Annotated in this window: 54 protein-coding genes (1 of these 54 running past the window's edge); 22 read left to right on the top strand and 32 right to left on the bottom strand. The window is 67.7% G+C overall.

Annotated features, from left to right (window positions below; translation table 11 throughout):
- Positions 1 to 1305, top strand: the 3' portion of a protein-coding gene (locus tag NJQ99_RS11925; protein WP_269333055.1) for a sodium:solute symporter family protein. 546 nt of this gene lie to the left of the window's left edge; the window shows 1305 of its 1851 coding nt (coding positions 547-1851); its start codon lies beyond the left edge, outside the window; its stop codon occupies positions 1303 to 1305.
- Positions 1306 to 1377: 72 nt separating this feature from the next.
- Positions 1378 to 1779 (top strand): hypothetical protein, encoded by a 402-nt coding sequence (locus tag NJQ99_RS11920; RefSeq protein ID WP_269333054.1) that lies wholly within the window; start codon positions 1378 to 1380, stop codon positions 1777 to 1779.
- A 72-nt stretch (positions 1780 to 1851) separates the two neighbouring features.
- Here NJQ99_RS11920 and NJQ99_RS11915 read toward each other — a convergent pair whose 3' ends face one another.
- Entirely contained in the window at positions 1852 to 2628 is a 777-nt protein-coding gene (locus tag NJQ99_RS11915) for a FadR/GntR family transcriptional regulator (protein ID WP_269333053.1), read from the bottom strand.
- A gap of 284 nt (positions 2629 to 2912) precedes the next feature.
- On the opposite strand from NJQ99_RS11915, the gene NJQ99_RS11910 reads away from it, so the two are divergent.
- From NJQ99_RS11910 to NJQ99_RS11855, 12 genes are all read left to right on the top strand, one after another.
- Complete coding sequence (locus NJQ99_RS11910) at positions 2913 to 3695, top strand: enoyl-CoA hydratase/isomerase family protein (RefSeq protein WP_269333052.1); 783 nt, start codon at positions 2913 to 2915, stop codon at positions 3693 to 3695.
- Positions 3695 to 4852, top strand: a complete 1158-nt coding sequence (locus NJQ99_RS11905) for a thiolase C-terminal domain-containing protein (RefSeq protein ID WP_269333051.1) — start codon at positions 3695 to 3697, stop codon at positions 4850 to 4852. The genes NJQ99_RS11910 and NJQ99_RS11905 overlap by 1 nt, the downstream gene beginning before the upstream one ends.
- Before the next feature lie 10 nt (positions 4853 to 4862).
- The gene (locus tag NJQ99_RS11900) at positions 4863 to 5291 is read left to right on the top strand and encodes a Zn-ribbon domain-containing OB-fold protein (RefSeq protein ID WP_269333050.1); all 429 of its coding nucleotides are present in this window, start codon (positions 4863 to 4865) and stop codon (positions 5289 to 5291) included.
- Positions 5292 to 5300: 9 nt separating this feature from the next.
- Positions 5301 to 6653 carry a phenylacetate--CoA ligase family protein gene (locus NJQ99_RS11895; protein ID WP_269333049.1) on the top strand — a complete coding sequence of 451 codons (1353 nt, stop codon included), beginning with the start codon at positions 5301 to 5303 and terminating at the stop codon, positions 6651 to 6653.
- Positions 6650 to 6865, top strand: coding sequence for a hypothetical protein (locus NJQ99_RS11890; protein WP_269333048.1), 216 nt, complete (start codon positions 6650 to 6652; stop codon positions 6863 to 6865). The genes NJQ99_RS11895 and NJQ99_RS11890 overlap by 4 nt, the downstream gene beginning before the upstream one ends.
- Positions 6849 to 7625: an SDR family NAD(P)-dependent oxidoreductase gene (locus NJQ99_RS11885; protein ID WP_269333047.1), complete on the top strand. Its 777-nt coding sequence runs from the start codon at positions 6849 to 6851 to the stop codon at positions 7623 to 7625. The genes NJQ99_RS11890 and NJQ99_RS11885 overlap by 17 nt, the downstream gene beginning before the upstream one ends.
- 66 nt (positions 7626 to 7691) lie before the next feature.
- Complete coding sequence (locus NJQ99_RS11880; RefSeq protein WP_269333046.1) at positions 7692 to 8456, top strand: SDR family NAD(P)-dependent oxidoreductase; 765 nt, start codon at positions 7692 to 7694, stop codon at positions 8454 to 8456.
- A gap of 7 nt (positions 8457 to 8463) precedes the next feature.
- A complete protein-coding gene (locus NJQ99_RS11875; protein ID WP_269333045.1) occupies positions 8464 to 9312 on the top strand; it encodes a branched-chain amino acid ABC transporter permease in 849 nt (282 codons plus the stop codon).
- Positions 9309 to 10337: a branched-chain amino acid ABC transporter permease gene (locus NJQ99_RS11870; protein WP_269333044.1), complete on the top strand. Its 1029-nt coding sequence runs from the start codon at positions 9309 to 9311 to the stop codon at positions 10335 to 10337. Before NJQ99_RS11875 ends, NJQ99_RS11870 begins: the two co-directional genes overlap by 4 nt.
- Positions 10334 to 11041: an ABC transporter ATP-binding protein gene (locus NJQ99_RS11865; RefSeq protein ID WP_269333043.1), complete on the top strand. Its 708-nt coding sequence runs from the start codon at positions 10334 to 10336 to the stop codon at positions 11039 to 11041. Before NJQ99_RS11870 ends, NJQ99_RS11865 begins: the two co-directional genes overlap by 4 nt.
- Entirely contained in the window at positions 11038 to 11733 is a 696-nt protein-coding gene (locus NJQ99_RS11860; RefSeq protein ID WP_269333042.1) for an ABC transporter ATP-binding protein, read from the top strand. The genes NJQ99_RS11865 and NJQ99_RS11860 overlap by 4 nt, the downstream gene beginning before the upstream one ends.
- 109 nt (positions 11734 to 11842) lie before the next feature.
- Positions 11843 to 13033: an ABC transporter substrate-binding protein gene (locus NJQ99_RS11855; protein WP_269333041.1), complete on the top strand. Its 1191-nt coding sequence runs from the start codon at positions 11843 to 11845 to the stop codon at positions 13031 to 13033.
- 119 nt (positions 13034 to 13152) lie between these two features.
- Here the strand turns inward: NJQ99_RS11855 and NJQ99_RS11850 are convergent, their stop codons facing one another.
- Positions 13153 to 14355 carry an MFS transporter gene (locus NJQ99_RS11850; protein ID WP_269333040.1) on the bottom strand — a complete coding sequence of 401 codons (1203 nt, stop codon included), beginning with the start codon at positions 14353 to 14355 and terminating at the stop codon, positions 13153 to 13155.
- 210 nt (positions 14356 to 14565) lie between these two features.
- Here NJQ99_RS11850 and NJQ99_RS11845 point away from each other — a divergent pair, with 210 nt between their 5' ends.
- Complete coding sequence (locus NJQ99_RS11845) at positions 14566 to 15711, top strand: NADH:flavin oxidoreductase/NADH oxidase (RefSeq protein ID WP_269333039.1); 1146 nt, start codon at positions 14566 to 14568, stop codon at positions 15709 to 15711.
- Between the two features lie 35 nt (positions 15712 to 15746).
- Here NJQ99_RS11845 and NJQ99_RS11840 read toward each other — a convergent pair whose 3' ends face one another.
- From NJQ99_RS11840 to NJQ99_RS11805, 8 genes are all read right to left on the bottom strand, one after another.
- Positions 15747 to 17015 carry an NAD(P)/FAD-dependent oxidoreductase gene (locus tag NJQ99_RS11840; RefSeq protein ID WP_269333038.1) on the bottom strand — a complete coding sequence of 423 codons (1269 nt, stop codon included), beginning with the start codon at positions 17013 to 17015 and terminating at the stop codon, positions 15747 to 15749.
- Between the two features lie 12 nt (positions 17016 to 17027).
- On the bottom strand, positions 17028 to 18314 hold the full coding sequence (locus NJQ99_RS11835; protein WP_269333037.1) for a TRAP transporter large permease: 1287 nt from the start codon (positions 18312 to 18314) through the stop codon (positions 17028 to 17030).
- 46 nt (positions 18315 to 18360) lie between these two features.
- On the bottom strand, positions 18361 to 18855 hold the full coding sequence (locus tag NJQ99_RS11830; RefSeq protein ID WP_269333036.1) for a TRAP transporter small permease: 495 nt from the start codon (positions 18853 to 18855) through the stop codon (positions 18361 to 18363).
- A gap of 111 nt (positions 18856 to 18966) precedes the next feature.
- Positions 18967 to 19992, bottom strand: coding sequence for a TRAP transporter substrate-binding protein DctP (dctP, locus tag NJQ99_RS11825; RefSeq protein WP_269333035.1), 1026 nt, complete (start codon positions 19990 to 19992; stop codon positions 18967 to 18969).
- 221 nt (positions 19993 to 20213) lie between these two features.
- Positions 20214 to 21902, bottom strand: a complete 1689-nt coding sequence (locus tag NJQ99_RS11820; RefSeq protein WP_269333034.1) for a hydantoinase B/oxoprolinase family protein — start codon at positions 21900 to 21902, stop codon at positions 20214 to 20216.
- A gap of 35 nt (positions 21903 to 21937) precedes the next feature.
- Positions 21938 to 23632, bottom strand: coding sequence for a hydantoinase B/oxoprolinase family protein (locus tag NJQ99_RS11815; protein WP_269333033.1), 1695 nt, complete (start codon positions 23630 to 23632; stop codon positions 21938 to 21940).
- Positions 23633 to 23634: 2 nt separating this feature from the next.
- A complete protein-coding gene (locus NJQ99_RS11810) occupies positions 23635 to 25701 on the bottom strand; it encodes a hydantoinase/oxoprolinase family protein (protein WP_269333032.1) in 2067 nt (688 codons plus the stop codon).
- Positions 25702 to 25749: 48 nt separating this feature from the next.
- Positions 25750 to 27084, bottom strand: a complete 1335-nt coding sequence (locus tag NJQ99_RS11805; RefSeq protein WP_269333031.1) for an NAD(P)/FAD-dependent oxidoreductase — start codon at positions 27082 to 27084, stop codon at positions 25750 to 25752.
- A 19-nt stretch (positions 27085 to 27103) separates the two neighbouring features.
- Between NJQ99_RS11805 and NJQ99_RS11800 the strand changes: the two genes are divergently transcribed.
- The 3 genes from NJQ99_RS11800 (at position 27104) to NJQ99_RS11790 (ending at position 29585) form a co-directional block, all read left to right on the top strand.
- Positions 27104 to 27310 carry a hypothetical protein gene (locus NJQ99_RS11800; RefSeq protein WP_269333030.1) on the top strand — a complete coding sequence of 69 codons (207 nt, stop codon included), beginning with the start codon at positions 27104 to 27106 and terminating at the stop codon, positions 27308 to 27310.
- A gap of 223 nt (positions 27311 to 27533) precedes the next feature.
- The gene (locus NJQ99_RS11795; RefSeq protein ID WP_269333029.1) at positions 27534 to 28160 is read left to right on the top strand and encodes a cupin domain-containing protein; all 627 of its coding nucleotides are present in this window, start codon (positions 27534 to 27536) and stop codon (positions 28158 to 28160) included.
- A gap of 126 nt (positions 28161 to 28286) precedes the next feature.
- On the top strand, positions 28287 to 29585 hold the full coding sequence (locus NJQ99_RS11790; protein ID WP_269333028.1) for an NAD(P)/FAD-dependent oxidoreductase: 1299 nt from the start codon (positions 28287 to 28289) through the stop codon (positions 29583 to 29585).
- A 6-nt stretch (positions 29586 to 29591) separates the two neighbouring features.
- Here NJQ99_RS11790 and NJQ99_RS11785 read toward each other — a convergent pair whose 3' ends face one another.
- The 5 genes from NJQ99_RS11785 to NJQ99_RS11765 all read right to left on the bottom strand — a co-directional run bounded on the left by NJQ99_RS11785 (position 29592) and on the right by NJQ99_RS11765 (position 35007).
- Positions 29592 to 30590, bottom strand: a complete 999-nt coding sequence (locus tag NJQ99_RS11785; RefSeq protein WP_269333027.1) for a Gfo/Idh/MocA family protein — start codon at positions 30588 to 30590, stop codon at positions 29592 to 29594.
- A gap of 7 nt (positions 30591 to 30597) precedes the next feature.
- A complete protein-coding gene (locus NJQ99_RS11780; protein WP_269333026.1) occupies positions 30598 to 31902 on the bottom strand; it encodes a TRAP transporter large permease in 1305 nt (434 codons plus the stop codon).
- Complete coding sequence (locus tag NJQ99_RS11775) at positions 31899 to 32477, bottom strand: TRAP transporter small permease (RefSeq protein WP_269333228.1); 579 nt, start codon at positions 32475 to 32477, stop codon at positions 31899 to 31901. The genes NJQ99_RS11780 and NJQ99_RS11775 overlap by 4 nt, the downstream gene beginning before the upstream one ends.
- A 98-nt stretch (positions 32478 to 32575) precedes the next feature.
- Positions 32576 to 33709, bottom strand: coding sequence for a C4-dicarboxylate TRAP transporter substrate-binding protein (locus NJQ99_RS11770; protein WP_269333025.1), 1134 nt, complete (start codon positions 33707 to 33709; stop codon positions 32576 to 32578).
- Positions 33710 to 33819: 110 nt separating this feature from the next.
- The gene (locus NJQ99_RS11765; protein WP_269333024.1) at positions 33820 to 35007 is read right to left on the bottom strand and encodes an NADH:flavin oxidoreductase/NADH oxidase; all 1188 of its coding nucleotides are present in this window, start codon (positions 35005 to 35007) and stop codon (positions 33820 to 33822) included.
- Positions 35008 to 35265: 258 nt separating this feature from the next.
- Here NJQ99_RS11765 and NJQ99_RS11760 point away from each other — a divergent pair, with 258 nt between their 5' ends.
- Together NJQ99_RS11760 and NJQ99_RS11755 are read left to right on the top strand one after the other, a co-directional pair.
- Complete coding sequence (locus tag NJQ99_RS11760) at positions 35266 to 36081, top strand: phytanoyl-CoA dioxygenase family protein (RefSeq protein ID WP_269333023.1); 816 nt, start codon at positions 35266 to 35268, stop codon at positions 36079 to 36081.
- On the top strand, positions 36078 to 37475 hold the full coding sequence (locus NJQ99_RS11755; RefSeq protein ID WP_269333022.1) for an amidase: 1398 nt from the start codon (positions 36078 to 36080) through the stop codon (positions 37473 to 37475). The genes NJQ99_RS11760 and NJQ99_RS11755 overlap by 4 nt, the downstream gene beginning before the upstream one ends.
- Positions 37476 to 37478: 3 nt before the next feature.
- Here the strand turns inward: NJQ99_RS11755 and NJQ99_RS11750 are convergent, their stop codons facing one another.
- Genes NJQ99_RS11750 through NJQ99_RS11735 form a run of 4 tightly spaced genes read right to left on the bottom strand, consistent with a single transcriptional unit; the run spans position 37479 to position 42546 of the window.
- Entirely contained in the window at positions 37479 to 37871 is a 393-nt protein-coding gene (locus NJQ99_RS11750) for a RidA family protein (protein ID WP_269333021.1), read from the bottom strand.
- A complete protein-coding gene (locus NJQ99_RS11745) occupies positions 37868 to 38725 on the bottom strand; it encodes a carbon-nitrogen hydrolase family protein (RefSeq protein WP_269333020.1) in 858 nt (285 codons plus the stop codon). The genes NJQ99_RS11750 and NJQ99_RS11745 overlap by 4 nt, the downstream gene beginning before the upstream one ends.
- 36 nt (positions 38726 to 38761) lie before the next feature.
- Positions 38762 to 40474, bottom strand: coding sequence for a hydantoinase B/oxoprolinase family protein (locus NJQ99_RS11740; protein WP_269333019.1), 1713 nt, complete (start codon positions 40472 to 40474; stop codon positions 38762 to 38764).
- The gene (locus tag NJQ99_RS11735) at positions 40471 to 42546 is read right to left on the bottom strand and encodes a hydantoinase/oxoprolinase family protein (RefSeq protein WP_269333018.1); all 2076 of its coding nucleotides are present in this window, start codon (positions 42544 to 42546) and stop codon (positions 40471 to 40473) included. The genes NJQ99_RS11740 and NJQ99_RS11735 overlap by 4 nt, the downstream gene beginning before the upstream one ends.
- 122 nt (positions 42547 to 42668) lie before the next feature.
- Between NJQ99_RS11735 and NJQ99_RS11730 the strand changes: the two genes are divergently transcribed.
- Positions 42669 to 43274, top strand: coding sequence for a cupin domain-containing protein (locus NJQ99_RS11730; RefSeq protein WP_269333017.1), 606 nt, complete (start codon positions 42669 to 42671; stop codon positions 43272 to 43274).
- 9 nt (positions 43275 to 43283) lie between these two features.
- A complete protein-coding gene (locus NJQ99_RS11725) occupies positions 43284 to 44189 on the top strand; it encodes a DMT family transporter (RefSeq protein WP_269333016.1) in 906 nt (301 codons plus the stop codon).
- 47 nt (positions 44190 to 44236) lie between these two features.
- Here the strand turns inward: NJQ99_RS11725 and ureG are convergent, their stop codons facing one another.
- The 13 genes from ureG to urtA all read right to left on the bottom strand — a co-directional run bounded on the left by ureG (position 44237) and on the right by urtA (position 55138).
- Positions 44237 to 44878: an urease accessory protein UreG gene (gene ureG, locus NJQ99_RS11720; protein ID WP_269333015.1), complete on the bottom strand. Its 642-nt coding sequence runs from the start codon at positions 44876 to 44878 to the stop codon at positions 44237 to 44239.
- Entirely contained in the window at positions 44875 to 45588 is a 714-nt protein-coding gene (locus tag NJQ99_RS11715; RefSeq protein WP_269333014.1) for an urease accessory protein UreF, read from the bottom strand. Before NJQ99_RS11715 ends, ureG begins: the two co-directional genes overlap by 4 nt.
- Positions 45557 to 46072, bottom strand: a complete 516-nt coding sequence (locus NJQ99_RS11710; protein ID WP_269333013.1) for an urease accessory protein UreE — start codon at positions 46070 to 46072, stop codon at positions 45557 to 45559. The genes NJQ99_RS11715 and NJQ99_RS11710 overlap by 32 nt, the downstream gene beginning before the upstream one ends.
- A 19-nt stretch (positions 46073 to 46091) precedes the next feature.
- Positions 46092 to 47801: an urease subunit alpha gene (ureC, locus tag NJQ99_RS11705; RefSeq protein WP_269333012.1), complete on the bottom strand. Its 1710-nt coding sequence runs from the start codon at positions 47799 to 47801 to the stop codon at positions 46092 to 46094.
- Complete coding sequence (locus NJQ99_RS11700) at positions 47801 to 48106, bottom strand: urease subunit beta (RefSeq protein ID WP_269333011.1); 306 nt, start codon at positions 48104 to 48106, stop codon at positions 47801 to 47803. The genes ureC and NJQ99_RS11700 overlap by 1 nt, the downstream gene beginning before the upstream one ends.
- A complete protein-coding gene (locus NJQ99_RS11695; protein ID WP_269333010.1) occupies positions 48103 to 48324 on the bottom strand; it encodes a hypothetical protein in 222 nt (73 codons plus the stop codon). The genes NJQ99_RS11700 and NJQ99_RS11695 overlap by 4 nt, the downstream gene beginning before the upstream one ends.
- Complete coding sequence (locus tag NJQ99_RS11690) at positions 48321 to 48638, bottom strand: urease subunit gamma (RefSeq protein ID WP_269333009.1); 318 nt, start codon at positions 48636 to 48638, stop codon at positions 48321 to 48323. Before NJQ99_RS11690 ends, NJQ99_RS11695 begins: the two co-directional genes overlap by 4 nt.
- Positions 48639 to 48654: 16 nt before the next feature.
- Entirely contained in the window at positions 48655 to 49509 is an 855-nt protein-coding gene (locus tag NJQ99_RS11685) for an urease accessory protein UreD (RefSeq protein ID WP_269333008.1), read from the bottom strand.
- Positions 49484 to 50182, bottom strand: coding sequence for an urea ABC transporter ATP-binding subunit UrtE (gene urtE, locus NJQ99_RS11680; protein WP_269333007.1), 699 nt, complete (start codon positions 50180 to 50182; stop codon positions 49484 to 49486). The genes NJQ99_RS11685 and urtE overlap by 26 nt, the downstream gene beginning before the upstream one ends.
- 16 nt (positions 50183 to 50198) lie before the next feature.
- Positions 50199 to 50951, bottom strand: coding sequence for an urea ABC transporter ATP-binding protein UrtD (gene urtD / locus NJQ99_RS11675; protein WP_269333006.1), 753 nt, complete (start codon positions 50949 to 50951; stop codon positions 50199 to 50201).
- Between the two features lie 5 nt (positions 50952 to 50956).
- Positions 50957 to 52114, bottom strand: a complete 1158-nt coding sequence (gene urtC / locus NJQ99_RS11670; protein WP_269333005.1) for an urea ABC transporter permease subunit UrtC — start codon at positions 52112 to 52114, stop codon at positions 50957 to 50959.
- Positions 52111 to 53730 (bottom strand): urea ABC transporter permease subunit UrtB, encoded by a 1620-nt coding sequence (gene urtB / locus NJQ99_RS11665; protein ID WP_269333004.1) that lies wholly within the window; start codon positions 53728 to 53730, stop codon positions 52111 to 52113. The genes urtC and urtB overlap by 4 nt, the downstream gene beginning before the upstream one ends.
- A gap of 160 nt (positions 53731 to 53890) precedes the next feature.
- The gene (gene urtA, locus NJQ99_RS11660) at positions 53891 to 55138 is read right to left on the bottom strand and encodes an urea ABC transporter substrate-binding protein (protein WP_269333227.1); all 1248 of its coding nucleotides are present in this window, start codon (positions 55136 to 55138) and stop codon (positions 53891 to 53893) included.
- Between the last annotated feature and the right edge of the window lie 360 nt (positions 55139 to 55498).

Genomic DNA, 55498 nt, shown 5'->3' with positions numbered 1-55498 from the left:
CAGTTCCTCGGCATCGCCTTCGAGTATGCGGTGTTCGCGGGCCTCGCAGGCATCCTGGTCTGCTCGATGCTGGGCGGCATGAAGGCCGTGACCTGGACGCAGGTTGCGCAGTACATCGTCCTGATCGTGGCCTACCTGCTGCCTGCAATCTGGATGTCGACCGTCCAGTTCGGGTTCCCGATCCCGCAGCTGACCTATGGCGGCGCGCTGACGCAGATCGCGGAGTACGAACAGCTGCTGAACGTGGCGAAGTCGCACGTCGCGCCCTTCACCACCTATTCGCCCCGTGACTATTTCTTCCTGATCTTCTGCCTGATGGTCGGCACCGCCTCGCTGCCGCACATCCTCATGCGCTTCTTCACCACGCCCACCGTGCGTGAGGCGCGCAAGTCCGTGGGCTGGTCGCTGTTCTTCATCTTCCTGCTGTATTTCACGGCGCCGGCCTATGCGGCGTTCTCGAAGATGAACCTGATGAGCCTCTTCGCGAATGCGGAGGGTCTGCAGCTGGCCTTCAGCGCCATCCCCGAATGGATGCTGGCGTGGGGCTCGATCGAGGGCCACCAGCTCGTCACCATCTGCGGCGCCAAGGCCGAAAGCGTCGCGGCAATCACCGCGGCCTGCGAAGGCAAGGGCCTGGTCGGCGGTTTCCCCTACTCTGAGTTGCGGCTCAACAACGACATGATCGTGCTGTCGACGCCGTCGATTGCCGGCATGCCGATCTGGGTCGTGGGCCTTGTGGGGGCCGGCGGTTTCGCCGCCGCGCTCTCGACGGCGGACGGGCTGCTGCTCGCCATCGCCAACGCGCTCTCGCACGACGTCTACTACAAGATGATCGACCCGAAGGCGGACACGAAGCGCCGCCTGATGGTCGCGAAGATCCTCCTTGTGGTGGTGGCCCTGGCGGCGGCGTTCCTCGCCCGGACCAAGCCGTCGGACATCCTGTCGATGGTGGCCTGGGCGTTCTCGCTCGCGGCGGCGGGGCTCTTCGCGCCGCTCGTGCTTGGGGTCTGGTGGAAGCGCACGACGAACATCGGCGCGGTCGTCGGCATGGCCGCGGGCTTCGGCGTGACGCTCTACTACCTGGTCGGCAACGTCTACGGCTTCGACTTCGTGAAGGGGTCCGGCGACGAGATCAAGTGGTTCGGGGTCGCGGCGATCTCCTCGGGCGTGTTCGGGGTGCCCGTGGCGTTCATCGTCACCTATCTCGTATCGCTCATCACGCCTGCACCGACACAGGAGATGCAGGACTTCGTGGACCGACTACGATTGCCAAAGGGCGGGAGTATCATGGTGCAAACGCACTGACACTCCTGATAAGACACGGTGCAGGGCCCCTCGGGGCCCTGCACTTTTTCCTGTCCGGAACTGGAGACAGTGATGCAGGCCTCGGCCCTCACAGGCATCGTGATCCTCGTGCTGACCTATGCGATGGCCGTCGCCACCTTCCTGCTCGGCGGCGCGCCGGGCATGGTGGCGGTCTATCTCGGGGGTACCTATGCGCTGACCGCGCTCGCGGCGCTGCTGTTCTCCCGCGGGATACTCGAGCTTGTGATCGGCATCGACCGGGACATTGCCTTCTTCGCGGTCCTGCGGCGGATCACCGATCCGCTGCTGGCGCTCGTTGGGCCGGTGACGCCGGCATTCCTGCTGCCGTTCGCCGTGGCGCTCTACGGGGCGTTCCTGTTCTTCTTCCTGAAGCTCTTCCTGTTCGGCGACGCCTACCTCGGCGTGCCGCCCCTGTTCATCGTGCTCTACCTGGCGATCGCCTCCGCACTGTGACGCCCGCGCCCCCCGGCCGGGGCCACCCCCGTCATGCTGGCATGGGCTGACGGCAGCGAACGGGGCGTCCGGTCAGTCAGCCGTCTGGCCGAGGGCGGCGGCGTCGAGCGCCATGTCGATCGCAAGGCCGGTCGCGTCGTAACCGCGCTTGAAGTCCTCCATGTGCCGCTTCATCCACTCGTGCACCTGCGGCGCGTCGTGGCCGCGCAACGCATCGTAGATGTGCCGGTGCGCAACCAGCACCCGGCGATGGGTGTTGAGGCGCGGCAGCATGATCCGGCCGGCGGGAATGAACAGCCTGCTGACCGGCTCGCGCGCAAGCGCCAGGACGCGATTGCTGGCGCTTTCCGAGATGATCTCGTGGAACTCCGTGTCGAGCGAGACGAAGGCGTCGGTGTCCACGCGGCCTCCGCTCTCCACGGTCAGGACCATCTCTTCCATCGCGGCGATGTTGGCGGCCAGCCGTTCGAGATGGGCCTCGTCGATCCGGGTCGCCGCATACTCGGCCGTCGCCGGCTCGATGATTACCGCGGCCTCCCACAGCTCCCGGAAAGTCACGGAATGGAGGATCAGCGCGCGGCTCGCACGTGACGCGAGGTCGAGAAAGTGCGGCAGCGCGACACGCGGGCGCCCCGCGCCGCTGCGGGTGACGAGCCCGCTCTCCTCCAGCAGCCTGATCCCCTCCCGCACGGTCGAGCGGTTCACGCCGAACTGCTCGGCAAGCGAGGTTTCCGACGGCAAGCGGTCGCCCACGTTGAGCCGGCCGCTCATGATCTCGTTCTGGATCGCATTGTAGACGAGGCGGTAGGTCGGCAAGCGCTCGATGACGGAGAACTGCGGTTCTGTCATGCGTTTTTCCGTTCTGGCAGCCGGTATCGGCCGCAACCGCCCGAATTCGGCGAGGTTCAGAGGGGTCGTACGCGCCCCTTCTGCCGTCACAGGCGGGTCCAAGGCAACGATCTTTGCTTGATCGGCTTAGGGTCGCAAGCTACGGTTTGTCAATTGTCCGACAATTCCACAGTTGGGCAAACAGAAAATGATGCCGCCGGAACAGGCGGACCAACGGGTGCAGGCAGGACGTGCGAAACGGGGCTTCCCAAGGTGCGCGGCAGGGCGAGGGACACACTGTCGAGGTGTCCGGCGGTATCGCGCGGATCGCGCTCGACCGGGCGGAGAAGATGAACCCGCTCGACAAGGAGACCGTGGCCGCATTGCTGCACACGGTCGCGGCGCTGGAGGCCGACGACGCCGTGCGCATCGTGCGAATCACGGGGCGCGGGCGTGCCTTCTCCGCCGGCGGCGACCTCGAGGGCTACAAGGCACTCTACCGGGACAAGGTGGCGTTTCAGGCGTTTCTCGACGATTTCCAGGCGCTGAACCGGGCGATCGAGGACTCCGGCAAGATCTACATGGCCGTGGTGAACGGCGCGTGCGTCGCGGGCGGGCTGGAACTGATCCTCGCCTGCGACGTGGTGATCGCGGCGGACGACGCGCGCATCGGCGACTGCCATGTGAATTTCGGCCAGCTTCCGGGCGCGGGCGGCTCTCAGCGCCTGCCGCGGGTCGTGGGCGTGATGCACGCCCGCCACCTGATCTTCACCGGCCGGCTCATCACAGGCGCGGAGGCGGCGCGGATCGGCCTCGTTACGCTCGCCGTGCCTGCGGCCGATCTCGAACGCGCCGCGGACGATCTCTCGGCGCGCCTGCTGGAGACCAGCCCGGCCGGCCTCAAGGGCGCGAAATACCTCATCAACACCGGCCTCAAGGGATCCCTGGCGGACGGGATCGAGATGGAGAAGGCGTACGTCCACACCTATGCGACGACCGAGCCCGACGCGATGGAAGGGCTCGCCGCCTTCAGCGAGAAGCGCAAGCCCGTGTTCGGCGGCGCCAAGCAGCAAGGGAACCAGACGTGATGTTCAGCGCGCGCGACAAATGCGCCATCGCGGGGGTCGGCTACACCGATTACACCAAGAATTCCGGCCGTACCGTCCGCAGCCTCGCGAGCGAAGCCTGCATGAAGGCAATCGAGGATGCGGGGCTCCGGGTCGAGGATGTCGACGGCATCATCAGCTACAATTTCAACGACTCCGTGCCGGCCATCGCCGTCGCAACGGAGATCGGCGTGCCCGAGGCGGGCTACGCGGTCGATTTCCTCGCCGGCGGGAACGCGGCGAACCTGATCGTGCTGAGCGCCATCGCCGCCATCGAGGCAGGGCTTGCGAAGACCGTCGTCTGCTATCGGGCGATGAACGGCCGGTCGGGCTTCCGCCTCGGCGGAGGGCGCCAGATGGCCGCCCACGGCATCACGCAGTTCACCGCGCCCTTCGGCTGGATCACCTATCCGCAGGCGATGGCGATGTGGTGCCGCCGGCACATGATCGAGTACGGCACGACAAACGAACAGCTCGGCACCATCGCCGTGACGCTGCGCGACAATGCCGTGCTCAACGAGCGGGCGATGCAGCGCACGCCGATCACGCTCGACGACTACTTCAACTCGCGCAAGATCGTCGACCCGTTCCGGATGCTCGACATCTGCCTCGAATCCGACGGGGCATGCGCGGTCGTCGTGACCTCTGCGGAGCGGGCCCGCGACATGCGGCACAAGCCGGTCTTCGTCGCGGGCGGCGCCTATGGCGGAGGGCCGCAACAGGGCGAGGACCTGTTCGACGCGATCCGCTGGCCGAACCATTCGCACAATTATGCGAAGTACATCTCCGACGGACTCTGGAAGAGCGCAGGCGTCGGCCCGAAGGACGTGGACCTCGCGCTGATCTACGACTGCTTCACCTATTCGATCGTCATGCAGCTCGAAGGCTTCGGCTTCTGCAGGGAAGGCGAGGGCGGCCCGTTTGCCGCGAGCGGCGCCATCGCGCGCGACGGCGCGCTGCCCGTGAACCCCCACGGCGGACTGCTGTCGGAGGCGTACATCCACGGCTTCAACCATGTCGTCGAGGCCGTCGAGCAACTCCGCGGACAAAGCGGACCGCGCCAGATCGCGGGCGCGGAGGTGGCGCTGACCACAGCGGGCGCGATGACCTGCGGCAGCGCCATGGTGTTGCACAACTAGGAGAGGGCTCATGGGATACGACAAGCCACTGCCATCGCCCGATCCGGAAACGCGGCCATTCTGGGACGGCTGCCGCGAGGGTCTGCTGCTGATCCAGAAGTGCAGCGATTGCGGCCAGGTGCGCTTTCCGCCGACGTCCTACTGCCCGCATTGCCGGTCGGGCGCGTTCGATTGGATCCGCGCGAGCGGGCGTGGCCGGGTGTTCAGCTGGATCGTCGTGCGCCACCCGGTGCCGAGGGAGGTCTACGCCGGCGACGTGCCGTACGTGGTCGCCCTGGTGACGCTGGACGAGGGTGTGCGCATGGTGGCCAACATCCGCGGTCTGGAACCGGAGGACGTGGCCGCCGACATGCGCGTCGAGGCGATGTTCGACGCGGTGACGCCGGAAATCACCCTACCGTTCTTCGTACCGGCCGCCGGATCGTCGGGAGGGGAGTAGGCGCGCGCCATGATCGCCCTGTCGTCCGGATATGACCGGCTTGGCCGCGCGGGGATCGAGGCGATCCAGATGCGGCGCGTCTCGGCATTGCTGGACCGCGTCTACCGGACGAGCGCGTTCTACCGGGCGAAGCTGGATGCGGCCGGGGCGGCGCCCGACCGGATCGGCAGCCTCGACGCATTCCGGGACCTGGTGCCGTTCTCGACCAAGGCGGACTTCCTCGAGGACCAGACCGCGCACCCTCCGTTCGGGACGCGGCTTTGCGTTCCGCGGGAGCGGGTTGCGCTGATAAACCTCACCGGCGGCACCTCCGGCCAGGGGCAGGAGGCCTATGGCCGCACCCACGCGGACGTCCAGACGCTCGGCTATCTTCATGCGTTGCCCTGGTTCCGCGCGGGCTTGCGTCCCGGTCACACCGTCCTGAACTGCGTGCCCACGGGCGGCATGACGACAGGCGGATGGGGACCGACCGAGGGCATCCGCCTCATTGGCGCCACGGCGCTGACGCCGCCTGCGGCCTTGTCGACCGAGGCCAAGGTCGAGCTGATGATGCGCTTCCGGCCGATCCATTTCATCTACGCCTCGACGAACTTCCTGCACCGGCTGACGGAGGTTCTGGGCGCGCTGGGCTCCTCCCCGCGCGAGGCGTTCCCGGATCTTGTGGGCGTGTTCATCGCCGCCGAGGGCTATCCGCCGGAATGGGCAAGCCGCGTTCAGGAGATCTGGGGCTGCCCGCTGCACGAGGGCTATGGCAGCACCCAATGCATCGGCTTCGCCGCGTCGACGGGTCCGCACGGGGCGGTCGCCCCCGGCGGCGGGCGCGGCACGATGGACATGTTCGAGTGGATGACCTTGTGCGAAGTGCTCGACCCCGAAACGGGGCGCCACGTCGCCTCGGGCGAGGAGGGCGAGCTTGTCGTTACCAACCTCACCGTCGAGGCCTCCCCCGTCATCCGCTTCCGCACCGGCGACCGCGTGCGTTACTTCGCGCCGCAGGACACCGGCCGCGGGCTGGGCGCGATCGAATGCGGCGGCGTCGGGCGGTACGACGACATGCTGAAGATCCGCGGCAACAATGTCTGGCCCGACGCGGTGGACGCGACCGTCTTCGCCTTTCCCGAGGTCGCCGAGTACGTCGGCCGGGCCTTCACGGACGCCGAAGGCCGGACCGAGGTCGAATTGCGCGTCGCGGTCCGCGAGGGATGCGGCGCCGACAGCGTTCCCGAGCGCATCTGCCGCGCCGTCAAGGAGCGAACGAACGTCACCATGCGGGTCACCCTGGTGGACCGGACCGAACTGCCGGAGTTCACCTACAAGGCGCGCCGCTGGACCGACGAGCGGCAGTCGGGGTACCGGCTATGAACGGACGCGACAAGACCGACGCGGTCGCCGTCCTGCGCGAGATGCGGAGCCTCGCGGAGAGGCTGTGTGCGGCGCCGGATCCGTTGCTGCAGGGACAGGCCGAAGTCCTGCGTGGCCGGATCGACGGGCTTCTCTCCATCGCGGGGGACGACATTGCCGATCTTGCCGGCGGGGCTGGATTTCCGGGAGGCGGGGATGAGCGGACGTCTTGAGGGCAAGGTCGCGATCGTCACCGGCGGGGCCTCGGGGCTGGGCCGCGCGGTGGTCGAGCGGTTCGTGGCAGAAGGCGCGTCCGTCGTCATCGCCGACATCGATGACGCAGGCGCCGGCGACCTCGCCCGGGCGCTCGGCGACAAGGCCGCGTGGGTTCATTGCGACCATACCCGGACGGATGACTGCGCAGGCGCCGTTGCCTTCACGCTCGACCGCTTCGGCAAGCTCGACATCCTGCACAACAACGCCGGGGGGCCGTTCACCGGGGCGTTCGCCGACATCGACGACGAGACGCTCGATCGTGTCATCGGGCTCAACCTCATGGGCAGCCTGAAGATGACGCGCGCGGCGCTTCCCGCGCTCGAACGGCAGGCGGCCGCGTCGCCCGCAGGCGCGTGCCTGCTCTACACGTCTTCTCTGCAGGGCCTGAAGGCGAAGCCGAACTTCAGCCTCTACACCGTTGCCAAGCATGGCCTGGTCGGTCTTGTGCGCAGTCTCGCGCTCGAACTCGCGCCGAAGAACATCCGGGTGAACGCCGTCTGCCCAACGGTGACCGAGACGCCGATGCTACAGCATTTCCTGTCCGGCGTGGCCAGCGACCGCGAGGAGGCGATGGCGCGGCTGCGCGCCACGATCCCGCTTGGCCGCATGCCCGAACCGCAGGACACGGCGAACGCACTTCTGTTCCTCGCCTCCGACGAGGCGCGGATGCTGACCGGCGTGGCCCTGCCGGTCGACGGAGGACAGATGGCGATGTGAGGGCAGTTCTGCCGAAGCCGGACACGACGAGAGATCCGGCACGGCGGGAGGAGGGAGCGCAGTGCGATGCTTGAGAGGTTTCGCCTGGATGGAAGGGTTGCAGTGATCACCGGGGGCGGCGGCGGCCTCGGTTCGCTGGCCGCCCGCACCTTTGCCGGCGCTGGCGCCGATGTCGTGCTGCTGGGCCGCAACGCCGGAAAGCTCGACGCCGCGGCCGCGGAGGTGCGCCAGGCCGGAGGCAGCGCGACCGTGATCCACGCCGACGTCACCTCCAGGGCGGACCTCGAGAAGGCCGCGCAGCGCGTCGCTGCGGATTTCGGCGGGGCGGACATCCTGTTCAACAATGCCGGCATCACCTCGCCCCGGCTGTTGCTCGATACCGAGCCCGACGAGTGGCAGTCGCTCATCGACGTCAATGTCACGGGCACCTACCTCACCACACGCGCGTTTGCCCCGGCGATGATCGCAAAGGGGGGTGGCCGGATCGTCAACATGGGGTCGATCCTGTCCGCGCGCGGCATGGCGAACCGCGTTGCCTACTGCACCACCAAGGCCGCAGTCGCCAACATGGCGGCAGCCCTGGCGTTCGAACTCGGGCCGCACGGCGTCACCGTGAACACGCTCGCCCCGACCGTGATCGTCACCGACCTCAACCGCGAGGCGGTGAAGACGCAACCCGAACTCTACGAGGGCGTCGTGAGGCGCACCGCGCTGGGCCGCCTGGGGCAACCGGAGGATCTTTCGGGCGCGCTGCTCCTGCTCGCATCGGATGCGGGCGCGTTCATCACCGGCCAGACGATCTTCGTCGACGGCGGCTATACGGCGGGGTGAAACGGAGATGATGATCCAGTTGCTCAATGGCGTGGTCTATGGCGGCTTGCTCTACCTGCTTTCCGTGGGCCTCGTCCTGATCTTCGGGCTGCGCGAGATCGTGAACTTCGCGCATGGCGCGCTGTTCATGCTGGGCTCCTACATCGGCTTCTCGATCGCAGCCGCGTTCGATTTCTGGCTGGGTCTCGCGGGGGCGTGCCTCGCCATGACGCTTGTCGGCATCGCGCTCGACGCCGGCGTGCTGAGGCCGTTGCGCAAGCACGACCACATGGTCACCGTGCTGGTCACCTTCGGCATCCTCCTGGTGCTGGAGTCGGTCGCTACCGCCATCTGGGGCAAGGCCTACCGGAGCATGCAGCCGCCGGAGCTTCTGTCGGGCACGGTCGAGCTGTTCGGACAGCCCTTCCCCGTCTACCGCCTGTTCGTGATCGGCGTGAGCCTGTGCGTCGCAGGCGGCCTCACCGCCTGGCTGAGATACAGCCGCACCGGTCTCTACATCCGCGCGTCCAGCACCGACCCCCGCACGACGGCGATCCTGGGCGTCGACACGGACCGTCTCAGCCTGCTGGTCGTGGGGCTCGGAACCGGGCTCGCGGGCCTCTCCGGTGTGGTTGCGGCGCCGCTGATGGCCCTTTCCCCCACGATGGGAAGCTTCATCCTCATCGAAAGCTTCATCGTGGTCGTCGTCGGCGGCCTCGGCAGCTTCTCCGGGGCCTTCGCCGCGGCGCTGCTGATCGGACAGATCCACAACCTGGGAGCCGTCTACCTGCCCTGGGCGTCGACCATGCTGCCCTTCCTGCTGATGATCGGCGTGCTGATCTGGCGGCCGACGGGTTTTGCGGGGAAACGGACATGAGTACGGCCGAACTCGATCCGCTCGCCGGGGCGCGCGGAACGTCGATACGTACCCGATGGCCGTTCCACCTTGCGCTCGCCGCGGGGGTCGCGCTTGCCGTCGGGTTCGCGGCCCCGCATCTGATCGCTTCGGTCTTGTGGCTGTCGCTGCTCACGCAGGCGATCGTCGACATGATCCTGGCGACGAGCGTCGGTCTCCTCGTGCGGCAGAACGGACGCATCAGCTTCGGTCAGGCCGCGTTCTTCGGTCTCGGCGGGTATCTCTTCGCGGTGCTGATGGTGCGCGAGATCGCGTCGCCGGAACTGGCGCTCGCTGCCGCGCTCATCGGGCCGACCGCGATCGCGTTCCTGCTCGGCCTCGTGATCGCGCGCATCCCCGGCGTGGCCCACGCCATGCTGACGCTCGCGGTCGGGCAGGCCTTCTACGAGGTCGCCTTCAAATGGCGCGAGCTTGCCAATGGCGACGATGGCATGAGCGTGCCCTTGCCGCGAACCCTGTTCGGCGTGGATTCCGGGCTCTTCCAGTCGCCATCGTCGATGCTGGTGATCTGCTGGTCACTGCTGGTGGTTCTCCTGCTCGGGCTCGCCCTGATGGCGCGCAGCCCCTTCGGCCAACTGACCGAAGCGATCCGCGAGAACGAGGAACGGGCCCGCTTCATCGGCTATGGCACCACCCTGCCGCGCGCCGTGATCTACGGGATCTCGGCATTCATCGCGGCGCTGGCGGGCGTCCTGCAGACCCTCTACGACGGCTACATCTCGCCGGAGATGCTGCATTGGAGCCTGTCGGGCATGGCGCTGATCATGGCGATCGTGGGCGGGCCGAAGGTTCTCTGGGGACCGGCGCTGGGCGCGTTCCTCCTGTTCTTCCTGGAGGACCTCGCCGGGGACGCAACGGAATACTGGCCCGCGCTGGTCGGCGGCACGGTGATCCTGGTTACCCTGCTGCTGCCTCAGGGCTTCGCGGGCCTGATCGCGGGACTGGGGCGCCGGGCGGGCGAGCGCCTGGGCTGGGGGCGGCCATGACCGCGGTGCTGGAAGGACGCAACCTCAGCCGCGCCTTCGGCGGCTTCAAGGCGCTCGACGATGTCAGCATCAGCGTTGAGCGCGGCCAGATCCGCGGCCTGATCGGACCGAACGGCGCGGGCAAATCCACGCTGATCGACGTGCTCTCGGGCCGGGCCCAGAACTGGAGCGGCCGGATCTTTCTCGGCGACGAGGAGATCACCGGCCTGAAACCGCAACAACGCCGGCACCGCGGGCTCGCACGCTCGTTCCAGCGCACCAACATCTTCCCGGGTATCACGGTGCGCACCCAGTTGCAGGTGGCCGCGCGGGCCTTGGGCACATCGGGACTCGCCGAAGTCATCGACGCCCTGGCGCTCGGCGACCTTCTCGACCGGCCGGCGCAGGAGATCAGCTACGGCGACCAGCGCCGGCTCGATCTCGCGCTTGCCCTGGTCGGCAGGCCGCAGCTTCTGCTGCTCGACGAGCCGGCGGCAGGGCTGACCGTGGAGGAGTCGCTCAAGCTCGCGGACATCCTGAAGGACCTGGTGCACCGCTGGGACGTCACGGTGCTGATCGTGGAGCACGACATGCAGGTGATCTTTTCGATCTGCGACCACATCACGGTGCTTCACCTGGGACGGATCCTGGCGGAGGGAAAGCCGGAGGACATCAAGCGCCACCCGGACGTGATCGCCGCCTATCTCGGATCGGAGGCACCATGAGCCTGCTCGCCTTCGACCGCGTCGATGCCCATTACGGCAACGCCCGCATCCTGCATGGCGTCAGCTTCGAGATCGGCGCGGGGGAGCGCGTCGCGATCCTGGGACGCAACGGGGTAGGCAAGACGACGATCGTCAACACGCTGTGCGGCGTGACCACGATCCGCGCAGGGGCAGTCTGCATCCGGGGCGTCCGGTACGACAGCCTGCCGAACTATCTGGCGGCACGCTCCGGTATCGCCTCGGTTCTTCAGGGGCGCGGCATCCTGCCGAACCTGACGATCGAGGAAAACCTGCTGCTGGGTGCGGCCGTCAGCCGGCCCGGACCGTGGACGCTCAAGACGGTCTACGAGCTGTTCCCCGCGCTCGGCGAGCGCGCGGGGAACCCGGGCCTCGGCCTCAGCGGGGGGCAACAGCAGATGCTCGCCATCGGGCGCGCGCTGATGGCCAATCCGGACCTTCTCGTCCTCGACGAGCCGAGCGAGGGGCTGGCTCCGGTGATCGTCGACGAACTGGCGCGCCTCTTCAATCACCTGGCGAACGAAGGCACCGCGATCATGCTGATCGAACAGAACATCCGCCTGATCCAGCGGGTTGCCGACCGCTACCACGTGCTCTCCAAGGGCGAGGTGACAGAGACAGGAACGCTGGCTGGCATGACGACGCAGCAACTGCAGGACCACATCACGATCTAGTGGGCCTGCATCGCGGGCAGCACGGGCGTCCAGCCGCCCCTGCCCGAAACGAGGGGAACGGAGTGCCGTTCCGAAAAACGGATCGCAAGGCGATCGGGGAGGAAGCGAAATGTCCATGCTCACAAGAGTAGGCCGTACAGGGGTTGCGTGCGCTGCAGCCGCAGCGCTTTGGTTCGCGGGAGGGGCTGCGCAGGCCAAGGACCCGCTGAAAGTCGGCGTGCCGACCGACCTGTCGGGCACCTACGCCGACCTCGGCAACCAGGTGATCCGGGCGGTCGAGTTCGCCGTCGAGGAAGCCAACAAGGCCGGCGGCGTCGACGGGCGCGCGGTCGAGTTCCGGTCGCTCGACACCGGCGCCAATCCGGAAAACGCACGCCGGCAGTCCGAAAAGCTGGTGCGCGAGGGTTACCGGATCATCATGGGCCTGATCGCCTCGGGCGAGGGTCTCGCCATCGCGCCGATGATGGCCCGCTGGGACGGCCTCTACATCTCGACGATCAACAAGGCCGACGCGCTGACCGGCGAACAGTGCCAGGAGCGGGTCTTCCGCGTGAACACCCAGAGCGAGATGGACGCGCTCACCATCCGGCCCTGGCTGCAGGAGCGGTCGGAGAAGAACTGGGCGGTCGTCGCGGTCGACATCGCCTGGGGACGCGGGTCGAGCGAAGCCTTCGCCAAGACCGCAACGGCCGCCGGCAAGACCATGGTGGGCCAGTTCTTCGTGCCGCCGAACACGAACGACTTCGCGCCCTATATCCAGCAGGTCAAGGATTCCGGCGCCAACGGGATCTGGGTCGTTCTCGCCGGGCGTGATGCCGTCAATTTCGCGCAGCAGGCCAAGCAGTTCGGCCTCGTCGACAGCGTCACCGTCGCAGGGCAGAGCTTCACCACCGACAACACCGTCAAGGCGCTGGGCGAGGTGGCCAAGGGCATCTACGGCATCATCAACTACAGCTCGACCCTCGACACGCCGGAAAACAACGCCTTCGTCGAGGCATGGCGCAAGAAGTACGATGCCGATCCGACCAACTTCGAAGGTGAGACCTACATCGGCGCGCAAGTCCTGTTCGAGGCGGTCCGCAGGGCCGGCAGCATCGAGCCGGGCGACGTGGGCAAGGCTATGTCGGGCGCGCAGTTCGACACGATCCTCGGCAAGCTGACGATGCGCGCCGAAGACCATCAGTTGCTGCTGCCCAATTATTTCGGGGTCGTGCAGGAGTACGAGGGGACGTTGCGCCCGGTCATCACGATGACCGCAAGCCCGGAACAGGTCGCGCCCGAGGTGACCTGCAAGATGTGAGGCCGGCTCCTCGGCAGAGCCGGAAACTCCCCCTTGATCGGGATGGGGCGGTCGCCAGGCAGCGACCGCCCCACTTTTCCGTCGCCGTTTACCGCACCCGCAAGGCGGCGCGCGGCACCTCAATCCCGGGCGCCGTCGCCCCGGTCTGCGGGCGCACCGCGGTCGCCGCCGAACCAGTACCAGACGAGAGCCAGCAGCCCCAGCGCTGTCAGGGTGCCGAACGCCGTCGCGTAGGCCTCGACCGGGTAGCGCCCCGCCCGATCGGTCTCCCACAGATCGAGGACCCAGCCGATGGCTGCCTGCAGCAGGAAGCTGCCGAGGATGACCAGCACATTGATCCCGGTATTGACCCGCCCCGCCATGTCCGGCGTGAAGCTCTGGGCCAGCACGACATAGGTGAGCGACATGGGATTGATGAGGAAGCCGACCAGGAACCAGCATGGCAGGGCGAGGTCCGCCAATCCCGCCGAGAGCAGCGCCAGCGTCACGAAGAAGACGAGCGACAGCGCCCCGACGAGATGCACCAGCGACAGGCCGCAGCGCTCCGACAGCGACGCCATGGGACCGCAAGCTATCGAGCCGACGAGCAGGCCGAAGGCCATGATCGAGAGATAGGCGGCGACTTGCCCCTGCTCGAACCCCGCCACATCGGAAAGCCACAACCCGGCCCACAGTCCCTGCAATGCGAATGCGGTGCCGCAGGTCAATATGGCCAGCGGCACGATGCGCCAGAACAACCTCGTCGCGTAGATGGCGGCCAACCCGGAGAGCAGCCGGGACCAGCTGCTCGACTGGCGGGGGCTGTCGGGGAGCAGCAGCAACACCGCAACGGACACAGCGAAGGTCGCGATCGCAAGGCCGAAAAAGATCGTGCGCCAGCCGACCGTCTCCATCAGGAACTCTACCGGCGCACCCGCCAGCATGGCGCCCAGTCCGCCGAACCCCATGAGCAATCCGATGGCGAGAGGCACACGCCGCGGCGGCAGCCAGATGATGAACGAGGCAAAACTGGCCATCAGGCTGACGGCGACGCCGGCCCCGATCATGGCGCGCGCCACCATGAGCAGGCCGAGCGACTCCGCAGCGGCGAAGAGCCCGGCGCCGCACGCGGTCACCAGCAGATTGATCCCCTGGACACGCCGGACGCCGAAGCGGTCGATCATCAGGCCGAGCGGTATCTGCATGAGGCCGAAGGCGAGCAGATAGGTAGACGTCAACAAGCCCAATGACGAAGCCGTGAGGCCGAAGTCGCTCGCCAGATACGGGGCGAGGGCCGCATTGATCGTGCGGAAAAGGTAGGAGAGCAGATACCCGAAGGCCAATGGCAAGAATACGCATAGTATGAATGACATTCTTGGCAGGGCGCTCACGGCAAAATTCCTCTACAATATAAAATACAAATACGAATATACCCTCAAATTTATCGGATATATTTTTATTTGCCCGGCAAATATTTCTGGTCTATTTTTCATTTCAGTTGCTTCTATCGGCGCCAAGGGCGTCGGATTCATTTCAACCACCCGAGGCTTCCGATGAGCACAAGCACGCTATTTTCTCCCTTTTCGCTGCGTGGCGTCACCCTGCGAAACCGCACCGTCCTCGCCCCGATGCAGATGTACTCCGCCGTCGAGGGACAGGTGCAGCCATGGCACCACCATCACCTGGCCAAGTACGGTCACGGCGGCTTCGCGATGGTGTTCACCGAGGCGCTGGCGGTCGAGAGGCGGGGACGCAACACCTACGGCGACCTCGGTGTCTGGTCGAACGATCACGTCGAAGGCCTGGCCGCCCTCGCCGACACGATCCGCGCGTCCGGCGCAGTGCCGGCGGCGCAAGTGTGGCATTCGGGCCCCAAGGCGTCGCGTCAGCGCCCCTGGCAGGGCTACGGCCCGCTCGGCGCGGCGGAGGCCGCGCGCGGCGAGACGGAATGGCAACCGGTCGCCCCCGTCGCCGAGGCCAAGGTCGAGGGCTGGCACACGCCGCACGCGCTGACCGAGGCCGAGGCGATGGAAGTTGCCGAAGCCTATGGGCAAGGCGCGCGCCGCTGCCTCGAAGCGGGGTACGAGGTGCTGGAGGTGCACGGCGCCCACGGCTATCTCGTACATTCCTTCTACTCGCCGCTCGGCAACAACCGCACCGACAGCTTCGGCGGCGGCCGCGAGGGGCGGATGCGCTTTCCCATCGAGGTCGCGCGTGCGATCCGGCGTCACTGGCCCGAGGACAAGCCCCTGCTGTTCCGCCTGTCCTGCGTCGACGACGACGAGGGAACGGGCTGGACGATGGAGGACACGCTCGTGCTGGCCTCCCGGCTTCGGGAGGAAGGCGTCGACATGATCGATTGCTCCTCCGGCGGCGTCGGCGCCCCGCCGACGCTGAAGGCAGGGGTGCGCCCGCACGGCTTCCAGGTGCCGTACGCCGAAACGCTGCGCGCACAGACGGGGATGCCGGCCATGGCGGTCGGCCTGATCCGGCACGCAGCCTATGCGGAGTCGATCGTGGCGCAAGGGCGGGCCGACCTGGTCTGCATCGCGCGCGAGGCCCTGCACAATCCGCAATGGCCGCTGCATGCGGCGCTCGAACTGGAAGGCGATGCAGGCTACGAGCTCTGGCCGCCGCAGTACGGGTGGTGGCTGCAGCGCCGTGCCCGGAACCTGCCGGCGGACGATAGCGTGGCCTGATCGGAGCGTCTGGGTCATGGCACCGCCCTTCCGCCTCAGAACCTGTCCCAGCGGAACGGAGCGAGATCGGCGTCGGTCGGCTGGCCGCTCATCGCCTGCGTGATGAGGCGGCCGGTCACCGCACCCAGCGTCATGCCGAGGTGCGCGTGGCCGAAGGCGAGGAACAGCCCGGGAAACTCGTCGACCGGGCCGATCACGGGCAGCGAGTCCGGCATCGACGGACGGAACCCCATCCAGGTCGACGCACCGGTTTCGTCGAGGCCGGGGAAATAGCGCCGTGCCCGCCGCATCATCGCTTCGGTCCGGCGCGGCACGGCGGGCGGCAGGTCGAGACCGCCCATCTCGACCGTGCCCGCGATCCTCAAGCCGCCGGCCATCGGCGTCGCGTAGAACGCCCCCTCGCTCGACGAGATCGGGATGCGCATGTCGCACTGCGCCCGTGGCAGCGTCACGTGGTACCCGCGCTCGGTATCCAGCGCCACGCGCAAGCCGAGCCCCCGCAGCAGACGCCCCGACCACGCGCCCGCAGCCACCGCCACGCTGTCGCCCTCCACGTCGGCAGCGGCCCCTGCCCCGTCCGTGCCGCGCACGGCCCACCGTCCGGAGCGGAGCCTTTCGAGGCGGTCCACGCCGAAGGAAAGGTGCCGTCCCCCGCAACGCAGGAACTCCTCGTGAAGCGCCGTCGTCAGCGCCAGCGGATCGCGGATGTGGCCGACGTTCGGGCGATAGAGCCCGCCTGCAAGCACCGGCGCGAGACCGGGCGCGAACTGGGGCAATTCGTGCGCCGCCAGCTCCTGCACGTCGGCGCCGAGCGAACGCCGGAACTCCGCATCCTTCCGCCCGGCGGCGAAACTCGCCTCGGTCTCGAAGACCTGCAGCGCACCGCAGAAATGCAGAAGATCGCGCGCGCCGGCCGCCTCCACCAGCGGACGGTAGCTCTCGTGCGCGCGGGCAAGCAGCGTCGCCATCGCCTTCGTGTTGCGCTCGTAGAGCTCCGGGCGGCTGCACCGCACGAAATGAAAGAGCCAGGGCAGAAGCTTCGGCAGATAGCTCCAGCGGATCGCCAGCGGCGCATCGGGATCGGCCAGGTAGCCGGGCACCTTCCACAGCACGCCGGGAGAGGCAACCGGCGGCACCACATCGCCCGCCATGATCCCGGCGTTGCCGAAGGAACAGGCCTGTCCGGGCCCAGCGCGGTCGATCAGCGTCGTGTCCCACCCCGCCCTGCGCAACTGGAGCGCCGTGCAGACGCCGACGATGCCGGCACCGATCACTATGGCCTGGTTTGCAGAAGCGGCGCTCATCCCCCACCCCCGTCAGAGGATCTGCGGCAGGATCGTCACGATCCCTGGGAAAAGCGTGAACAGGACGATCGCGCCGGTCATCACGAGCCAGAACGGCAAGGTCGCGAAGGCCGCCCGGCCGAGGTTGACCTCCCCCCTGGTCACCGCCACCAGAACGAACAGATTGAGGCCCACCGGGGGCGTCAGCATCCCGATCTCGATCATCAGCGTGATCATCACGCCGAGCCAGATGGGATCGAAGCCGAGCCCCGTAAGAACCGGAAAGACCACCGGAAGGGTCATCAGCATCAGCGAGATGCCGTCGAAGAAGCAGCCGAGGACCAGGTAGACGATGACGACCAGCGCGAAGACGGTATAGGGGGAGACGTCCAGCGCGCCGATCCCCGCCATGACGTGCGTCGGCACGCCCAGGATGCTGATCGCCTGCGACAGGATCAGCGCACCGACGAGGACCACGCCCAGCGTGCCGAACACGATGGTCGCATCGCGGAACGCATGAAGCAGCTTGCGGAGCGTCAGGTTTCCCCAGGTGAAGCCGATCACGATCGACGAGACGACACCGAGGCTCGCCGCCTCCGTGGGTGTCGCGATGCCGAGGTAGATCGTGCCGAGCACGGCAAAGATCAGGATGGCGATCGGCCAGATCCTGAGCAGCCCGGTCACGATCCGCAGGAACGGGGTCCGGACAGCTTCCCGCGGCGAGATCTCCGGGTTTCTCAGCGCCATCACCAGGATCACCACCATGAACGACGCAGCCAGGAGAAGGCCCGGCAGGATCCCCGCGAGGAAGAGCTTGCCGATCGACACGCCCTGGGTCGCACCGTAGATCAGCAGGGCGAGGCTCGGCGGGATCAGCAGCCCGAGCGTGCCGCCGGCCGCCAGCGTGCCCACGACGACGGCGCGGTCGTAGCCGCGCTGCTTCAACTCGGGATAGGCCACCGCACCGACGGCCGCCGCGGTGGACGTGCTTGCCCCGCTCACCGCGCCGAAGATGGTGCACACGGCGATGTTCGTGTGCAGCAGCCCGCCGGGAACGCGCCGGAACAGGGGGGAGGCCGCCTCGTACAACTTCTTGCTGACGCCGCTCGCAAGCAGGATCTCGCCCATGAAGATGAACATGGGGATCGCGCTGAGAAGAAAGTCGTTGAACGTGTTCCAGATCGTGATGACGGCAAGCGAGGAACTGCCGCCCGCAAAGAAATGAAGGATGGTAAGTCCGGTCAGCCCCAGTCCCACACCGACCGGGATGCCGGTGAGACCCGTAAGAAGCACTCCGAGCGCCAGCACCAGCCAAATCATCAGATCTCTCTCGTGTTGGTTTCGTGAGTAGAACGGAGTGCGCGCGTCACAGCGCCGTATCCTCTGAAGCTCCATGCTCGTCGCGCCCCACGGCGATGCCGAAGGGCTCGAAGGATGTTTTCAGCAGGACGATGAACGCGGTGAGGAAACAGGAGAACGGCATCAGCGCCATCCAGGGCGCGACCGGGATCCGTGCCACGTCGGACTCCGCGCCGATCATGTAGGAGAAGGACGCGAAGTCGAAACTCAACACGCCAAGAAGCAGGAAGAAGCAGATGATACCGATGTTCGAGACGAATTTCACAACGCCCGCCGCGGTCCCGGACAACCGGTCCGTCAGCAGCGAAACCCTTATGTTCCTGTCGCTCGCAAAGAGATAGGGAATCGCGAGAAAGACACCTGCCGAGAACAGGAGGCCAATGAGTTCGTCGGTAAATCTCAAGGGCGACAGAAACACGTATCGCATCGTCACCGCCGCAAACACGATCACCGACATCAAGCCGCCGATCAGCGCGGCCAGGATCAGGACGAACCTGGACAACGCCGTTATCAGTCGAGCAAACGATCGCACCGGCACCGCTCCCTGTTTCATGCTCGGGCAAGGGTCAAGGACGGCGGGCGCGTGCAGCCGCACCCGCCGCCCGAAGCCCGGTCAGTTGCCAAGAACGTCGGCCAGCCGCTTGCGGTTCGCTTCAAGCTTTCCGCCGAGTTGGGTGGCGTTCTCTTCCCAGACCTCGATGGCAGCTGCCGTGAATGCGGCCTGGTCTGCCTCGGGGAACGGCTCGAGCTGCTTGCCGCCCTTGGCGTCGAACTTCTTGCCCTCGGCAACCTCGTAATTGCCGGCGAGGAAGTTGTCGGCCAGTTCCTTGACCAGCTTGTCGGCTTCTTCCGTCATGACGGCCTGCACGTCGGCCGGCAGCGCGTCCCAAGCCTTTTGCGAGACGACAAGCGGGATGGGCACCGCATAGTGCGACAGGAAGGCCCAGTTGGGCGCCACCTCCTGGAGCGACAGCGTGTTCGCCGCGCCGGGGTAGTAGGTCGCACAGTCGACCACGCCCGTCTGCAGGGCGATGTACATGTCGTTCTGCGGGATGATGGTGCCCGAGACGCCGATCTTCGCGAAACTGTCCAGAAGCGCCTTGCTCCAAACGCGCAGCTTCTTGGTGCGCAACTCCTCGAGCGTGTTGACCTCGTCCTTGCAGTAGATGTTGATCGACTTGTCCGGAGAGATCAGCGTGCCGAGGTACTTGACGCCCCAGGATTGAAATCCTTCCTCGTAGATGTCGTCGAGCACCGGCAACGCCTTGACCACGTCCTCGGCGCTCGAAAGGACGCCTTCGGGCAGCGCGAAGGCGAGATCGGGCGCATCGCGCGCGACATAGCCGGTGTAGAGCATCGTGATCTGGATGACGTTGCCCGGCGGCAGGATACGCAGCATGTCGGAGTCCTTCACGCCGAGCGAGCCACCCGTGTAGGCCGTGATCTTGAACTTGTCGCCGGTGCGCGCGTTGACGCGCTCGACGAACTTGTTTGCGGAGACGACCTCCTGCCGGGTTGGCACCCAGACGAGGTGCATCTTCCATTCGGTGTCCGCCGCGTGGGCCGGCTGTACGTGCGGGGTGCCGAGAAGCAACCCGGCCGCGCCGACCAGCGCCAATGCCGCAGTAAGTGCTTTCATGGTCCTGTTCTCCCTGTTGACCTGCTTGCGGGGGCGGACCTCATGCCCGCTCCCCGGACTATCCACATCGAAGCGACCTCCCCCGTGGCAGGGGTGTGCGATTGGGCTGCCGAACGCCGGCAGAGCCATCCGGGGTGCAGGTGTCCCCACGGGGCCGCGAACCGGCCTTGCGTGGAACTGCGCGGGTCTTTCAGCCGACCCGCCGGCCAGGGGCGCCCCCGTTACCCTGCGCCGTAAATGCTTTCGGCCGCCTTGGCCGTGACCTTTCCGTTCTCGATGTCGGCCTGGACCTCCGTCTTCGGGCGCGCGCCGGGCGTGCCGTAGCCTCCGCCCCCCGCGGTCTTGATGATGAGACGCTCTCCAGCGGTCATCCGGGCGACCTCCTTGGACGGGATGCTGTGCACCGAGCCGTCCTTCCGCCGGATCTCGGCCGACGCGAAACCGCCGGGCTGCCCGCCTGCCGCGCCCGCGGCCTGGCAGAAATGACGCTCGCCCCGGTAGGTGATCGTGATCTCGCCTTCGAGCATCTCGTACTCGAGCCACGCGCCGAGCCCGCCCCGGCGCTCTCCGGGCCCGCCGGAATCGGGCGCGAGCGAGGCCCGGTGCACGCGGATCGGCGCTTCCAGTTCCAGCGCCTCGGCCGGGATGTTCATGCAGTTGGTGGCGTCGGTCTCGATCACATCGACGCCGTCCTTGCCGGCGGACGCCCCGCTGCCGCCGATCAGGATCTGCGAGGTGACGAAGCCGCGCCCGTCCGCCCTGCGGCCGCCGAAATGCAGGATCACCTCCTCGCCGCCGGGATCGGCGGGTACGCGGTCTGGCACCGCCTCGCGCAGCGCGCCCAGAACGACGCTGGTGATCCGCTTGATGGTCGAGGTGCGGCAGCCGACCGGCGCCGGCTCGTTCGGGTTCACGATGCTGCCCGGCGGCAGCTTCAGCGACAGCGGACGGAAACAGCCGCCGTTGTTCGGGATCGACTGGTCGGGGTCCGTGACCGCACGCACCGCGAAGCACGACGCTGCGAGCGAGCCGGACGGAACGCAGTTGAACGGCCCGCGGACCTGCGGGCTCGACCCCGTGAAGTCGAACTCGATGCCGTTGTCGTCGATGTTCACGGTGACGGTGATCGGTACGAGCCTGTCGAGGTCGACCCCGTCGTTGTCGAGATAGTCGGTGTAGGTGTAGCTGCCGTTGGGAATACGCCGCAGCGCGGCCTGCGTCATCTTCTCGGAGCGGTCGAGCAGTTCGTCGAAGACGCTGATCAGAAAGTTGCCGCCGTAGATCTCGCCCAGTTCCTTCAGGCGGCGCGCCCCGATCGAACAGGCCGAGATTTCCGCCATAAGGTCGCCCGTCACGATCTCCGGGATGCGCACATTGCGCTTCAGCATGGCCATGAACGTCGGGTTCAGGACACCCTGGTCCATCAGCTTGAGCAGCGGGATGCGCAGGCCTTCCTGGAAGATCTCGGTCGCGTTGGTCGGCGTGGAGCCGGGCGCCATCCCGCCCACGTCCTGGTGATGGGTCATGGTCGCGCTGATCGCGATGGGCTGGCCCTGGTGGAAGACCGGCATCATCACGGCGATGTCGGGCAGGTGCGTCCCGCCGAGGTAGGGGTCGTTCATGACGAACGCATCCCCTTCCTTCATGGACGCCACCGGGTATTTCTCCAGCAGGTGGCGGACCATCGGCAGGAGCGTGACGAGGTGGATCGGGATCGCGATCGCCTGCGCAAGCGTCTCTCCGTTCAGCGTGAAGATGCTGGCGGACGCATCGAGCCCCTCCTTGACGATGGTGGAGAAGGCGCTGCGCACCAGGGTCAGCTCCATCTCGTTCGCGATGCCGTCGAGCTTGTTCCGGATCACCTCCACCGTTATGGGATCGAGGTCCGGGCGGGCTGCGGTGGTGCTCATATTGCTTGCCTTTCGTTACGTTCGGGCGGGGCCGCTCAGCCGTTTCGCCCGGCAGAAAACCCATAGGCGGCAGCCGCTGCTTCCGCGCCGATCTTGCCGTTTGCGATATCCTCGGCGACGGCGTTGCGGTCGCGCTGCCGCGGATCGCCGAAACCCGCCCCTCCAGCGGTGCAGATCGTGACGACGTCGCCGCGCTGCAGCCGGGTGACGAGCTTCGAGGGGATCTCCTCGCGCGCGCCCGACGCCCGGTCGATCCAGCCGACGGCCGGTGCGCCCGACTGTCCCCCGTCATGTCCTGGCGACACCCAGAAATGCCGGTCGCCGCGATAGGTCATGGTCGCGTCGCTGCCCAGAATCTCGATCCGCTGCTCGCAGCCCAGACCGCCCCGGTGCGCCCCCGCCCCGCCGCTGTCGGTCCGCAGCTTGAGGGAGTGCACGCGCAGCGGACCGCTCATCTCCAGCGCTTCGGCCGGGACGTTCATGCAATTGGTGACGTCGGTCTCGATCACGTCGACACCGTCGCGCTGCCGGCTCGCGCCCGAGCCGCCCGCCAGAAGCTGCGAGGTGATGTAGGGCTTGCCCGCCTCGTCGCGGCCGCCGAAATGCACGAGCATGAGTTCGCCCGATGCGTCTGCCGGAACCCGGTCCGGGGCGGCCTTGCGCAGTGCGCCGAGAACGCAGCCGCAGATCGCCTTCAGCGTCACGGAACGGCAGCTGACCGGCGCAGGCTCGCGCGGGTTCACGAGGCTGCCTTCCGGCAACACGAAGTTCAGCGGCCGGAAACATCCGCCATTGTTCGGGATGCTGTGGTCCGTGATCGCCTTCACCGAGAAGCTGCCCGCGCCATAGGCCCCGGCGGGGACCGCGTTGATGGGACCACGCGCCTGGTCGGACGTGCCGGTGAAGTCGAAGGTCATCTCGTCGCCGGCGATGGTCACGGCGACCTTGATGGTCAGGCGGCGGTCCAGTTCGACCCCGTCGTTGTCCATCTTGATCTCGTAGTCGTAGGTGCCGTCCGGCAGGCCGCGGATCGCGTTGCGCACCATGCGCTCGGAGCGGTCGAGCAGTTCGGCGAACAGCGACCTGAGCATGTTCCCGCCATAGGTGCCCGCGAGCTCCTTCAGACGCCGCGCGCCGATGGAGCAGCAGGCGATCTGGGCATTGAGATCGCCCATGAACACCTCCGGCAGGCGCACGTTCTGCTTCAGCAGGGCGATGAGCGTCTCGTCGAACTTGCCGTCGCGCCGCAGGCGCAGCGGCGGAATGCGGATGCCCTCCTGGAAGATTTCCGTCGCGTTTGTCGGCACCGACGCGGGCGTCATGCCGCCGATGTCCTGGTGGTGCGTCAGCGCCGCGGACAGCGCGATGGGCCGGCCGTCCACGAAGACCGGCATGACCACGGCGACGTCTGGAAGATGGCTCGCCCCGTCGTAGGGGTCGTTCATCAGGTAGGCGTCCCCCTCCTTCATGGTCTCGGGGGGATGGTCGCGCAGGATCGAGCGGACCATGGGCACGAGCATCGACAGGTGAGCCGGAATGGCAACCGACTGGGCCAGCGGCTCCCCCTCGATGGTGAAGAGGCTGGCGGAGGCGTCCAGCGCCTCCTTCACGATCACCGAGAAGGCGCTGCGCACCAGCGTCAGCTCCATCTCGTTGGCGATGCCGTCGAGCTTGTTGCGGACGACCTCCAGCAGGATCGGGTCGACCTCGTGCGGAATGATTCCGGCCATGGTCAGCTGCCTCCCTCCGAAGCGGTGAGCACGAGATTGCCGTCGGCCATCATCTCGCCCCGCCAGCCCGGCTCGACGACGGTGGTGGTGTCGGCCTGCTCGACGATGGCGGGCCCCTCGAAGCGGAAGCCGACGGGCATGTTCGCCCGCTCGTAGATCTTCGCGAGGACGCCGCCCGGCGCTGCGGCGGTACGGATCGTGCGTTCGCCCTTCACGGGCGCGCCCGTGCCCGCCACATAGGCCCCCTCTCCCAGGGTGTCGGAGCCGAGGGCGGAGTGGATGGTGCGCAGGTTGACGATCCCGGCCGGCGCCTCGGAGGCATAGCCGTAGACCCGGTCGTGCACCTTCAGGAAATCCGCGTAGAGGCGCTTGATCGGGTCCGGATCCTCCAGGTGGATCGGCACCTCCAGATAGTAGGACTGGCCCTGGTACCACATGTCGGCGGAGTAGCTGATGCGCACCTCAGACGGGTCGACCCCCTCGTGCGCCATCAGTTCGGCGCATTGCCTGTCGAGATTGCCCAGCGCCTCCTTCAGCCGCTCGACCGACAGGCCCTCCAGCGGCGACGGATAGGCGGCGGCCACCTCGTGCTCGATGGGGGCGGCAAGGAGGCCTGCCGCGGACAGCACGCCCGGGTAGCGCGGGATGACGACGGTTCCGATCTTCAACTCGCTCGCCAGCGCCGTCGCATGGACCGGGCCGCCGCCGCCCAGCGCGACGAGGGCGAAACGCCGCGGGTCGAGGCCCTGGCGGATCGATACGAGCCGGATACCCTCCACCATCTGCGCGTTGACGACGCGGTGGATGCCGAGCGCCGCCTCTTCGAGCCCGAGCCCCAGGGGCTTTGCGATCTTCTCGAGGATCGCCTCGCGCGACTTTTCGGTGTCGAGCGACACCGTGCCCCCGGCGAAATAGGACGGGTCCAGATAGCCCAGGACCAGCGAGGCATCCGTGACGGTCGGGTTCTCGCCGCCCTTGCCATAGGCTGCCGGTCCCGGATCGGCGCCGGCGGATTCCGGGCCGACGCGCAGGCCGCCGCCCGCGTCGAGCCATGCGATGCTGCCGCCGCCCGAGCCGATGGCGTTCACGTCGACCATCGGCACCCGCACCGTGTAGCCGTCGATCCGGCCTTCGGGACGGATCACCGGCTGGCCGTTGTCGACGAGCGCGATGTCGCAGCTTGTCCCGCCGATGTCGACGGTGATGAGATTGAGCGAGCCGGCCATCTTGCCGACGATCGTGCCCCCGATCACGCCAGCCGCGGGACCCGACATGAACAGGCGGACGGGCCGCTTGCGCGCCACGGCGGAGATCGACAGACCGCCCCGCGACTGCATGACCTGGAGCGGCGAGCCGATCCCCGCCTTTCCGAGGCCGCCCTCGATCTGCTCCATGTAGCGGTCGATCACGGGCTTCATGTAGGCGTCGAAACTGGTCACGACCGTCCGCTCGTATTCGCGGAAGGCCGGGTCGACATCGCTGGAGATCGAGACCATCAGGTCCGGCGCTTCCTCGGCGATGATCTCGCGGGTGCGCTGCTCGTGCGCGGGGTTCTGGAACGAGAAGATGTAGCAGACGGCAATCGCCTGGACGCCGGCGTCCCTCAACTCCCGGACGGCCTGGCGCACGGCGTCCTCGTCGAGCGGCGTTACCTCCTTCCCCTTGGCGTCGATGCGGCCCGGGATCTCCTTCCGGTACTTGCCCGGCGCGAGGAAGATCGGGGTTTCCGGTTCGAGGATCACGCCATAGAGGGCATGGCGCATCTGGCGCCCGATCTCGAGAACGTCCTTGAAGCCTTCCGTCGTCAGCAGGCCGATCCGGGCGCCCTTGCGTTCGAGCACGGCATTGGTGGCGACGGTCGTGCCGTGCAGGAAGTGGCCGACATCCTCAGGTGCGATGCCCCAGTTCTCCACCATGAAGCCGACCGCGCGCATGACCGCCTGGCTGGGGTCCTGGCGCGTGCTCATGATCTTGGTGGTGCGCATCGGTTCGCCGGGGCGCCGGCAGACAACGTCGGTGAAGGTGCCGCCGATGTCGATTCCGATGTCGTACTTGTTCGAACTGCTCATCGCTCTCGTCTGTCCTCGCGATCTTGAAGGCGTTTGAAAATTCCCGGATCAGGGTCTGAGGGCCCGGGCGACATCCCGGCGGTCCTGGTGCATGTAGAGCCATGTCATGGCCTGCATCGCGGGGATCCGCAGGCCATGGAACGGCCAGGGAACGAAGCCCCGCGCCCCCAGCGGCCCCGCCTCCACCGGCGTGCCAAGCGCCATCGCGGCTGCATAGCGGCCGAGAAGGTGCGAAAGCACCACGCCCCGGCCGCCGTATCCCATCGCGTACACGAGACGCTTGCCAAGGCGCCCGACATGCGGAAATCCGTCGCGCGTGACGCCGACGAAGCCCGACCAGCGATAGTCGATCTGCGGCTCGGTAATCTGCGGAAAGGTGTCGCGGAGGCATTTCTCGAGTTCGGCATACGATGCGGGGTCGCTTGCCCGTCGGCCGGTGATGTCCGCCCGCCCGCTGAACAGCAGCCGGTCGCCCGGCAGGATGCGATAGGCATGGAGCAGCCGCTTCGTGTCCGAGGCGACGCGCCCGCCGGGCAGGATGCTCGCGGCGACATTGCGCGACAGCGGCGCGGTGACGAGGATCGACGACGCAACGGGCACCATCCGCCGCGACACATCCGGAGCCACCAGCCCCCGCGGCGTGTAGGCGTTCGTGGCGAGTATGACCTGGCCGGCACGAACGCGACCGGCAGGCGTCGTCAGGATCACCGCATCCGCGCGCTCCTCGATCGAGGTGACGGGGCTCTTGCAGAAGAGCCGACGACCGGCGGCGTGCATGCCGCCAGCGACAGCGCGCAGGAACTCGACCGGTTGAAGGCCGCCTCCCCGCGGGTCGAACCAGGCACCGCGATAACCCCTCGCACCGACCGCCCGCTCCGTCGCGTCGGCGTCGAGCAGTTCGACGACCTCCTCTCCAACCTCGCGGCGAAGCCATTCCGCGTCGGCGGCCAGCGCCTCGAACGCCTCCGGCGTGTGCGCGGGGATAAGCTGTCCGCCAACCTGCAGGGCGTCCTCGGCCCCATACCTCGAGACGAGCCCCCGCAGCGTATCCAGCGCCTCATTCATCATGGCGTGAAGGCGCCGGGCCTCCTCGTTGCCGTAGGCCGCGGCGAGGGCCGCCCATCCCTTCTTGTAGCGCGTGCCCGCCATCCCGGCCGTGCGGCCGCTGGCGCCACGGCCGATCATATCCCCCTCGAAAAGGGCGACGTCGGCGCCGGCTTCGGCAAGGTGATGGGCGGCGGACAACCCCGAGAAGCCGCCGCCGACAACGGCAACCTCACACTCAAGATCGCCCTTCAGCGCCGGCAGGTCAGGCAGAGGGCGCCCGGCGGAAGCATTCCAGAAATCCGCACCCTCCGAAGATGCGTCAGAATTGCTTCCCATTTCCTCCCCCGAATTCTCCATGAGCGAGAGAAATGGTGGCAAACTGAAGTTTTCAATTCAAGTGAAATCGCACCTTGTTCTGCGCGCTGATTTTATAATAAAGAATTCAAAAACCGAAAAAGCACCTCGCAACACTGTTGCGAAGCTTGCAGTGAAAGATGAGACCATATACCTACTGGAACAATACTTCGGAACGATGCATCATCATCTGCATCTTGCCCTGTGAGCCAACGGCGCAGACCATGCATGCGCGCATCGCCAAAACCAGAACCGCTCCAATCGTATGCCTTGAGTGAAAAAAAGAGCCATGTTTTTTTGATGGACGGGGTCTGCAACCGCGTTGACATGTGGCGGGAGAGCGCCATTTCCGGTTGCCGGTCCGGGCAGGCAGATGCAATAGGACGCGCATCCGCCCCCTCATGCGAATATCAGGATCGTCGAGACAACGCATGCCCATTCCACGGAAGGCTGGTCCGCCCCCAAAGATGGTGAAGCAGCAGGCAGGCCGGCCCGACGAAAGCCGGTCGGTCGGGCAGCAATTGCGAACGATCCGGAGGCAGCGCCGCCTTTCGCTGCAAAAGGTCGCGGACGAAAGCGGCCTCTCCGTCGCCTTCATCAGCCAGGTCGAACGCGGCCTCAGCACGCCATCGCTCAACTCGCTCCAGATGCTGTGCACGGCGCTGCGCATTCCCATAAGCTGGGTGTTCAGCGAACCGGACGACGTTCCGCACGAGGAGAGAGGCCGGATCGTGCGGCCAAACGTCCGCAAGACACTTCGGCTCGAAAAGAAGGGTATCCGCAAGGAACTCCTGACGCCGGACCTCGGGGGAAAGCTCCAGATGGTCCTGGTCCAGGTCGAACCCGGCGGCTCATCCGGCGAGGAGTTGTACCAGCACGAGGGCGAGGAGTGCGGTCACGTGCTGAGCGGTGAGCTGATCCTGACCATCGACAAGGACGTCTATGACCTGAAAGCCGGCGACAGCTTTCGCTTCCCGAGCAAGCTGCCGCACGGATTCCGCAATCCCGCGGATGTGCCATGCTCCGTTGTCTGGGTGACGACCCCGCCGTTCTACTGAGAGGCGGGCAGAAACCGGCACCGGAGCAGACAATTTTCAGCGTGACTAAAAAAACGGGTTCGCCCAGACTGCCGGCTGACGGCGGGTCTCCCCCGCCAGGCGCCCTCGACACGGAAGACAAGTTCCATGGCCGCGGACAACCAGGAAAGCAGGAGCGCATGGTGCGAAACGGCACCCGAGCCGCAGCCGTTTCCCGAGCTTGCATCCGACGCGCGAACCGGTGTTCTGATCGTCGGGGCCGGCTACACCGGCCTCTCGGCGGCCCACCACCTCGCTGCGCGCGGCGTCGACTGCATGGTGATCGAGGCGCACCAGCCCGGATGGGGCGCCAGCGGGCGCAACGGCGGGATGCTCGTGCCGCGCCCGAAGAAGCCGCTGACGGCCATCGAGGCGCACTGGGGCCGCGACGAGGCGCTGAGACAGAGGCGGCTGCTGCACGAGGCGATCGAGACGGTCTGCGAACTGGTTGCAGATCACGGGATCGACTGCGATTTCGCGCAGGACGGCTATCTGGCCGCCGCGCATACGCCAAAGGCGCTCGATGCGCTGGCCGCCGAGGTGCGCTGGCTGCACCAGGCCGCGGGCGAGACGGAGGTCCAGCTGTTGTCCCGGGCCGAAATCTCGGAGGAGCTGGGCGGCGGGGCGTATTGCGGCGGGTATCTCGACCCGCTGGGGGCGCGCGTGCAACCGCTCGCGTACGCCCGCGGCCTTGCATCCTCGCTGGCGGCGCGCGGTGTCCCGATCCACGGCAGCACGCCCGCGACCCGGGTTCGCGCCATCGAGGGCGGCATCGCCATAGACACGCCGCGCGCCACGGTGACCGCGGACCAGCTCGTCATCGCGACAAACGGCTACACGCCGCCCGGTCTCTTTCCGGACGGCCTTGCGCAGAGGGTCGTCGCCGTGTCGTCGTCGGCCATCGCGACAGCCCCCCTGCCCCGAAACCTTGCGGGCCGCATCCTGCCGCGCGGCCGGACGATGTCGGACACCAAGCACCTGCTGAACTGGGTCCGGCTGTCGCCCGACAACCGGATCGTCTTCGGCGGGCGCGGAGACATCACGGGACGGCGCGCGGACGCAGCCAGCTACAAGGGGATCGAGGACGCGCTTCATGCCCTTTATCCCGACCTGGCGGACGTCCCGGTGACGCACCGCTGGTCGGGGTTGGTCGCGGTGACGCGAGACCACTGGCATCACCTCGGCAGCCTCTCGCCGCGCATCCACTTCGCGATGGGATACGGCGGGCGCGGCGTTGCCATGTCGACGCTGATGGGCCGCTATCTCGCGCGGCTGGCGGTCGGGGAGGCCTGCGACCTGGGCCCGGTCACCGCCGCGTTTCCGCCGGTGCCGTTCCACGCCCTCCGGATCCCCGGAATGAAACTCACGGCGGCGTGGTACCAGGCAAAGGACCGGCTGGGCCTGTGAGCGCCGTCAGCGGCGCACCTTCACCCATCCGCCCGAGCGCGCGGAGGTCACCACGGCCTCCAGGGTGGCGACACCCTCGACAGCCTCGTCTGGCCTGACGGGAAAAACGGCCGTCCCCCGGACGGCGGCGGCAAAGGCCTCGAGTTCCGCGCGTTCGATATCCGTCGGGGGAAAGCGTGTCTCCGTGACGGGGCCATCGATGGGGGCGTGGACCAGCCGCTCGTGTCCCTCCGCCACGGCCCAGCCGCGCGACCCGGAGACCTGGACGCGCCATATGGGGGCCGTCGTCGTGAGCGTCGTCAACACGCCGAGGGCGCCGGAGGAAAACCGCACCGAGACCATGGTGGTGTCATCCTGATCGATCTCGACCACACGGCGGATCGACCGCGTCTCGACCGCCTCTATCGGCCCTGCAAGGTCGATCATCGCGTCGAGCACGTGAACGCCCATCGGCGTCATGCCGCCGGCGGGCGCTTCCTCCGCGGACACGCGCCACATCCCCGGGCGATAGCGGTAGGCGAAACTGCCGGAGAAATTGCCCTCCACGGCCTGCACCGTTCCCAGTTCTCCGGACCTGACCAGCGTGCGGAGCTTCTGCATGGCGGGGGCGAAGCGGCGGTTGAAGCCGACGGTGACGAGCAGCCCGCGGGCTTTCGCGGCCTCGACGACACGCACCGCGCTTTCCCGCGTCAGGGTGAAGGGCTTTTCGACGAGCACCGGCAGACCTGCCTCCAGGCCCTCAAGCGCCTGCCCTTCGTGCTGGCTGTGCGGGGTGGCAAGGACGAGGCCGTCCGCGCCTGTCTCCTCCACCGCGTCGCGAAGGCTGCCGAACAGGGCCATGCCCGTGCTCTGCGCGAAATCGAGGACCGGTTCCTTCCGGCGGACGATGGCACCGGCGAAGCAGACATCCGCGCTCACGCCCTGCACGGAGCGGACCATCGTCTGCCCCCATCGGCCGAGGCCGGCGATCAGAAGGCGCACCGGCTTCGAACTCTGATCGGTCATGGCGTCCTCACATGAGACTGGGCAGGTAGAGCGAGATCTGCGGGAACAGGATCAGGAGGCCCAGCGTGATGAGATCGGCGACGATGAACCACATCACGCCCCGGAAGATCGCGGTCAGGCTCACCTCGCTGCCGAGCGCGCTCTTGATGACATAGACGTTCAGACCGACCGGCGGGGTCACCAGGCCGATCTCAAGCAGCTTGATCACGATGATGCCGAACCAGACGAGATCGATGTCGGCGCCACCGACCAGAGGCAGCATGATCGGCAGCGTCAGCAGCATGATGCCGATGGAATCGATGAACATGCCAAGCAGGAGATAGACCAGCGCAACCTGCAGCAGGATCAGGATCTGGCTGTCCGTCACCGACAGCATCGCCGCGGAGAGATGATCCGGAACGCCGCTGAAGGCCATGAAGCGCATGAAGAGCACGGCACCGATCGCGATCACGAAGATGGCCGTCGAACTGATCGCCGTCTCGACGATGGCCTGACGCAGACCCTCCCAGCTCGCCGTGCCCCGGATCATCGCCAGCAGCACCGCAAGGACTGCGCCGACCGCGCCGGCTTCGGTCGGCGTGAAGAGCCCGACGAAGATCCCGCCCAGCACACCCAGAACCAGGACCGGAAGCATCCACAACTCGCTAAGGGCCGCGAACATCTCCTCGCGCGACGGCCGCTCGTCCAGAGGAGGGGCGAGCGAGGGGCGGAGCTTGACCCGGACCACGATCATCCCGGCGAACATCAATGCCGAGAGCAGGCCGGGAAGAAACCCGGCCATGAAAAGCTCCCCGATCGAGGCCTGTGCGAAAATGCCGTAGATCACGAGAAGGATCGACGGCGGGATGAGCGAGCCCAACGTTCCGGCACTGGCAATCACGCCGCATGCAAGGCCCGGATCGTAGCGGTAGCGCAACATTTCCGGAACCGCGATCCGCGCCATGGCCGCAGAGGTGGCCACGCTCGACCCCGATGCTGCGGCAAAGAGCGCGCAAGCCCCGACACTCGAAACGGCGAGCCCGCCCGGCACCGGGCCGAAGACCACGCGCATCGCCTTGTAGAGGCCGTCCGTCAGGCCCGCACGCGAGGCAACGAAGCCCATCAGAAGGAACATGGGAATGGCCGAAAGCGACCAGTCCCCTAGGAAATTGAAGGGTACGGCAGAGAGAACGCCCCACGCGGCGCGCCACGAGGTCAGCATCGCGATCCCGACAAAGGATACCGAGCCGAGGGCGACGGCGATCGGAACCCTGACGGCCAGCAACAGGAGCAGCACCGCCAGCCCGGCGAAGCCGATCTCGACATTACTCATCCGGCCGTCCTCTCCTCGCCGACATCAGCTGTCGTGTCCTTGTTGGTGGGGGTTTCGTGGGGCCGCAGCACCACCCGGACCACATTCAGAACCGCAACGAGAACGAGCAGGGCGAAGCTGATCGGCAGAACATACCGGGCCGGCCAGATCTCGATCTGGGCCGCGCCCATGACCATTTCGCGCGTCCTGGTGGCCTTGAGCGCGTCGAGCCAGCTCTGGTAGGCGAAAATCGAAAAGAACACTGCCGTCAGGAGGCCGGAAAATGCGTAGCAGATCCGCTGCCCGAAGGGAGACAGGCGCATGTAGAACAGCTCGACGGTGATGTGCTCGTCGCGCCTTTCCAGGTAGCCCGCCGGGAAGACGATGGCTGCAACCATGTAGTAGAAGGCCACGATCTCAAGCGTGCCCGGAATCGGACTGTTGAAGACGACACGCGCGGTGACATCGGCAACCACATGCACCGTCATCAGCACCAGCGCGATGCCCGCGAAAACCATCGAAAGATCCGTGGCGCGCCGGACAAGGCGGGTTGCTGCCCGGAAAGGGCGCGGCAGGGCCTTCTGGGACGTCGTCATCGTCAATCAGCTTCTCCGGCCTTGACGAAGGGAAACAATATCGATCCGGGCTGGCCCGGCACGGATGCCGGGGCCAGCCCGCCTCGATCGCGCGGCCGTCAGAGGCCGTAGGTGGCCGGGTCGACCTTGTCGTAGATCTCGGACATGACCAGCGCCTTGATGGCGTCCACGTCCGTCTTGTCGACGTTCTTCAGCAGGCCTTCCCACTTGGCGACCAGTTCCATGTACTTGTCGATGTACTTCTGGGCATCATCGATGCCGTACTTGGTCTTGGCCAGTTCGACGAGCGCCTTGCTGTCCTGCTCGACGAAGGCGGCGTGGGCGGCGAGAAGGTCCGGCGCCGGCTGAACGAACGTCACGCCCTTCTCGGCCTTCGCCTGCGCGATCACGGCCTCGGTCTCGCGCGTGTACTCCACGCCCGTCTTGGCGATCGCCCACGCCATCTGCTCATAGAGAGTCTTGCGCTGCTCGACCGACAGCGAGCCCCAGAAGTCCGGGTTGTAGGCCCAGTGGAAGCCCGAGTAATAAACCCCCAGAGGCAGGTCGAGGACGTGATTGGCGACGTCCCAGAAGCTGCGGCTCTTGAGGCCCTCGGCCGGGTTGACGCCGCAGTCGATCGTGCCGCGGTCGAGGCCGGTGTAGATCTCGCTCGACGGCACATTGACGGAGACCGCACCCATGGCGGTCGCCCAGCGGTCCCAGATCGCGCCCGGCATCCGCAGCCGCTTGCCCTTCACGTCGGCGAGCGTTTCGAGCTTCGTGTTGCACTGGAGCACGTAGGGAAGCGTCGAATAACCGCCGCCGTAGACGACGCCGTTGGCCTTCCACTCTGCCTCCAGCTCCGGCATCACGAAGCTGATTTCGGTCGAGGCGAGCGCCGTGACGAAATAGTCCGTGGAAACGAACGAAAGCTCGGAAATCAGATTGTGCCGCGGAATCTTGTCGGGCGTATAGGTGCCCGCGTGATAGCCGACCTGCGCAATGCCATCGGCGATTCCTTCCATCGACGCACGCGGCGGGATGAGCACGCCACCCGTGTAGACCTTGAAGCTTACCGCCCCGTTCGTCGCGTCTGCGACCCGTTTGGCAAACTCCGTATAGGCGTACTTGGTGAGCGTCAGCTCAGGGCCGAAGAAGATGTTTGCTGCGTATTCTTCCGACTGCGCAGGGCTTGCCGCGATAGCCGCGAGCAATGACCCTCCGAGCGCCATGCTCAGACCTCTGGTTTTCATCTTGCCGTCTCCCATTCTCGTTGCATCCGTCGTCTTCTTGTTGCGGACCCGCCGAAGCACGGCGAGTACCGGATGCCTGTCCGGGCCTCCGCTCCCGGACGATGGCGGGCTCAGACGCCCGCACCCTTGCCCGCGCTGGCCTCCTCGGCGGCCTGGCGCGCGCGTTCCCTGCGATAAAGCCACCAGCCGTATTGCGGGGCCCACTTCTCGAACCCGGGGTCGGCGCCCAGTTCCTGCGCAGCATGAAGCGCCCATTGGGGATTGTTCAGGGACTCCCGGCCGATCGCAATCAGGTCTGCCTTTCCCTCCCGAAGAATCTGCTCTGCATGCCGCGGCTCGGTGATGAGGCCAACCGCCATCGTGGGAATGTGCGCGTCGTGGCGGATCCTGTCGGCGTAGGGGACCTGGAAGCCCGGTTCCCGCGGAATGATCGCCGGCGTCGCGCGCTGGGTCAGTCCGCCCGACGAGCAATCGATCACATCGACCCCGTGCCCGGCGAGGACACGCGACAGCGCCACGGAGTCCTCGATGGACCAGCCGCCCTCGATCCCGTCCACGCACGAGAGCCGGTAATAAAGCGGCTTGTCCGACGGCCATTCGCTGCGCACCGCGTCCGCCACCTCGACCGCGAAGCGCATCCTGTTCTCCAGGCTGCCGCCATAGTCGTCGGTCCGTTCGTTTGCGAGCGGAGAAAGAAAGCAATGGATCAGGTAACCGTGCGCCCCGTGGATATCGAGGACGTCGAAGCCAGCCTCGCGCACACGCCGCGTGGCCTGCGCAAACAGGTCGAGCACCCGGCCGATGCCCGCCCGGTCGAGCGCCACCGGAACGTGCCAGCCCGGGTTCGCCGGTGTCGCCGTCGAGGAGATCGTCTGCCAAGGCGCCTCGCCGCGCGCCTTCTCATCCTCTTCCGTCAGCGGCAGATAGCCGTGCCAAGGCCGGCTCATGCTCGCCTTGCGGCCTGCGTGGATGAGTTGCGCGCCCGGCACCGAGCCGTGCTCCCGCATGGCCTCCGCCAGGCGCGCAAGACCCGGAATGTGGCCGTCCGACCAGACGCCGAGGTCCGCGTGGGTCAGCCGCCCGGCCGGCTCGACCGCCAGCGCCTCGGTGAAGATGAGCCCCGCGCCGCCCACGGCCATCTTGGTCAGGTGGACGAAGTGCCAGTCCTTGACCATGCCGTCAGGGTCGGCAGCATATTGCTGCATCGGCGAGATGACGATGCGATTGGGCAATGTGACGCCTCGGTGGGCGAAGGCCTGGAACAACCTCACCTGCGACGCCTCTGCCGCTTCGACCATGCCCCGCTTCCTCTCACTGCCCCGGAATTCCACCTGTCCAGAGTGTGCCCCTCCGGCACATGACGATCAATCCAATTTTTTAGCGTCATTAAATTTTTATATCCCGTAATGTCATTCAAGTGATTGTTTATTTTTGGTTTTTTCGAAATGCCCTTTGGCCGTCGATTCTCAAACCAGTTGCCATACCCGCCCCAATTCAAGCATCATTGAAAAAATCAGGCTGGCCGCCAAGGCCGGGAAGAGAGAGGGTCAACGGGGATGCCGACCACTCAGCCCATCGGTGACGCGGAGATCGCGCGGTACGAGGAGGATGGCGCCATCGTCCTGCGCCAGGCGTTCGGCGCCGACTGGGTCGCGCGCATGCAGGCAGCGGCCGACCGCATCATGGCGAATGGCGGGCCGCTCGCGCTCGAATACACAAAGGACACGAGCGCCGGGCGGTTTTTCGGCGATCAGTTCATCTGGCCGCGCGACGAGGATTTCCGAGCCTTCGTGTTTGAATCACCGGCCGCCGCCATCGCGCGGCAACTGATGCGGTCGTCGACCGCGACGCTGTTCTACGACCATCTGCTCGTGAAGGAAGCCGGCACGAAGGAGCACACGCCCTGGCATCACGACCTGCCCTACTGGCCGGTCGAGGGCAACCAGGTCTGCTCGATCTGGCTGGCGCTCGATCCCGTGTCGGCGGAGTCGGGCGGCGTGGAATACATCCGCGGCTCGCACAAGTGGCCCAAGCGCTACATCGGGCAGAGCTTCACCTCGGAGTCGAGCTACGACAATCCGGACATGGAGCCCGTCCCCGACATCGAGGCCGAGCGCGACCGGTACGACTTCATCTCCTGGGACCTGGCGCCCGGCGACTGCATCGTGCACCACGCCTTGACGCTGCATCATTCGGCGGGAAATTCGACGAGCGACCGCCGCCGCCGGGGTTTCGCCACGCGCTGGACCGGCGACGACGCCGTCTACACGCCGCGCGCCTCGACCATCCGGCTGCTGCGCGACCCGGGCCTGAAGGCGGGCGACCCGATGCCGTGCGACCTGTTTCCGCAGGTCCTCGCCGCCGGGCAATGAGCGACCTGGCGCTGCTGACCGCGGCGGAGTGCGCCGAGGGGTTCCGCTCCGGCCGCCTCTCCCCGGTGGACGTCGCGGCCGCCTGCCTTGCACGCATAGAGCGGCACGACCCCGCGCTGAATGCCTTCTGCATTGTGGATGCGGACGGCGCACTGGCCGCCGCGCGCGCGTCCGAGGCGCGCTGGCGCAAGGGCGCGCCGCTGTCCCCCCTCGACGGCGTGCCCGCGACCGTCAAGGATCTCGTCTCCATGGCGGGCTTTCCGTTCCGCCGCGGCTCCCGCGCAACGCCGGCGAGCGCTGACGGGATTGCCGACGCCCCCGCCGTCGCACGCCTGCGGGAAGCGGGCGCGGTCATCCTCGGCAAGACCACGACGCCGGAGTACGGCCACAAGGCGGTGACCGAGAGCACGCTGTGCGGCATCACGCGCAATCCCTGGGATCCGGCGAAGACGCCCGGCGGCTCCTCCGGCGGTGCGGCGGTCGCGGCAGCGACGGGCATGGGCGTGCTGCATCTCGGCACCGACGCGGGCGGCTCGATCCGGATTCCGGCGGCGTTCACGGGCGTCTTCGGCCTGAAGCCGACCGCCTACCGCGTGCCCATGCACCCGGCGAGCGCCTTCGGCCACCTCGCCGTCCAGGGGCCGCTGACCCGCACGGTCGCGGACGCCCGGGCGATGATGGACGTCATCACGCGGCACGACCCGCGCGACTGGGCCGCCCCTCCCGTACGGATCGCCGACATGGACCGACGGTCCGCGGCGAATGGCCTGCGCGTCGGCCACCTGCGCACGCTGGGCGACGCCCCAGTGAGCGCCGAGGTTGAAGCGTGCGTCGACGCCGCCGTCCGCGCGCTCGAGGGGCTCGGTGCGGAGGTCACGCCCCTCGCGCTCGACATGCGCGAGGCCGCGGACATGTTCGAAACGATCTGGTCCGGCACCGCGCTCGCCCTCGTGCAGGCAGCAGGCCCGCAGGCCGAGACGATGGAGCCGAGCCTGCTCGCCATCGCGGAGCGGGGACGCACCGTCGACGCCGGGCGCTTCGCCGCGGCGCTTGCCGGGTGCGCCGTGCTTGCAGACCGGCTTCAGGCCCTGTTCGCGCGCTTCGACGTGCTGACGCTGCCGGCGATGCCGATTGCCGCCTTCGAGGTGGGGCGCGACCAGCCAGGCGACCCGGACCCCCGGGGCTGGCCCGCGTGGACGCCCTTCTCCTACCCCTTCAACCTGACGCGCCACCCGGCGGCGAGCCTGCCGTGCGGCCTCACGGCCGAGGGGTTGCCCGTGGGGCTCCAGATCGTCGCGCCGCCGTTCCGCGACGGCCTCGCGCTCGACGTGGCCGAAGCGCTGGAAGCGGTCCTGCCGATGCCCTTGCCGCCCTGCGTGTGTGAGGACGCCTGAGCCTCAGTCGACGCGCGCCGCGATGCCCTCGATCTCGATCAGCCATTCGGGGCGGACCATCGCCCGCACCGCGACCGCCGTCGAGGCCGGCTGCTCGCCCGGGAGATAGCGCCTGCGCACCGCGCGCACGATGTCGCCATGCGCCTCGTCCACGATATAGGTGTTGACCTTCACGAGGTCGTCGAGGCCCATGCCCGCCGCTTCCAGCACCGCCTTCATGTTCTGCCAGGCGAGGTCGCACTGCCCTTCGATGTCGGGCGCGAGGTTGCCTTGCGCGTCGACGCCGAGCTGGCCCGACACGAAGACGAGGCGGGCGCCCGCGGGCACTTCGACCGCGTGGCTGTAGAGCCCGTTCGGCGGTGCGACCGTCTCCGGGTTGAGGCGCCGGTTGCTCATCGGTTGCCCGTCCTCAGCACCCGGTAGAGCTCGGGACGGCGCTGCTCCAGCAGCGGGTAGCGTTCGCGCACGCGCCCGATCAGGCCGGGGTCGATGTGCGCGGTGATGCACTCCTCCTCGTCCGATGCCGTGGCCACGATCACCCCCCAGGGGTCGACGATCATGCTGCGCCCGACGAAGGCGAGGCCGGAGGAGGGATCCTTGCCGACCTGGCCGGAGGCGACCACGAACGCCTGGTTCTCGCAGGCGCGCGCACGCAGGAAGAACTCCCAATGGTCGATGCGCGGCGACAGGAACGCCGATGCGCACACCAGGATCTCCGCCCCGCGCAGCGTCATCTCCCGGTAGATCTCCGGAAAGCGCAGGTCGGAGCAGACCGACAGGCCGAGGCAGCCGAGCCCCGTGTCGAAGACGGGCAGGTCGTCGCCCGCCTTCACCTTGGCGCTTTCGCGGATGCCGGGCGGGATGTCGGTGCGGTTGGGCGCGTCGAACAGGTGCGTCTTGCGGTAGAGGCCCTGGATCTCCCCGTCCGGCGTGACCAGCGGGATGGTGTTGTAATAGGTGCCTTCGCCCGCGTCCTCGTACATGGAGCCCGCGATGTACATGCCGTAGCGGCGCGCCTTTTCGGCAAGCATGTCCGTCACCGGGCCCGGAAACGGCTCGGCGATGTCGCGGTAGATCGTCTCGTCGGAAAAGCCGAGACCGGTCCAAAGCTCCGGCAGCACGACGAGGTCGGAGCCCCGCTGCCCCGCCACGTCGAGGAGCCGGGCCACCTTGTCGACGATCTCGGCCTTCTTGCCATCGCAGCTGGTGATCTGGATGGCGGAGGCGGTCAGGTCCTGGGTCTGTTCCATGTCTTTATCCTTCATGGCGGCCGGGGACGGTGCCGCCTATTCCGCGGCTTGAGCGCCCAGCGCCTGCCATTGCTTCAGGTCCGTGACATAGCCTTCGCGCAGGTCGCGTTCGATCAGTTCGGCCTCGCGCTCCGCCGGATCGCCGTAGCCTGCCCCGCCCGACGTGATGAGCGTGACGACATCGCCGCGGCGCAGGTCGACATTGTCCTTGGAACGCACCTGCAGCACCTTGCCGTCGCGCAGGATCTCGCAACGCCCGCACGTGCCCTCCTGCCCGCCTTCGAGCCCGTAGGGCGCGATGCGGAACCGGTCGGCGTAGATCGCGAAGTTCACATTGTCCTTCAGGATCTCGTAGCTGCGGAAGAAGGACAGGCCGCCGCGCCGCCTGCCCGGGCCGCCGGAATCCGGCACCAGCCCGTAGCCGACGATGCGGAAATGGTCGAACTCCATGTCGGTCGCCTCGACCGGCGTGTTGGAGCAGTTGGAAAGCGGCGAATCCACCGCGTCGCAGCCGTCGGTCCGCGGCGAGGCGCCGTAGCCGCCGCCGAACACCTCGAGATAGACCCGGTAGCCCGCCGTGCTCAGATGGCTGATGGCGAGCACGGTCGTCGTGTCGTGTCCGCCGGCGATCACGCGGTCGGGGACGATCTGGGCCAGCGCCTTCATCACCGCATTGAAGGCACGGTAGGCCGCCTCCATCCGCGCACGCACGGGCGCCGGGTAGGTCGGGTTGAGGATGCTGCCTTCCGGCACCTTGATCGTGACCGGACGCTTCAGGCCCTCGTTGAACGGGATGTCGGCGCTCGTCAGCACCGCCTTCACCGCCGACAGCGCCGCCGAGATCGTGGAGGACAGCGGGCAGTTGAGGTTGCGCCGCACCTGCTCGCACGTCCCCTCGAAGTCGATCGCGATGGTGTCGCCGCGCACCTCGACCGACGCCTTGACGACGAGGTGGTCGTCGGTGAGCCCGTCGTCGTCCACCGCGTCCTCGCCATAATAGACGCCGTCCGGCACGTCGCGGAGCGCCGCGCGGAACCGCCGCTCGGTATAGTCCATGAGCGCGTCCATGCTCGCCAGCACCTTGTCCGTGCCGTACTTGCGGCACATCTCGCCGACCCGGTGCGCGCCGATGGCGTTGGCCGCGAACTGCGCGTTGAAGTCGCCGATCGTCTGCTCGGGCACGCGGATGTTGCGGGCCACGAACCGCTCGAGCGGCCCGCCGTCCCAGTCCCTTTCGAAATTGTAGCGCGAGGGCGGAAACAGCAGCCCCTCGGCATGCACGTCGGCCGCGTCCGGGTTGAGGCCCGGATTTCCGCCGCCGAGGTCGAGGTGATGCGCCACCGTCCCCGCGAAGGCGACGACGTGGCCATCCACGAACACCGGCGTGTAGATGAACACGTCCTGCAGGTGCTGGCCGCCCGCGAACGGGTCGTTGTTGATGTAGAAGTCGCCCGGCTGAAGGTCGTCCACGGGCACCACGTCCGCGCACGCCTGGAAGGTCGCACGCATCGGTCCGAGCTGCATCGGGATCAGTTCGGCCTGCGCGATCACGTTGCCGTTGCGGTCGAGCAGCGCGGCGGACGCGTCGCTCGCCTCCCGCACGATGGTCGAGTAGGCAGACCGGATAAGCTTCGCGCCCATCTCGCGCGCCGCGGCGATCAGCCCTTGGGTGATCACGGCATAGTCGACCGGATCCAGACCGCCGGTCATGTCCCTGGTGCCCGCGGCCATGGTTTCGCTCTTGGTCACCGCTCTTCCCTCCGCAGTATCAAGTTGCCCGCCTCGTCCGCCGACGCCGCCCAGCCCGCGGGCACGAAGATCGTCGAGGTGGGATCGTCCACAAGTGCCGGTCCCGTCACGCTCCGGCGGTCGTTCAGCAGCGACCTGGGCATCGCCTGGGCCTCCTGCTCCTGCTTGCCGTCGTGGATGCGGATCGGGGCGGCGTCGTTGCCGCCGGTGTGCGGGTCTTCCGTCAGAAGCGGCAATTCGCCGAGCGGCGCGGTGATCCCGACGCGCGCCGCGACGATCTCGACCGGCTTGGTGTCGCCCGCGCCGTGGAAGAAGATGCGATGATGCGCCTCGGTGAAGGCGCGCCGCACCTCCTCATAGGTCAGCGTGTCGAGATCGCCCACCGGCAGTTCGACCGGGATCTCGAACGCCTGGCCGACGAAGCGCATGTCGGCCACGAAACTCAGCCGGTAAGGCGGCTTCAGGCCCATCTCACGGAACGCCGCCTCGCCGTGTCCGCGCATGTCCTCGTAGATCGCCCGCAGCGCGTCGGGGGCATCCGGGTCGAGGCGCATCCGGCAGGTCCGGGTGTCGTACTCCACGAAGTCCGACGCCACGAGGCCATAGGCCGAGATCACGCCCGCATTGGGCGGCACGACGATGGTGCGGATGCCGAGGTCTTCGGCCACGTGCGCCGCGTGCAGCGGCCCGGCGCCGCCGAACGGCACCAGCACATAGTCGCGGGGATCCTTGCCGCGCTCCGTCGAGATCAGCTGGATCGCCCGGACGATGTTGGAATCGGCGAGCCGGATCGCGCTCTCCGCGGCCTCCTCGACGCTCATGTCCAGCGCCTCGGCGATGGGGGCGAAGGCCGCGCGCGCGGCCTCCTCGTCGACACGCATGCGCCCGCCGAGAAAGGCTTCCGCCCGGATCGTGCCGCGGATCAGGTGCGCGTCGGTCAGGGTCGGCAGCGTGCCCCCGCGGCCATAACAGGCCGGCCCGGGATCGGCGCCCGCACTCTGCGGGCCCGCGCGCAACATGCCGCCGTCGTCGATCCAGACGATGCTGCCGCCGCCCGCGCCCACGGTGTTGATGTCGAGCACAGGCGAGCGCACCGGCAACCCTTCGATGTGAAACTCGCTCGTCAGTTCGGGTTTGCCGTCGGTGACGAGACAGACGTCCGTGCTGGTGCCGCCGATGTCGAGGGTGATGAGGTTGTCGAAGCCCGACCGCGCCGCCTGCCGCCCCGCGCCGGTCACGCCCGCCGCCGGTCCGGACAGCAGCGCGGACACGGCCCTGCGCCGCATGCCGCCTGCGGGGAGCCGTCCGCCGTTCGACTGCATGACGCTGAAGCGCCCCCGGAAGCCTGCATCCTGGAGCCTCCTTTCGAAGGACTGAAGATAGCGGTCGATCACCGGCTGCACATAGGCGCTGAGCGTTGTCGTGGAGGCCCGCTCGAACTCGCGGAACTCCCGGCTGACCTCCGAGGAGAGGGCCACGAGGACACCGTCTATCTCCTCGGCGAGAATCTGCGCCAGGGCCGCTTCGTGTGCGGGATTGGCATAGGCGTTCAGCAGGCAGATCGCGATGGCGTCGTACTCGCCCGCCTTGAGCCGGGGCACGAGGTCGCCGACCACCGCGGCGCGGTCGAGAGCGGTCACGACGCTGCCGTCCGAGGCGATGCGCTCGTCCACCTCGAAGCTGTCGCTTCGGGCAACCACAGGCCTCGGTTTCTGGTACTCCAGGTCGTAGATTCGCGTCCGGTTGTGCCGCTGGATCGCCAGGATGTCCCGGAAGCCGCGCGTGGTGACGAAGGCGATCCGGCCGCCCCGCCGTTCGAGAACAGCATTGGTCGCCACGGTCGATCCGTGGGCCAAATCTTCAATCTGGCTGAAATCGAGGCGTGCCGCCTCCAAGGCATTGAAGGCGCCGACATCCGGGTTCCGGGGGACGCTCGGCACCTTGGTGACACGGACGCCACCCGGCTCAATTGCCACAAGATCCGTAAACGTTCCGCCGACTTCCACACCGACACGCAATGCACATCCCTCCCTGAAAAGCCCGCCGGCGGCCTTTGCAGCTCGCCCCCGCATTTCAGAATATTGAAAAATTTTTGGGATGGGTTCAAGTTTGGTGAAACCGGTTCATCGATTGATCGGTCTGAAGGCGTGGATTATCCCTGCGCACAAACCGATAGAGGATCACCCCCCTCCCGATGACAGCGCAGGAAGAACGTCAGGAAGCCACGTCGAACCCGGATCAGATCCTGGGGGCCTTGATGCGTCAGGCCCGCAAGGATCGCGGGCTGTCGATGCACGTCGTCGCAACGAAGGCCGGCTTGTCGGTCGGCCTCATCAGCCAGATCGAGCGCGGGCTCACCTCGCCGTCGATCCGGTCGCTGCGCCTGCTTGCCGATGCGATCGGCGTGCCGGTGGAGTCGTTCTTCACGGACGTGCAACCGGACGTCTCGGTCGACGAGGAAGCACAGTTCATCGTCAGGCCCGCGAACCGGCGTCTTCTCGACCTTCGGCGCGCCGGCATCACCATGCAGATCACGACGCCGCGGACCCGTGGCGACCTGCAGATGTTCCTGACGGAGATCGAACCGGGCGCCTATTCCGGTCCCGAACTCGACACCCACGACGGCGAGGAGGCAGGCGTCGTGATGGCCGGCCAGCTCGACCTGTGGCTCGGCGAGAAACGCTTCCACCTGTTCGAGGGCGACGCCTTCCGCTACCGCGCCTCCACGCCGCACCGCTACGGCAATCCCGGCAAGACCGTGACCCGCGTCCACTGGGTCTACACGCCGCCGATCTACTGAGGCCGCGGGGTGCGCGGCGCAGCACGGCATGCGGCATGGGGCGCAGACCCCCTCACACCATTGTGGCTGCTGGTCGTGATCCTTGCCTGGGGCGGCAACTACGCCGTGGTGAAGCTGGCGCTGCGCGACATGGCGCCGTTCAGCTTCAACGCGCTGAGGTTCGGCGGTGCCTGGCTGTGCCTTCTTCTGCTGCTGAGCGTCACGCGCACGGCCATCCTTCCTCCGCGTGCCGAGCGCATACCGCTGGCCGTCGTCGGCGTGTTCCAGGTGACCGTCATGCTCGGCCTGACGTCGCTCGCGCTGCTCTGGATCGAGGCGAGCCGGGCCGTCCTGATCGCCTATTCGCTGCCCATTTGGACGACCCTGTTCGACAGGCTGATCCTCGGCATCCGCCTGACCGCACACAAGGTGGCCGGGCTGGCGATGGGTCTGGCCGGGCTTGCCATCCTGCTGGAGCCCTGGCGCCTCGACTGGACGGGGTCTGGCGTACTGGCCGGCTCCGCGCTTGGTCTTGCCGGTACCATCGGATGGTCGCTCGGCGCGACGCTCTACAAGCGGCGCGTCTGGGAAGCCCCGCTCCTTTCGCAGGTTCAATGGCAGGTCGGCGTCGGCTTTGTCCCGCTCCTGCTGCTCGCACTGATCTTCGAGGCCGACGCGCCGATCGACCCCACCGCGCGGCTTGCCGTGCTCGCAGTCTACAACTGGATCATACCCGCCGCCCTTGCGTACTGGTGCTGGTCGCGCGTTCTGATGAGCATTCCGCCTTCGGCAGCCGCGCAGTTCCTGATGCTGGCGCCGGTCTGGGGCGTCATGCTCGGGATCGTCTTCCTGGATGAGCCCGCCCTGCCGTCCCTCTGGATCAGCGGCGCGCTCATCCTCGGTGGCGCGCTGATCTCCATGCGCAAGCGCTCCTGAGCGATTGCCGCGAGAGAGCATATCCCGGGGTGGGCACCCCCAGGGGCTCAGGACGCGACTGGGCCGGATGCGGGAACAAGACCGCCGATCTTCTCCAGCGTCGCCACGATCTCCGCCAACCCTTCGCCCGTCTTGAGGTTGGAGAAGACATAGGGCCGCTCCCCCCGCATGCGGCGCGTGTCGCGGTCCATGACCTCCAGCGAGGCGCCGACCATGTCGGCGAGATCGATCTTGTTGATGACCAGCAGGTCCGTGCGGGTGATGCCGGGGCCGCCCTTGCGCGGGATCTTCTCGCCCGCCGACACGTCGATCACGTAGATCGTGACGTCGGCCAGTTCCGGCGAGAAGGTGGCGGCGAGGTTGTCGCCCCCGCTCTCGATCAGGATCAGGTCGAGGTTCGGGAACTTCTCCCGCATCTCGGCCACCGCGGCGAGGTTGATGGACGCATCCTCGCGGATCGCGGTGTGCGGGCACCCGCCCGTCTCCACGCCCACGATCCGCTCCGGCGGAAGCGCCCCGGTGCGGGTGAGGATCTGCTGGTCCTCCTTGGTGTAGATGTCGTTGGTGATCGCGGCGATGTCGTAGCGGTCGCGCATCGCCTTGCAGAGTGCCTCCATCAGCGCGGTCTTGCCGGTGCCGACCGGGCCGCCGATGCCGACGCGCAGAGGGCCGTGGGGGGAGCGTGTCATGTCCTGAAAAGCCTCGTGTACTGGGTTTCGTGACGCATGGATGCGATGTCGGCGAGCAGCGCGCAGCCGCCGAGATCGTCGAGGGTCGCGGCGCGCGCCTCCTCCGCCGCCGCCTGCACCGCAGGCTCGAGCGCGGCCACGATCCGCTGCCCGTCCGTCTGGCCGAGCGGGACGAGCCGCACACCCGCCGAGACGATATTGGCCGCGAAGGCATGCAGATAGGCCACCAGCGCGGCGTCGAGAGGCACGCCGTGATCGGCTGCCGCCACGCCGACCGCGACCGGATAGGCGACCTGGCCCGTGGCTTCGTCTGGTGCTCCGGCAGGCCACGCCGCCTGCGTCGCCAGCCGGAAGGCCGTGCCCTGGGCGAGCGTTTCGAGCCGGCGCTCGCGCGTGGGAGAGAGCGCGCCCGCAAGTTCCGCGACCTCCGCCAGGCCCGCGCTGTCGCCGTCCCGCCGCGCGCGCAATGCGGCTGCGAGCAGGATCGCGTCCTGCCTCCCGCCGCCGTGCGCGAGGATGTCCTCGACCCACGTCCGCAGGTCGTCTGCCGTCCTCACGTCGCCCGTCTCGACCGCCCATTCGAGGCCGTGGCTGTAGCTGAACGCGCCGACCGGATAGGACGGCGAGAGCCAGGCGAGAAGCCGGTAGAGCCCCCCCGCCCCCATATTTTCCCCATGCTCAGCCATGGGCATGTCCATGGGAATGCGCATGCGTTTCCCCATGTCCGTGCGCATGGTGTGCATGGGAGTGAGCGTGCCCGTGCCCTCCCCTGGCGTAGGCCCCGCCCTCGGGCTCGAACGGCGCGGTGACCTCCCGCACCTCCCCGCCGAGGCCACGGATCATGTCCGCGATCACATGGTCGCGGCGCAGCAGCACGCGCCCCTCGCCGATCATGGCCGCGAGGTGCCGGTTGCCGATATGCCAGACGAGCCGCATCAGCAGATGCCCGTCGCGCGCCGTCACCTCCATCAGCGGTTCGGGCGCGGCGATCACCCGGATCATGCGCCCGTCCGAGAGCTTCAGCCCGTCGCCAGCCTTCAGGTCCGTCACCTCCGGCAGATCGAGCAGGAACGCGACGCCGCCGTCGGTGGTCAGCGCGATGCGCCGCCTCCGCCGCCCCTCCAGGTCGAGGGTCACGGTGTCCGCGACCGGCCCCTTGCCGCCGCCCGCCACGGCCTCGCGCGCCACCAGCATGCCGTCTCCCCCAAGCCCTTCAGAACAGGAAATAGCGCTGCGCCATCGGCAGCACGTCCGCCGGCGCGCAGGTCAGCAGCACGCCGTCCGCGCGGACCTCGTAGGTCTCCGGATCGACCTCGACGTGCGGCATCGCGGCATTGTGGATCATGTCCGCCTTGCCGATGGTGCGCGTGTTCTCGACCGCGAGCATCTGCTTGGCCGTGCCCAGCCGCTCGCGCAGGCCCGCCGCCAGCGCCGCCTCCGACACGAACACCGCCGAGGTCGAACCCACCGCCCGGCCATAGGCCCCGAACATCGGCCGGTAGTGCACGGGCTGCGGCGTCGGGATAGAGGCGTTGGGATCGCCCATCGGCGCGGCCACGATCGCCCCGCCAAGCAGCACGAGATCGGGTTTGACCCCGAAGAACGCCGGGTCCCACAGCACCAGGTCGGCGCGCTTTCCCGCTTCCACCGAGCCGATCTCGCGCGCCATGCCGTGCGCGATCGCCGGGTTGATCGTGTACTTGGCGATGTAGCGCTTCACCCGGGCATTGTCGTTCTCGCCCGTCTCCTCGGGCAGACGGCCGCGCTGCACCTTCATCTTGTGGGCGGTCTGCCAGGTGCGGATCAGCACCTCCCCCACCCGGCCCATGGCCTGGCTGTCCGAAGCAATGATCGAGAAGGCGCCGAGGTCGTGGAGGATGTCCTCCGCCGCGATGGTCTCCTTGCGGATGCGGCTTTCGGCGAAGGCCACGTCCTCCGGGATCGAGGGGTCGAGGTGGTGGCAGACCATCAGCATGTCGAGATGCTCGTCCACCGTGTTGCGCGTGTAGGGCCGCGTCGGGTTCGTGGACGACGGCAGCACGTTGGCGAGCCCGCACACCTTGATGATGTCCGGCGCGTGGCCGCCGCCCGCCCCCTCGGTATGGAAGGCGTGGATCGTGCGCCCCTTGAAGGCTGCGACCGTGTTCTCGACGAAGCCGCTCTCGTTCAGCGTGTCGGTGTGGATCATCACCTGGATGTCGTGGTCGTCCGCGACGCCCAGGCAGCAGTCGATGGCGGCGGGCGTCGTGCCCCAGTCCTCGTGCAGCTTGAGCGCGCAGGCCCCCGCCAGGATCTGCTCGACGAGCGCGTCCGGAACGGAGGCGTTGCCCTTGCCCGCGAAGGCGAGGTTCATGGGCAGGCCGTCCGCCGCCTCGATCATCCGCGCGATATGCCAGGCCCCCGGCGTGCAGGTCGTGGCGTTCGTGCCCGTTGCGGGGCCGGTGCCGCCGCCCAGCATGGTGGTGACGCCCGACATCAGCGCGTCCTCCACCTGCTGCGGGCAGATGTAGTGGATGTGCGCGTCGAATCCGCCCGCGGTCAGGATCTTGCCCTCCCCCGCGATGACCTCGGTGCCCGGTCCGATCACGATGCCGACGCCCGGCTGGACGTCCGGGTTGCCGGCCTTGCCGATGGCGGCGATGCGCCCGTCGCGCAAGGCGACGTCGGCCTTGACGATCCCCCAATGGTCGACGATCAGCGCGTTGGTGATGACGGTGTCGGCGCTGCCGGAGGCCCGCGTCGCCTGCGACTGGCCCATACCGTCGCGGATTACCTTGCCGCCGCCGAACTTCACCTCCTCGCCATGGATCGTGCGGTCCTCCTCCACCTCGACCCACAGGTCGGTGTCGGCGAGCCGGACCCGGTCCCCAACCGTTGGCCCGAACATGGCGGCATAGGCCGCGCGCCCGATGCGAAAGGCCATCAGAGATCCCCCATGATCTTGCCCTGGAAGCCGAACACGCGCCGCGCGCCGGAAAGCGGCACCAGCGTCACCTCGCGCGTCTGGCCCGGCTCGAACCGGACGGCGGTGCCCGCAGGGATATCGAGGCGCATCCCCCGCGCGGCGTCCCGGTCGAAGTCGAGCGCGCCGTTCACCTCGAAGAAATGATAGTGCGAGCCGACCTGCACCGGCCGGTCGCCAGTGTTCGCAACGTCGAGCGTGCGCGTCTCACGGCCCGCGTTCAACTCGATGTCTCCGCCGGGTGTGACGACCTCGCCGGGGATCATGGCTGACTCCGCGCCGCCGCCCGCCGCCGCAGGGCGCGCAGGCCGAGCGTCGCGGCGACGAGCACGACGAGGCCCGCGCCCGCGATCCCGAACCCGTGGTCGAGGCCGCCGAGAACCTGCGCAAGGAGCGTCGCGCCCTCGCCGTGTCCCGGATGGGCGTGCGCCAAGGACGGTGCGGCGGCGGCGAGAAGCGCCAGTTGGGCGGCCTTGCGGATCATGTGGTTTCCTCCTGTCGGATCGGCTGGTGAACGGTGACGAGCTTGGTGCCGTCGGGGAAGGTCGCCTCGACCTGGACGTCGTGGATCATCTCGGCCACGCCCTCCATCACCTGGCTGGCGCGGACGACATGGGCGCCCGACTCCATCAGGTCGGCAACGGTGCGCCCGTCGCGCGCGCCCTCGACCACGAAGTCGGTGATCAGCGCGACCGCCTCCGGGTAGTTGAGCTTCACGCCCCGTTCCAGCCGGCGGCGCGCGACCATCGCGGCCATGGACACGAGCAGCTTGTCCTTTTCCCGTGGCGTCAGCTTCACGGTCTCATCCTCCCCCTCAGATCGACCAGACGCGCGGTGCGTCCGTGCCCAGCGCATCCAGAACCCGCAACAGTGCCCGGCGCAGATCCTGCCCGCCTCTTGCCACCGCCCGCACCGCCAGCAATCCGTCCCACGCGCTCGCCCCGGCCACCGCGGCCACATCGTCCAGCGCGGTGCGCACCGCGTCGAGCCGGGCCTCGGCATCCGGCGCGATGAGCAGCAGGCTCGCGAACGAGGACCCGCCGCCCAGCGTCGCGGCACCGGCCGTCGCAGCCGCGATCTCCCCGCCGACGCGCAGGTCGTCGGCATAGACGAGGCGGCCTTGCCGCCGCACCCGCCAGCGGTCGCGCAAGGCGCCCGTCCGCACCGTCTCCCCGTGTGCCGTGCGGCCCAGCACCACCGCCTCGCACAGCAGGACCGTGGCGTCCGCGTCCATCTCCACGTCCAGCGTGCGGGCAAGCTGGCCGCGGTCGAACAGGATCGTCTCCTGCGGCAGCCACTCGAGGCGCGCCCCCGCGCCCGCCTTCAGGCGCACCGCGATGCGCGCCTCGCCGCCGGACGAGCGGTAGACCTTTTCGGCCGCCTGGGTGGCCAGCGTCAGCGCCGAGCCTTCGCCCGCCGCGATATCCGCCGCGAAGCGGTCGCCGCCCGTGACCCCGCCTGCCGTGTTGATGAGGACCGCCTCGCACTGCCCGCCCTCGAAGACGCGCGGGAAGCGCAGCTTGAAGGAGCCTTGCTGATAGGCCTCGCGCAGCACGCTTCGGGTGCCGTTGCGCGCAACGGACAGGCGGACGGCGCCCTGCGCCCGCTCGAGCAGCGCACAGAGGTCCGGGCCGGCGCCCTCCTCAGACGGTGAGGTGACCGCGTACATCGTCCTCCACCATTTCCCCGGCGGTGCCCGACAGAACGATCTCGCCCCGGTCCATGACGGCAAACCGGTCGGCCAGATCCCGCGCGAAGTCGAAGTACTGTTCGACCAGCAGGATCGCCATTCCGCCCCGGTCGCGCAAGAAGGCAATCGCGTGGCCGATGTCCTTGATGATGGAGGGCTGGATCCCTTCCGTCGGCTCGTCGAGCACCAGGAGGCGCGGCCGCGTTACCAGCGCCCGGCCGATGGCAAGCTGCTGCTGCTGCCCGCCCGACAGGTCGCCGCCCCTGCGCCCGCGCATGCTGTCGAGCACGGGGAACAGTTCGAACACCTCGTCCGGGATCGTGCGCGGCTCGCCCCTCGGCAGCGCGGCGAATCCGGTCTCCAGGTTCTCCTGCACGCTCAGCAGCGGGAAGATCTCGCGGCCCTGCGGCACATAGGCGATGCCGCGCCGCGCGCGCTCGTAGGGGCGCAAGGGTCCCAGCGTCTCCCCCTCCCACACGATCCGGCCGCCGGAGACGGGATGCTGCCCCACGATGGCCTTCAGCAGCGAGGTCTTGCCCACGCCGTTGCGGCCCATCAGGCAGGTGACCGCGCCCGGTTCCGCCGTCAGCGAGACGCCCCTCAGCGCCTGCGCCGCACCATAGTGGAGGTCGACGTCCTCGACGCTCAGCATGTCCGTCTTCCCCCCTTCACCGGCCCAGGTAGACCTCGATCACGCGCGGATCGGCGGACACGTGGTCCAGCATCCCCTCCGCGAGGACCGAGCCCTCGTGCAGCACCGTCACCTTCACGCCCAGCGCGCGCACGAAGACCATGTCGTGCTCGACGACTACGACGGACTGCGTCCTCGCGATGTCCTTGAGCAGGATCGCCGTCTGCTCCGTCTCCGCGTCGGTCATGCCGGCGGCGGGTTCGTCGACCAGCAGCAGTTTCGGCTCCTGCGCGAGCAGCATGCCGATCTCCAGCCATTGCTTCTGCCCGTGGCTGAGGTTCGCCGCGCGCTCGCCGCGCTTGTCGGTCAGGCGGATCGTCTCCAGCAGCGTGTCGATGCGCTCCCGCTCCGCCGTGCGCGTGCGATGCAGCAGCGTGGCGAACACCGTGCGCGGCGCGCGCAGCGCCAGCGCCAGGTTGTCCTCGACCGTGTGTCCCTCGAACACCGTCGGCCGCTGGAACTTCCGCCCGATGCCAAGCTCGGCGATGGCCGCCTCGTCGAGCGCGGTGAGGTCCGCGCTGCCGTCGAACAGCACGCTCCCCTCGTCGGGCCGGGTCTTGCCGGTGATGACGTCCATCATGGTCGTCTTTCCGGCCCCGTTCGGGCCGATGATCGCGCGCATCTCCCCGTGCGCAATCTCCAGCGACAGCTCGTTGAGCGCCTTGAACCCGTCGAAGGAAACCGACACCCCGTCGAGGTAGAGCAGCGATGTCGTAAGCTGTCCCGTCATCGCCCCTACTCCGCCGCCTGAGGATCGGGCCGCACGGCATGCGCCGCACCTCCCTTCGCCCCGCGTCTTGCCTCGAGCCGCGCGCGCACCTGCTGCGCGAGGCCGAGCAGCCCCTTCGGCATGAACAGCGTCACCGCCACGAACAGGCCGCCCAGCGCGAACAGCCAGAACTCCGGAAATGCGCCCGTGAACCAGGTCTTGGCGTAGTTCACGAGCACCGCCCCGACAATCGGGCCGAGCAGCGTGCCCCGCCCGCCGACCGCGACCCAGATCACGATCTCGATGGAGTTGGCGGGTGCGAACTCGCTCGGATTGATGATGCCGACCTGCGGCACGTAGAGCGCGCCCGCAAGCCCCGCCAGCATCGCCGACAGCGTCCAGACGAAGAGCTTGTAGTGCTCCACCCGGTAGCCGAGGAAGCGCGTGCGGCTTTCCGCGTCGCGCACCGCGACCAGCACCTTGCCGAGCTTCGAGGTCACCACCAGCCGGCACACGAGGAGACCCGCCACCAGCGCCAGCGCCGAGGCCGCGAACAGCGCCGCGCGCGTCCCCGGCGCCTGGATCGGCGCGCCGAGGATGTCCTTGAAGTCGGTGAGGCCGTTGTTGCCCCCGAAGCCCATGTCGTTGCGGAAGAATGCGAGCAGCAGCGCGAACGTCATCGCCTGCGTGATGATCGAGAGATAGACCCCCGTCACCCGGCTGCGGAACGCGAACCAGCCGAACAGGAACGCCAGCGCCCCCGGCACCGCCAGCACCATCAGCATGGCGAACCAGAACTCGTCGAAGCCGTACCAGTACCAGGGCAGCTCCTTCCAGTTGAGGAACACCATGAAGTCCGGCAGGTCCGGGTTGCCATAGACCCCGCGCCCGCCGATCTGGCGCATCAGGTACATGCCCATCGCATAGCCGCCGAGCGCGAAGAACGCCCCGTGCCCCAGCGACAGGATCCCGCAATAGCCCCAGACCAGATCGACCGACAGCGCGAGCAGCGCATAGGTCAGATACTTGCCGAACAGCGGCACGAGGTGGTCCGGGACGTGCAGCGGGCTCGACGGCGGCACCCACAGGTTCAGCACCGGCACCGCGACTGCGATCGCAAGCAACACAGCGACCAGCACCCACGCCCGGTCGCCCAGAAGGCGTGTTGCAAGCGGGCCCATCATGCCTCCACCGCCCGGCCCTTGAGGGCGAAGAGGCCCCGCGGACGCTTCTGGATGAACAGGATGATGAGGACGAGGACGAGGATCTTGCCCAGCACCGCGCCCGCGTAGGGTTCGAGGAACTTGTTGGCGATGCCGAGCGTGAAGGCCCCGACCAGCGTGCCCCACAGGTTCCCCACCCCGCCGAACACCACGACCATGAAGCTGTCGATGATGTAGCCCTGGCCGAGATTGGGGCTCACATTGTCGATCTGGCTCAGCGCCACGCCCGCCATGCCCGCGATGCCGGAACCGAGGCCGAAGGTCATCGCGTCCACCCAGGGCGTGCGGATGCCCATGGAGCCCGCCATGCGCCGGTTCTGCGTCACCGCCCGAAGGCGCAGGCCGAAGCTCGTGTAGCGCAGCACGCCCACCAGAACGGCGAACACGAGGATCGCGAAGATCACGATGTAGAGCCGGTTCCAGGTGATTGCGAGGCCCCAAAGATCGAACGTGCCCGACATCCAGGAGGGCGCGCCGACCTGCCGATTCGAGGCGCCGAAGATCGTCCGCACCGCCTGCTGGATGATCAGCGACAGTCCCCAGGTCGCCAGCAGCGTCTCCAGCGGGCGCCCGTACAGGAACCGGATCACACCCCGCTCGATGGCGACGCCGACCGCGCCGGCGACGAGGAAGGCGAGCGGGATCGCGATCAGGACCGAGGCGTCGAACAGCCAGGGCGCGTGGGTACGGATCACCTCCTGCACCACGAAGGTCGTGTAGGCGCCGATCATCACCATCTCGCCGTGCGCCATGTTGATGACGCCCATCACGCCGAAGGTGATGGCGAGGCCGATGGCCGCGAGCAGCAGGACCGAGCCCAGCGAGATGCCGTACCAGACGTTCTGGGCGGCATCCCGGATCGCAAGCGTCCGTTCGATGGCGGCGATGCCCGCCCTTGCGGCGTCGGCGAGCGCGCCCTCGCTGCGGGCCGCGACCTGGTTGAGGATGGCGAGCGCGTCGCGATTGCCGCGCGCGGCGACCGTCTCCGCCGCCTCGATCTGCGCCGCCTCCGCAGCCCCGCTCGCCGGGTCTAGGATGGCAGCGGCGCGCGCCTGCGTCATGGTCTGGCGGATGCCGGCGACGGTCTCGTTCGCGATTGCCGCGTCCAGCGCCTCGATCATTGTCGGGTCGGGCCGGGTGAGCAGGGTCCCCGCGGCCTCAGCCCGCGTCGCGGCGTCCGGGCTCATCAGCGTCAGCCCGGCAAGCGCGCCCGCGATGGCGCGCCGCAGATTGTTGTTCACGCGGATCTTCTTGACCGCCGTGCGGCCCGTCTCCCCCAGCGCCTCGCCGGTCAGCGGGTCGGTCAGCACGTATCCCGCCCCGCCGCGCGCGCCCTCGACGACCGCGTTGTCGCCGCGCCGCACGTAGAGGTCGCCTGCCTCCAGCGCCCGCAGCACGTCGGCGACCCGCGGGTCTCCCGTCGCGGCCAACGCGCCGATGGCCTGTTCCGTCTCGTCGAAGCCGCCCGCGCCCAGCGCGTCGACCAGCGGTCGCAGATCCTGCGCGGACACGGGCGCGGCGAACGCACCGCCCAGCAGGCAGAGCAGCAGCGTGAGGCGTCGAAGCAGGTGGAGCATGGCGGGGTCCAGCTAGGGAGGGCCGGTTTCGTCACGGCCGATTTCGTGGGCTGCGCGGAGCAGCCTTGGGGCAGGAAAGCGGTCGCGCGGTCATCCGGCCGGGTGCTTGGGCGGTTCAGCAGCCCGCCCGGCCGGATGGCGCGTCTTCAGGCCGGGCGGATCAGGACCCCTGGCCGCCGCACTTGCCGGTCGCCGTGTTGAAGTTCCCGCACGACATCGGCGCCCGCCAGTCGGAGATCAGCGGCTTCGACTCCGGCAGGTAGTCGGACCACTCGTCGCCCATCACGAGGCCCGGCGTCTCCCAAACGACGGAGAACTGGCCGTCGTCCTGGATCTCGCCGATCAGCACCGGCTTGGTGATGTGATGGTTCGGCATCATCGCGGAATAGCCGCCCGTGAGGTTCGGCACCGCCGTGCCCGGAAGCGCGTCGATCACCGCGTCGGCATCGGTCGTGCCCGCCGCCTCGACCGCCTTCACCCACATGTTGAAGCCGATGTAGTGGGCTTCCATCGGGTCGTTGGTCACGCGGTCGGCATTGCCGATGAACGCCTGCCACTTCTCGATGAATTCGGCGTTCTCGGGCGTGTCCACGCTCATGAAGTAGTTCCACGCCGCGAGGTGGCCGACCAGAGGACCGGTGTCGATGCCCGCAAGCTCTTCCTCGCCGACCGAGAAGGCGACGACCGGAATGTCGGTCGCGGCGATGCCCTGGTTCGCAAGCTCCTTGTAGAAGGGCACGTTGGCGTCACCATTGATGGTCGAGACCACCGCCGTCTTCTTGCCGGCCGAGCCGAACTGCTTGATCTCCGCCACGATCGACTGCCAGTCGGAATGTCCGAACGGCGTGTAGTTGATCATGATGTCCTCGGGCGCGACGCCCAGCTCTTCCTTGAGATAGGTCTCGAGGATCTTGTTCGTGGTGCGCGGATAGACATAGTCGGTGCCCGCCAGCACCCAGCGCTCCACGCCTTCCGTCTGGGCCAGGTAGTCGACCGCCGGGATCGCCTGCTGGTTCGGCGCCGCACCCGTGTAGAACACGTTGCGCGAGGATTCCTCGCCCTCGTACTGCACGGGGTAGAACAGGATCGAGTTCAGCTCCTCGAACACCGGCAGCACCGACTTGCGGCTGACCGACGTCCAGCAGCCGAACACCGCCGCGACCTTCTCCTGCGCGATCAGCTCGCGCGCCTTCTCCGCGAACAGCGGCCAGTCGGAGGCCGGGTCGACGACCACTGCCTCGAGCTGCTTGCCGAGCACGCCGCCCTTCTTGTTCTGCTCCTCGATCAGCATGAGCATGACGTCCTTCAACGTCGTCTCCGAGATCGCCATGGTGCCGGAGAGCGAGTGCAGGATGCCGACCTTGATCGTGTCCTGGGCCGCGGCGTGTTGTGCGGATGCGAACGTCATCCCCAGCGCCAGTGCCGTCCCCAGAAGCCCTCGTGAACCCTTCCAGATGGTCATTCTTCTATCCCCTCTTGCCGCCCGCGATGGACCGGGCTGGGAAGGGAGTTCGCAAGCTGCGTGCCAGCCGTTAACCGTTCCTTGCATCGGCCTGATAAGCCCCTGTCGCCGAACGATCTTTTTGCGTTGCAGCAAAAAGGCCCACGTTCCCGACCCTGCCCAATTTTTGTCTTGTTGCGCCGCAAACACGCAAGGAGCCGCCGAATACGATCATATTTTATGCATTTCTCGAAATGCCCTTGTTTTGGGCATAACCGGCTTCTCTTCAGGCAGGCATCCATGCGCCGGGAGGCAAGGGCCGCAGCC

The organism is Futiania mangrovi, assembly GCF_024158125.1.
Lineage (GTDB): Bacteria > Pseudomonadota > Alphaproteobacteria > Futianiales > Futianiaceae > Futiania > Futiania mangrovi.
This window is presented reverse-complemented; position numbering and strand designations above follow the sequence as displayed.

Excerpts from the sequence above, each read along its gene's own strand:
- NJQ99_RS11920 (WP_269333054.1), top strand. The coding sequence starts at position 1,378 with ATGCAGGCCTCGGCCCTCACAGGCATCGTGATCCTCGTGCTGACCTAT.
- NJQ99_RS11915 (WP_269333053.1), bottom strand. The coding sequence starts at position 2,628 with ATGACAGAACCGCAGTTCTCCGTCATCGAGCGCTTGCCGACCTACCGC.
- NJQ99_RS11905 (WP_269333051.1), top strand. The coding sequence starts at position 3,695 with ATGTTCAGCGCGCGCGACAAATGCGCCATCGCGGGGGTCGGCTACACC.
- NJQ99_RS11900 (WP_269333050.1), top strand. The coding sequence starts at position 4,863 with ATGGGATACGACAAGCCACTGCCATCGCCCGATCCGGAAACGCGGCCA.
- NJQ99_RS11895 (WP_269333049.1), top strand. The coding sequence starts at position 5,301 with ATGATCGCCCTGTCGTCCGGATATGACCGGCTTGGCCGCGCGGGGATC.
- NJQ99_RS11890 (WP_269333048.1), top strand. The coding sequence starts at position 6,650 with ATGAACGGACGCGACAAGACCGACGCGGTCGCCGTCCTGCGCGAGATG.
- NJQ99_RS11885 (WP_269333047.1), top strand. The coding sequence starts at position 6,849 with ATGAGCGGACGTCTTGAGGGCAAGGTCGCGATCGTCACCGGCGGGGCC.
- NJQ99_RS11880 (WP_269333046.1), top strand. The coding sequence starts at position 7,692 with ATGCTTGAGAGGTTTCGCCTGGATGGAAGGGTTGCAGTGATCACCGGG.
- NJQ99_RS11875 (WP_269333045.1), top strand. The coding sequence starts at position 8,464 with ATGATGATCCAGTTGCTCAATGGCGTGGTCTATGGCGGCTTGCTCTAC.
- NJQ99_RS11870 (WP_269333044.1), top strand. The coding sequence starts at position 9,309 with ATGAGTACGGCCGAACTCGATCCGCTCGCCGGGGCGCGCGGAACGTCG.
- NJQ99_RS11865 (WP_269333043.1), top strand. The coding sequence starts at position 10,334 with ATGACCGCGGTGCTGGAAGGACGCAACCTCAGCCGCGCCTTCGGCGGC.
- NJQ99_RS11860 (WP_269333042.1), top strand. The coding sequence starts at position 11,038 with ATGAGCCTGCTCGCCTTCGACCGCGTCGATGCCCATTACGGCAACGCC.
- NJQ99_RS11855 (WP_269333041.1), top strand. The coding sequence starts at position 11,843 with ATGTCCATGCTCACAAGAGTAGGCCGTACAGGGGTTGCGTGCGCTGCA.
- NJQ99_RS11845 (WP_269333039.1), top strand. The coding sequence starts at position 14,566 with ATGAGCACAAGCACGCTATTTTCTCCCTTTTCGCTGCGTGGCGTCACC.
- NJQ99_RS11840 (WP_269333038.1), bottom strand. The coding sequence starts at position 17,015 with ATGAGCGCCGCTTCTGCAAACCAGGCCATAGTGATCGGTGCCGGCATC.
- NJQ99_RS11835 (WP_269333037.1), bottom strand. The coding sequence starts at position 18,314 with ATGATTTGGCTGGTGCTGGCGCTCGGAGTGCTTCTTACGGGTCTCACC.
- dctP (WP_269333035.1), bottom strand. The coding sequence starts at position 19,992 with ATGAAAGCACTTACTGCGGCATTGGCGCTGGTCGGCGCGGCCGGGTTG.
- NJQ99_RS11820 (WP_269333034.1), bottom strand. The coding sequence starts at position 21,902 with ATGAGCACCACCGCAGCCCGCCCGGACCTCGATCCCATAACGGTGGAG.
- NJQ99_RS11815 (WP_269333033.1), bottom strand. The coding sequence starts at position 23,632 with ATGGCCGGAATCATTCCGCACGAGGTCGACCCGATCCTGCTGGAGGTC.
- NJQ99_RS11810 (WP_269333032.1), bottom strand. The coding sequence starts at position 25,701 with ATGAGCAGTTCGAACAAGTACGACATCGGAATCGACATCGGCGGCACC.
- NJQ99_RS11805 (WP_269333031.1), bottom strand. The coding sequence starts at position 27,084 with ATGGGAAGCAATTCTGACGCATCTTCGGAGGGTGCGGATTTCTGGAAT.
- NJQ99_RS11800 (WP_269333030.1), top strand. The coding sequence starts at position 27,104 with ATGAGCGAGAGAAATGGTGGCAAACTGAAGTTTTCAATTCAAGTGAAA.
- NJQ99_RS11795 (WP_269333029.1), top strand. The coding sequence starts at position 27,534 with ATGCCCATTCCACGGAAGGCTGGTCCGCCCCCAAAGATGGTGAAGCAG.
- NJQ99_RS11790 (WP_269333028.1), top strand. The coding sequence starts at position 28,287 with ATGGCCGCGGACAACCAGGAAAGCAGGAGCGCATGGTGCGAAACGGCA.
- NJQ99_RS11785 (WP_269333027.1), bottom strand. The coding sequence starts at position 30,590 with ATGACCGATCAGAGTTCGAAGCCGGTGCGCCTTCTGATCGCCGGCCTC.
- NJQ99_RS11780 (WP_269333026.1), bottom strand. The coding sequence starts at position 31,902 with ATGAGTAATGTCGAGATCGGCTTCGCCGGGCTGGCGGTGCTGCTCCTG.
- NJQ99_RS11775 (WP_269333228.1), bottom strand. The coding sequence starts at position 32,477 with ATGACGACGTCCCAGAAGGCCCTGCCGCGCCCTTTCCGGGCAGCAACC.
- NJQ99_RS11770 (WP_269333025.1), bottom strand. The coding sequence starts at position 33,709 with ATGAAAACCAGAGGTCTGAGCATGGCGCTCGGAGGGTCATTGCTCGCG.
- NJQ99_RS11765 (WP_269333024.1), bottom strand. The coding sequence starts at position 35,007 with ATGGTCGAAGCGGCAGAGGCGTCGCAGGTGAGGTTGTTCCAGGCCTTC.
- NJQ99_RS11760 (WP_269333023.1), top strand. The coding sequence starts at position 35,266 with ATGCCGACCACTCAGCCCATCGGTGACGCGGAGATCGCGCGGTACGAG.
- NJQ99_RS11755 (WP_269333022.1), top strand. The coding sequence starts at position 36,078 with ATGAGCGACCTGGCGCTGCTGACCGCGGCGGAGTGCGCCGAGGGGTTC.
- NJQ99_RS11750 (WP_269333021.1), bottom strand. The coding sequence starts at position 37,871 with ATGAGCAACCGGCGCCTCAACCCGGAGACGGTCGCACCGCCGAACGGG.
- NJQ99_RS11745 (WP_269333020.1), bottom strand. The coding sequence starts at position 38,725 with ATGGAACAGACCCAGGACCTGACCGCCTCCGCCATCCAGATCACCAGC.
- NJQ99_RS11735 (WP_269333018.1), bottom strand. The coding sequence starts at position 42,546 with ATGCGGGGGCGAGCTGCAAAGGCCGCCGGCGGGCTTTTCAGGGAGGGA.
- NJQ99_RS11730 (WP_269333017.1), top strand. The coding sequence starts at position 42,669 with ATGACAGCGCAGGAAGAACGTCAGGAAGCCACGTCGAACCCGGATCAG.
- ureG (WP_269333015.1), bottom strand. The coding sequence starts at position 44,878 with ATGACACGCTCCCCCCACGGCCCTCTGCGCGTCGGCATCGGCGGCCCG.
- NJQ99_RS11715 (WP_269333014.1), bottom strand. The coding sequence starts at position 45,588 with ATGCGCATTCCCATGGACATGCCCATGGCTGAGCATGGGGAAAATATG.
- NJQ99_RS11710 (WP_269333013.1), bottom strand. The coding sequence starts at position 46,072 with ATGCTGGTGGCGCGCGAGGCCGTGGCGGGCGGCGGCAAGGGGCCGGTC.
- ureC (WP_269333012.1), bottom strand. The coding sequence starts at position 47,801 with ATGGCCTTTCGCATCGGGCGCGCGGCCTATGCCGCCATGTTCGGGCCA.
- NJQ99_RS11700 (WP_269333011.1), bottom strand. The coding sequence starts at position 48,106 with ATGATCCCCGGCGAGGTCGTCACACCCGGCGGAGACATCGAGTTGAAC.
- NJQ99_RS11695 (WP_269333010.1), bottom strand. The coding sequence starts at position 48,324 with ATGATCCGCAAGGCCGCCCAACTGGCGCTTCTCGCCGCCGCCGCACCG.
- NJQ99_RS11685 (WP_269333008.1), bottom strand. The coding sequence starts at position 49,509 with ATGTACGCGGTCACCTCACCGTCTGAGGAGGGCGCCGGCCCGGACCTC.
- urtE (WP_269333007.1), bottom strand. The coding sequence starts at position 50,182 with ATGCTGAGCGTCGAGGACGTCGACCTCCACTATGGTGCGGCGCAGGCG.
- urtD (WP_269333006.1), bottom strand. The coding sequence starts at position 50,951 with ATGACGGGACAGCTTACGACATCGCTGCTCTACCTCGACGGGGTGTCG.
- urtC (WP_269333005.1), bottom strand. The coding sequence starts at position 52,114 with ATGATGGGCCCGCTTGCAACACGCCTTCTGGGCGACCGGGCGTGGGTG.
- urtB (WP_269333004.1), bottom strand. The coding sequence starts at position 53,730 with ATGCTCCACCTGCTTCGACGCCTCACGCTGCTGCTCTGCCTGCTGGGC.
- urtA (WP_269333227.1), bottom strand. The coding sequence starts at position 55,138 with ATGACGTTCGCATCCGCACAACACGCCGCGGCCCAGGACACGATCAAG.